Below are 50,234 nucleotides of genomic sequence, written 5' to 3'. Positions count from 1 at the left end.
TCTACTGATCGGGCTTGAAAACACCAGGTGCTACCGACCTCTCGTCGCCAGCCGCAATAAGGATGGTTCGACACGAACCCATTTTCATCCTCTGTTGGTGTCGCTAAAAAGCGGCATGGGGGTCTACGAGGGATTGAAACAAAGGCAGAGGGCGCAAGAAAAATACAGGAGACGGGTTTCCAGCCTACCTACGAGGGATTGAAACCAAAGCCTCAACATCATGCTTCGCAAACACTGGGGACGGTTTCCAGCCTACCTACGAGGGATTGAAACTGTATTCGTTTCTATGGTCGTTGTCTTGGTTGCTATGTTTCCAGCCTACCTACGAGGGATTGAAACTGAGCAGGCGAAGAAGCTAATCCTAGAAACCAAGTAGTTTCCAGCCTACCTACGAGGGATTGAAACTTGTCTCCATTGTCTTTCTTTCTGATTTTTGTCTTTGTTTCCAGCCTACCTACGAGGGATTGAAACCTGAAACCATCCTGGCACGCAGGGAAGAGATTGAGGGTTTCCAGCCTACCTACGAGGGATTGAAACAATTTCAAAACCTTTCTCCAGCGCCCGGATAAACTCATGTTTCCAGCCTACCTACGAGGGATTGAAACCTAGGGACGAGTTCACCGACACGTCGGACGAATTCCGTTTCCAGCCTACCTACGAGGGATTGAAACGGTCACTCTTTTGCTTGAACCACTGGGCTACCAGGAGTTTCCAGCCTACCTACGAGGGATTGAAACGTTATTACAAGATAAAAGCCAACCGTAGCGCAAAGGGTTTCCAGCCTACCTACGAGGGATTGAAACATAACTTCTATGAATCTCAGATTAACAAAATCGCCCGTTTCCAGCCTACCTACGAGGGATTGAAACGAGTTTGTGGAGTGCTTGATGGGCTTTCCGATTGGCGTTTCCAGCCTACCTACGAGGGATTGAAACGTTGGCTTTACGATTGCAGAATAGGCAAAACAAAAAAGTTTCCAGCCTACCTACGAGGGATTGAAACACGTAACGTCTTCAGCGCAGCATACAATTGCGCTGGGTTTCCAGCCTACCTACGAGGGATTGAAACTCAGACGGCTTACTAAGTCCTCATAGACTTCCCGGAGTTTCCAGCCTACCTACGAGGGATTGAAACCCTTCGAGGAGTTTGATCTGAAGATCTTGCAAATCAAAGTTTCCAGCCTACCTACGAGGGATTGAAACCCTTCGAGGAGTTTGATCTGAAGATCTTGCAAATCAAAGTTTCCAGCCTACCTACGAGGGATTGAAACGCATATGAAACTGTCCTCAACCCCTGAGTAAACCTTCGTTTCCAGCCTACCTACGAGGGATTGAAACTACGTTAGCAATTTGCTTTTCTAGGTCTGCCTTTGTGTTTCCAGCCTACCTACGAGGGATTGAAACACAACCATAAATTACATTGCCTGAACCATCATACCAGTTTCCAGCCTACCTACGAGGGATTGAAACCAACTACGGGCAGGAGTTTGAAGAGTTGATCGGGCGGTTTCCAGCCTACCTACGAGGGATTGAAACTGGGGTGGTGGATGCCGCTGCGAAGGACCTCAAACGGGTTTCCAGCCTACCTACGAGGGATTGAAACTCCTTGTGGGGAGGTGAATATATGTGCGATATTTTGGTTTCCAGCCTACCTACGAGGGATTGAAACTTTCTTCAGGGGGGGAAAAACCCCCTTCATCGGTCGGTTTCCAGCCTACCTACGAGGGATTGAAACTGTTTTCCTGTATGCCGATTACTTCTACGAATCTCAGTTTCCAGCCTACCTACGAGGGATTGAAACCTGAAAATTTTAACGCTTTTTGGGAGCATATTTAATGTTTCCAGCCTACCTACGAGGGATTGAAACATAAGGATTATATTGAACAGGCTTTCATGGGGACGCGTTTCCAGCCTACCTACGAGGGATTGAAACTTACAAAGGACGGGTGTTTGATATTCAGGCAGTTATGTTTCCAGCCTACCTACGAGGGATTGAAACGAAGACTGGAAAGAATTGCCTTCTCTTCCCTCTTCTCGTTTCCAGCCTACCTACGAGGGATTGAAACTTGAAATATTTAATTCTTTTGAGTCGTTGAGGCTTTGTTTCCAGCCTACCTACGAGGGATTGAAACTTAAGTTGAGAGTTACAATAGGGAAGCGGTAAACGGGTTTCCAGCCTACCTACGAGGGATTGAAACATCTTCTTTATAACTATAAGGATTTGCTAATTCACTGTTTCCAGCCTACCTACGAGGGATTGAAACATTACAGCTCATGCATTCATACATTTTACCAATCTTGTTTCCAGCCTACCTACGAGGGATTGAAACGACAGGATTCCCACAGTCCAGTTCCACCATTCCGAGTTTCCAGCCTACCTACGAGGGATTGAAACGATGGTACTGTTTTTGACATCATTGACTGTGATTGCGTTTCCAGCCTACCTACGAGGGATTGAAACACGGGGAGATAAACTGGAGCGGCTTCTGGACTTCGGGTTTCCAGCCTACCTACGAGGGATTGAAACCACAGCTTCTGCAGCGTTAAAACAGTTCGTCAAACTGTTTCCAGCCTACCTACGAGGGATTGAAACCGAGACTAACTCAAGCAGCTCGTCGGGCGGGACGCCCTGGTTTCCAGCCTACCTACGAGGGATTGAAACCCTGTTCGCGCCAACCCGCAGCCATGCAGCCAACTGGTTTCCAGCCTACCTACGAGGGATTGAAACGTAGTCTTCCTGGCGGGAATGGTCCAGGGGCTTCTTGTTTCCAGCCTACCTACGAGGGATTGAAACCCGAAGGCAAGGAGTTTCAATACTTCGGACAACTGCGTTTCCAGCCTACCTACGAGGGATTGAAACGTTTCGGATAGGCTTACGATGTTTTCAGGGCTTCACGTTTCCAGCCTACCTACGAGGGATTGAAACCACGTGGATATTCATTCACTCCGCCTCCTTTGGAGTGTTTCCAGCCTACCTACGAGGGATTGAAACTCGAATTCAAACTCCTTTTCTTCTTTCTTAAACTCGTTTCCAGCCTACCTACGAGGGATTGAAACGCAACTGGTCATTGTCTGCCAGGAGTTTATTCAATTGTTTCCAGCCTACCTACGAGGGATTGAAACCTGGACGCCATCGAAGATGTAACTCTCAGGATAAGCGTTTCCAGCCTACCTACGAGGGATTGAAACATATAATCCAGCACCTTTGCCAGTCCCAACTTAGTCAGTTTCCAGCCTACCTACGAGGGATTGAAACTTTCTCAGGGATGCCTGCTTTAACTATTTTGTATTCAGTTTCCAGCCTACCTACGAGGGATTGAAACCGTGGAAACTCTGCGCGGTCTAGGTGTAGATCCGTGTTTCCAGCCTACCTACGAGGGATTGAAACTCATGATCAGAACTCCGGCCCGCCTTCGGGCGCGGGTTTCCAGCCTACCTACGAGGGATTGAAACAAGATGAAGAGCTGGCAGAAGAGATGGCCAAAAATGGTTTCCAGCCTACCTACGAGGGATTGAAACTTGATAATCCAGCGTTTCACCTCTCCGATTACCATTGTTTCCAGCCTACCTACGAGGGATTGAAACAGCTGGACGCGTGCATTAAGCGTTCGGAACAGCTATTGTTTCCAGCCTACCTACGAGGGATTGAAACGCCAGGGTGGTGGTGGTCTCTAGTGCAGTGTGGGGAGTTTCCAGCCTACCTACGAGGGATTGAAACTTGCCGCTTCCTCTAGGGCACGGGCCATCTCGCGTAGTTTCCAGCCTACCTACGAGGGATTGAAACTCGAGAGCACCGTCGAGGGCAGTAGGCGCACGTTGTGTTTCCAGCCTACCTACGAGGGATTGAAACGCTTCGACAGGGGTACCCAAAAAAAGCTCCTCGAACGTTTCCAGCCTACCTACGAGGGATTGAAACGGTTTTTTCATTCAATTGTTGCTAACAGCTTACTTTGGTTTCCAGCCTACCTACGAGGGATTGAAACGGTTTTTCCAGGAAAGGAGGGAGAAAGATGTTTATGTTTCCAGCCTACCTACGAGGGATTGAAACATTCCGGGCGCCTCTAGCGCCAGCCTTGCCTGCTTGTTTCCAGCCTACCTACGAGGGATTGAAACTTGAGTGCTTCTGGGGAAGGTGCTAACAGCTTCTCCGTTTCCAGCCTACCTACGAGGGATTGAAACAGTAGAGCCGCTGTTCGCGTTGGTGATGCACTTTCCCGTTTCCAGCCTACCTACGAGGGATTGAAACTCCCTCCTCGATGTTGTCTCCCACTACCTGGTAGACGTTTCCAGCCTACCTACGAGGGATTGAAACGGTTGCTATAGAGCTGAGTCATTATTTCTCCCTCCTGTTTCCAGCCTACCTACGAGGGATTGAAACCCAGGCTCTCAAGGTGCTCAGCAGAGTATACGGACGGTTTCCAGCCTACCTACGAGGGATTGAAACTATTGTTTTAATGAACTAGATAAAGCAGCTGCTTTAGTTTCCAGCCTACCTACGAGGGATTGAAACCCATACGAAATATGTTGCAAGGATCAAATAAAAATAAGTTTCCAGCCTACCTACGAGGGATTGAAACATTACATCAGCAAGGACAATGCCGCCAATGAGTCCAGGTTTCCAGCCTACCTACGAGGGATTGAAACACAACTAATTTAGTTATACAAGTTGTTATAAAAATGTTTCCAGCCTACCTACGAGGGATTGAAACGCTTCAGGGTACTGCCTGGTGGTAAGGCTTCTATTGGTTTCCAGCCTACCTACGAGGGATTGAAACCTCTTTTTTATGATAAAACGCGCCTGTTTTTCTGACGTTTCCAGCCTACCTACGAGGGATTGAAACGGAAATTTTTCGCCAAGAAGTGCGGCTACAAACCCGTTTCCAGCCTACCTACGAGGGATTGAAACTACGCAGCTGCGGCTCCACCCAAAGCAAATTTGTTAGTTTCCAGCCTACCTACGAGGGATTGAAACTGGAGCGGTTCCACACCCCTACCTCGCGGGCAAGGGGTTTCCAGCCTACCTACGAGGGATTGAAACCTAGCAACGTAACTATGCCACCCACAGCGGGGAGGCGTTTCCAGCCTACCTACGAGGGATTGAAACGAAGGAGTCAAAGAGGGTAAGAGAGTGTAACTTTGGTTTCCAGCCTACCTACGAGGGATTGAAACCGCTCTCTTCAAGGAAAGGCCGGAATTGGTTATGCGTTTCCAGCCTACCTACGAGGGATTGAAACATGACCATGAGAAGGGCTAAGTGCAAGGTAGAAGTGGTTTCCAGCCTACCTACGAGGGATTGAAACACGAGCTGCCCGACGGTATTCGAACGGTGGTAAATGTTTCCAGCCTACCTACGAGGGATTGAAACCTTGGGTTAAGCTGCGTTCCCTTTCTTCCTGCTCCACGTTTCCAGCCTACCTACGAGGGATTGAAACCTTCAGGAAGCGCCTTGTCCACCTCGAATGTGGATGGTTTCCAGCCTACCTACGAGGGATTGAAACATTTCTTCGGCGGCAGGGAAATTCACGGCTTGAAGGGTTTCCAGCCTACCTACGAGGGATTGAAACCTCCACCTTCGCGGCTTCATCAGAGACGGTCCAGGAGTTTCCAGCCTACCTACGAGGGATTGAAACGGTGTCTAGCGACACCATCACCTTGACTCCGAAAGAGTTTCCAGCCTACCTACGAGGGATTGAAACCCGTGTCTCCCCTCCGTCTTCTTTTTGTTTTCAGGAGTTTCCAGCCTACCTACGAGGGATTGAAACCGTCGCACCAAAGAATTACTCAACCTGCCGCCGCTCAGTTTCCAGCCTACCTACGAGGGATTGAAACTCCCTGGTCTTTGTCGTTTTTAACCGCCTGATTCTCTGGTTTCCAGCCTACCTACGAGGGATTGAAACCATTTATTATTATTTTCTTGTTGTGTCTTCAATTGCGTTTCCAGCCTACCTACGAGGGATTGAAACCGTGAGGAGGTACTGCATAATTTCCACCCAATCATGGTGTTTCCAGCCTACCTACGAGGGATTGAAACCAAAAAGCAGGGGAAGCAGGTGCAAAAAGAACAGGTTTCCAGCCTACCTACGAGGGATTGAAACGCATGGAAAAGTCGGTCACATCGTCGGGCGCGTCCAGTTTCCAGCCTACCTACGAGGGATTGAAACTTGTAGAGCCTTTGTGTTTGTCCAAAGACCCTACAAGTTTCCAGCCTACCTACGAGGGATTGAAACATTAGTTTTGAGGAAGCATGTGAATTTATCCGACTGGTTTCCAGCCTACCTACGAGGGATTGAAACCTTTAAAAGGCGTTTGAAGTTTTTTGGAAAAATGGGTTTCCAGCCTACCTGCGAGGGATTGAAACCCGCTCTGGCGCCGGAAGCCCTGTACGCTCCGGATGCTGAAAGGTTCCGCCGCCATTTGGCGCTCATCAAGTACTGTGTTGAAAAGGAACTCATCAACCAGGCTGTCCTTCTGGGGCGTGAGTGGCTGATCAGTTGTTCGGCCTGGCAGGTGGAAGAGGAAAGATGGCGCAACCGCGACGTGCACGAGAGGAAGCTGGTATTCGCGGCTGAACCGGGCAATGCGCCGGCGGGCGGCCGTAGAGGATGCCGCCGTTGGCCGTGCTGCGTGGTCAGAAGGCGATGAGAGCGGACGGGAAGCCCAGAACGGGACCGGTGTTCTACCTTGGTACGACAACCTGTCGCAGGCGCACGAGGTGGCGGAGCTATTGTGGTCGGTGACCAGTCTGCGCAATGACGCACCCTGTTGTGCGATGAACGACAACCCGGCTCACCCGCAAGCATCCGCGAGAGGAAAAACAGTTGGTGCGGAGTCTGGACGGGTTGCTTACAGTTAGTATTCTTACTTGTGCATAAGGGGGGTCTGTCTTTGCGTGCCATGATTGCCCTCGTCAGCGAGCAACGCATGCAAAACGTCATTCCCTGCTACCAGGCTGGTGCCGCCTATGCCGAGGTACACCTGGTACGCTCGCTTCAGGCCGACGACCCTGGCTTGCCCCACGCCAGAGCCCGGCTGGACACCATCGGGGTGCTGGAGCAGGTGACCCCGGAAAATGAACGGCACGCGCAACTTTCTTGTAAAGGGGGTACGATCAGTGAGTGACAGCGTGAACAGCGGGAGGGGCGGAACATCGCGGGTTTTCCGGATCCTGCTTTCAGCAGGACTCATCTTGGCCCTTGCGGTCGGTTTTGTCGGTGGTATCCGCTTTGAACAGCGTGTTCTGAGTGCAATGCAAACCCCGCAGGCGCAGTCTACTAACAAACGGGACGCCGCGAAGAAGCCGGCGGAACCGGACCAGACGAGACAGTCCGCGGTAAGATCGACCTGACGCGCGTATACGCTCCGCGCTTCCAAAAACAGTAGCCTCAATGTGCTGGTTGTTGGCATCAAAAAGACTGGCACACTGGGCCTTCCTACATTTTCCCAGCAAGCTGGTCTCTGGTGGGGAAAGGCGAACTCTGCCCTTATTGTTACGCACCGGCGCTTGACGTGGATCTTTACTGTCCCGGCTGCGGTCGCAAGTCACCCCTGGCGCGGCTCTGCCCGGCCTGCGAGAATCCTGCGACACTAGAGGATCGGTTTTGCTACCACTGTGATCACAACCTGAGGGTGGCCAACAATAGCAACTAGACAGCAGCAAACAGCTTCAGAGGAGGAAAATCAGTATGCCAGGGTGAGCGATGTGACACCGTCGACCTTCCCGGGGTAAGTTTCCAGCCTACCTACGAGGGATTGAAGCAAAATACTTTTGCCCCCCAGCCCTAATTGGGGGTAGATTGTTTCTTGCGCCAAAACCATGTCGTAATGTGGTGTTACTATAACAGAAAGGGAGGGATGTAAGTGGGTAAGGTGAGTAATATGTTAAATCCAATGACAGGAAAACCCTTTGCGTGGGATGAACACTATTCAGCTACTGACACAATTCTTACTTTTGGTATAGAAAGTAACTTCGGTACCCAGATTCGCAATATTGCCGCAAAGCTTAATATTAAAGTACATGAATGCAGTATTATTGAGGACCTGATAGCAATACCAGCATTTATGGCAATTGTAAATCCTCAGAAAATCACACGAGAAGACGCGGCACTTCTTTTTGAGTTGTGGCAGGAACACGACTCAAGCGAGTTCAAAGTTATATTTGTAGAGAAGCCATGTTCACACTGGCCATCGCCGCTGCCTTCGTGTGTAAAAGTTGATTCTGGATTGTTTGCAGACTCTCATAAGTTAAGGTTGAGCATCCTTAGACAGAAAACGTCTGCAAATCGCCAGGAACATATTGCCAGGCAGTGCGAAGAACGGATCTCCCGTATCCTGATGATACTGAAAAGGCTTCAAAAAGGGCCTGTTAAGACCAGGGAATTAGCAAAAGAGTTTAATGTCTCTATACGCACGGTCCAGCGTGACATAAGAATTCTGGAACGCATCGGCGAGCCAATCGGCTATGATGAGCGAGAGAAGGCTTTTTTCCTTTTAACTAGGGAAAGCTTATGGGAATAAAGCTCAAAATAGGTTCAGCCGAAGGGGGTTCCAAAGATGGATGAGGAAAGGAAAAAGAAGTTACTCGAAAAGTGGGCTAAAGTTGATCCATCTGAGATACGAATAGTATCTCCTTTTGGTCCCGATGAACCATTAGAAACATTTTTGTCTGCTGTCTTTGGTATTAAACGCATGCCGGTAATCAACACGGATGCGAAAGGCAAAAAACATGTCCTCCGTGTATTGAAAAAATTCGCCAACGACCAGGGACTGGAATTCAGAATTTTTAATGCAAAAGGGGCAAATGTTGAAGATATCAGAGGAGAGATAGAAATAGTGTGGGAAAAGGGAATGCCTTATCATCAACGCAATAAGCCTGCCTACTGGCCGAAAAGCCAGAGGATGATTGTGGTAGAAGGCGTCAATCAAGAAACGGATGAAGAAGTATTACGAGCGTTTCTATATGTGGCGTGCATGCCTTACGGTGAGGGAAGCTTAAATCCGGAACAACTGCCTTACGGCTCTGGCTTTGTCTTTCTGGCATACAACGATTTCCCGGTTCAGCGTTGTGCTTCAATAACTGCATATTTCAGGAATGAATACACAAGCATTGCCTGGCCCCCGGCTCCCTATACGAAAGAGCGAGTGATTTATGAAACGAAAGTGGCTATGCAAAATATCGAGCAGCTGTACCAGCAGCCGTTTATTAACTGGAGAGGGAAAACAAGGGATCCGAGCCGGCAGTTATATACAGAAGTGATTGCAGAAGAACTCTTACAAGCAAACATAGCAAAAGAACTGGAGAAATTACCATGTATTCAAAGAAAGAAGGGCTACCGCGTAGAAACGCACGACGGCACTATTGAGCGGCAGACGAACCGGGAAGAAGAGATTGTAGCGAAAAAAATTTTTGATTATTCCAAGCAGGGCAATAACCTTGGCGACCTGGGCGAGGTCTTTGATTACCAGGTGCCTCTTAAGAACACCCAGGACGATAAGGCTGGCAAGATTGATCTGGTGTCATTCGACCGAAATACTAATACAGCATGGCTGGTAGAGTTAAAAAAAGGAAGCAGCGACACACTGTTGCGCTGTATGCTGGAGATTGCAACGTATTATCAACTGCTTGATAAAGACTTGTTTATTGAGTCGTATAGGGATGGGTTTGGCAACCTCGGCGCCGACTGCATTTGCAAGGCAGTGCTTGTATATAAGGAGCAATCACAGCATAAGGAAATAAAAGAAATAATAGCCGGGAAACGCCCCAATCTTAAGCGGCTGGCTGATGCGCTAAAGATTATTTTCTTTTTGATTGAAGAGGAAGGGCCTGCTTTCACTGTTGAAAGGGTAATGGTATGAGAATCAAAATCCATCGAGGAGCACACGAGATCGGCGGTTCCTGCGTTGAACTGCAGAGTGGGGATACCCGCATTGTTGTAGATTTAGGCCTGCCTTTGGTGAAAAAAGGTGATGCTCGCTTTGACAGCGGCAAGCTGCACTTGCAAACGGGAGTCGAACTGGTAAGCAGGGGTGTTCTGCCTGACATTAAAGGTTTATACACTTGGGATACAGAGTGCAGGCGAATCGATGCGTTATTCCTGTCTCACGCTCATATGGATCACTATGGGCTTGTGAACTTTGTTTCTCCTGACGTGCCGGTATTTAGCGGAGAAGCCACCCGGCGCTTAATGGATATTGCTATGCTGTTTTGCCCTTTTGAGCGAGCTGGAGGCAAGCAATTCACTTTTGCCAACCGCGTCCCGGTGCAAGTCGGTGGGTTCAGAATTACGCCCTTCCTGGTGGACCATTCGGCATTCGATGCTTACGCGTTCCTGATAGAGGCACAAGGCAAGAGCGTTTTTTATTCCGGGGACTTTCGCGAGCATGGACGAAAAACCAGCACACTGCAGGCCCTTATTAGAGCACTTTCAGGTAAACCTGTAGATGTTATGCTTCTTGAGGGGACGACGTTTGGACGCCCTGAGGAAAAGATTGTTACAGAAAAAGATTTAGAGGACAGTCTTATAAAGGTAATTGGCAGCGGAAATGGTATTTGCCTTGCTTGTTCTGCAGGGCAGAATATTGACCGACTGGTTACTTTTTATCGTGCTGCGCTTCGCTGTGAGAAAATTTTTGTTATTGATGTTTATACTGCCATTGTGCTAGACGCCTTGCGCGATTTTGCGCGCCTTCCTTGTCCATCAGAGCAATATTCGAAGCTGCGGGTGTTTTTTCCGTACTGGCTGTGTAAACGGTTGGGTGATTTAGGGCATACTGACATGCTTTATCGTTTTAAGAGGTTTAAGATTAGCCGCAGAGAAGTGAGTGAGCAGCAAAACAGGTTATTGATGCTGGTTCGCCCTTCGATGGTTAGCGATCTAAAGAAAATAAATTTTTCTGGCGGGAACTTCATTTACTCAATGTGGCTTGGGTATCAGAATGAACCTGATATGGCATGTCTGCTTAATTTTGTCAGAGAGAGGGATATGAAATATCACTATGTTCATACGAGCGGGCATGCAACTTTGCAAACCTTAAAGAAATTGGTTGAAGCCTTACGACCAAGAGAAGTTATCCCTTTTCATATTACCCTGAAAAATACCAGTTGTTAGGAGTAAAAGTAAGATATCTGAAAGACGGAGATACATATTGGCTGAATTAAAACCTACTTACCGCTTGGGCTGAAAAGTTGCACCTCACCGGTCATGGTATTGGTGCGTTTCAAAAGCGGTCCGAACTCGCTGGTGATAAATTCTTCCTTCCGGTTGTTAATGAACATTTGACAAACCTTCTTGGCAATTTTTGGTTAGACTGCTTTAATGGTAATCAGGAAACCGATCTTGAGGGAAAATCAAGATTAGTTCGTTGAAACGAGACAAGAGAAAGGGCAAGGGAACTCTATGCGCGCGTTTCCAGCCTGCCTACGAGGGATTGAAACAACACATCATATGTGCCGTCATTATTCTTATAAACAAGTTTCCAGCCTACCTACGAGGGATTGAAACCCCGCACGGTGGGATGCCGGCAGGGGCTGGCTTCCTTGTTTCCAGCCTACCTACGAGGGATTGAAACGACAAAAAACAGCATGAGTTGGTAGGTATGGGCTGATAGAACAAAAGGATCTCATCGTCCAGGCCGTTGATGTGGCCAACAGGCGCATTGTCTCGCTATGGTACGAAAGTAACCTTGTCGTTATTGTACAGGCCACGGCAGAGAAGTGAATTTTGGGGGGCATCCCTTCCGCGCGGGATGGATGCTGCTGAGGGGGTATCAGGATGAACACGAAAAGAAAATGTTTTAAAGAGACTTCCAAAACTCTTTTTCAGTTATCTTCAGCTGTTTTTTGAGAATCCTTTGCCACAACTGCTTCGGAATTTCTTTGTGAACAGCGCGGCTTACCTTCGTCCGGAGCACGGTTCCGTCGGCCAGGACCTTCTCGTAGTACCAGTGGTCGGTGCTCCGGACCAGCACCCAACCGTTCTTTTCGCAGTACCGCTTCAAGTCCCCAAACTTAGGAGGCATTTTCAGATCTCCAGCAGGCTCCGGATTTCCTCGTCGCTGTCGCAGAGCAGTACGCGCAGGATGTACGGGAAGTGCGCCCGCCGGTTGGGAGCGTTGATGAAAAGCTGGGAGCGTTCGAGATAGTCCTGGGCATAGAACTTCAGGTCCTGGACCAGTTCCTGCGCGGCCTCTTCCACCGTCCGGCCGTTGGCGTAAAGCTCGAGCTCATCCAGGGCAAGGGTGACAGATCCGTCCTCTTCCTGGATGACCTCCGGTTTGAGCCTGTACTTTTCCAGGAGCAGTTTCTGGAGATCGGCCCGCAGGACCAGGACTTCTTCCGCCTGCCTGCGCCTGATGATCACCGGCCGGTAGTGGTTGAAGACTCTGCTGTACAGGGCCGAGAAGCCGCCGCGAGCTTCGGTAAACTTCAATTCTTCCAGCATCAGCATCACCTCTTACCTTCATGATAGCACATTCTGTGCAGAATGTGCAGATCGAATCTTCAAAGGAAAGGAACAACAGGAAGGATTTTCTTAGATTTGTGTCGAAAAATGCTTTAGGCTTGCTGCAAGGGGTTGGAACCGCCACGATTTACGATAACCCGCGCATGCCGCAGGAAGTTCCTGCCTGCCTACGAGGGATCGAAACCTCGAGAGTATTACACCGTTTCATGGTAACCTCCTCTGTTTCCAGCTTACCTACGAGGGATTAAAACGAATAGCCTTCGTGCGCCTCGCTGACGTGCCTAAAGTTTCCAGCCTGCCTGCGTCTGCCCCGCGGACCGCTACTGCTTTTACTGCGGGTAACATTTCTACTTTTCAATTTCGGGGAGGGATTACACGTGCCTTTTTGTGTGAAGTGCGGCATACCAGTGACGGAAGGAGCGGTAAGCTGTCCGGGCTGTGGCTTTGACTTCGGGGGAAGCCGTACGGCTGCGCCGTCCGGTCCCGGAGGCCATCTGCAGGCCTTTGCGCCAGGTCCCAAACTGGCGGTCGATCCGGGATCCCTGCGCCATCCGAAGGAAGTGCTCTATCTGACCATCACCGCCGTCATCGGCGGTCTGGTTTGGCTGCTTCTCATATGGTTTGCCTGGCTATATCTCATTCCTCTGGCCGTGGTGTCCTGGCTGGTAGGGCAGTACTTTAAGGCGCAAATCTACGGCAACGCCGTGCGGGTGAGCGAGGAGCAGTTTGCCGAATTGTACCGTATGGCAGCCCACATGGCGGCGGAACTCAAGCTGTCCCGTGCCCCGGAGATCTTCGTCCTGAGCGGCCAGGGTGCCCTGAACGCCGTGGCTATGAAGTTCCTCTCCGGCAGATATATCTTGGTGTACGGCGAGCTGGTTGATCTGATGTTGAGGAGGGGCGCTTACGATGATCTGCGCATGATTCTGGGGCACGAACTGGCCCACCACGCCCTGGGGCACGTCAGCATCTGGAAGAACCTGCTGCTGGGCCCCGCCAGGTTAATCCCCTTTCTGGGGGCGGCTTACAGCCGTGCCTGCGAGTTGAGTGCGGACCGCATGGGCATGGCCCTTTCGGGCAATGCTGCGGCCGCCCAGCGAGCCCTCCTGGCCTTGGCCCTGGGTAGTGAGGCGCTGGCAGCCAAGGTTGACCCCGAGGCCTTTGCAGCCCAGGAGCGCTACGTGCCTCCCGTCATGGGCTTCATCCATGAGCTTTATGCCACTCACCCCCGCATGACCAGAAGGATCATTGAATTAAAGGAATACGAAAAGCGTGGGGCTCTAAGGTGCGTTGTTTCCGGGACGGCAGCGCAGGTTGCCAAGATGGACCGGACAAGCAGGTTAGATATTTCTTGAATATGGTTAACTTGATGGCGGGGAGTTTCCAGCCTACCTACGAGGGATTGAAACCTATTGGATCCAGCGGGTGCGGGAGTTGGAAGAAGAGTTTGCAGCCTACTTAGATTCTGCTGAAAAACTCGGCGACAAAGCTCCTTGAGAACACAGATAAATCAAGGGATTCCGGTCTCAGTTGCGAATTGTTTAAGGTGACAAACTAAAAAAATGCCAGGAGGGAGTCCCTATGGTGACTTTTACCAGTAAGATTTCATTAATCAATGAAGTGAACAGGGCGCTGGCGAGGGTAACCTGACTCGTAGGTGGCAGTAAGAAATTTTCTGGCTTCTACGCCGAAAAATAAAATAAAGATATCGAGGGGAATAGGTTTGGCAAAGATCGGCAGAAATGACCCATGTCCATGTGGGAGCGGGAAGAAGTATAAGAAGTGCTGCCTTCCCAAGGCAAGGCAGAAACACTGGACTTTAGAAGAGATCCGTTCTTTTTCCACTGAAAGGATTTTTTTAAAGCTGGCCGAATTCGGCATTGAGGTTACCGAAAAAGATTTCCTTGGGGACGTCGAGCGCTTTTACTCCGCCTATGACCTGGCCGAGAGCTGGTGGAAGACCTACCGCGTTACCGCAAGAGGCTTCGACGAGGACTTCCCCTGGATGGCCGCCGCGGTCCTTTGGGAGAGATTGGCCCCCCATGTGATGAACTCAGAGAAGCTGGACGATATGATGCAGGATGGGTACAGTTTTTGTCATGAGGGAAGAGAGGACGAAGGCTGCAGGGTTTGGCTGGAGGTGTGGGAGCACCTGAAAAAGCGGTTTACGCCCGAAATGAAATCAATTAAAGACGCAGAGCGGGTTTTTTCCGGAGCGCAGAGCCTGTTTAACTGGTGCCAGGATTTGGAGATGGAACTGGGCAACGCGGGCCTGCGAGAGCCTTCTTTCTACGAGAAAAGGATAGAATACTGCCGGGAGTTCTGCATGCTTTTCCCGGAAACAGATAGATTGATCATCGAAAACATGAAAAGAGCAGAAGCAGAATCTTACTTCGCACTTGGTATGGTTGAAAAAGGAGAGAGGGCTTTTCAGAATCTGGTGGAAGAGTTTCCTGATTCTGCATGGGTGTACATCGGCTGGGGAGATATGTACTGGCTTTTTGAGGACAGCAAAGCGCAGCGCGATTACGACAAGGCGGAAAGCATTTACCGTATGGCTTTGGAAAGAAATGTCGTTATGAAAGAAGATGTCTTGGAGAGGCTGAAGGTGCTGGAGGAGGAAAGAAGCAAAGAAAAAGGAGAGCGAAACTCTTCCGGCAACTCCAAGTAAACAGGTGATTGTAGCTTCAGCTTCTGAGAACCGGTCCAGCTTCTTTGCTCGGTTAAACTCGTCCAGTAAAGACCAAAGGATGAGAGGTGTTCCGAAATGAAGCTCAAGCGCCTGTTCCGGCTGCCTGCAGTGATCCTGGTGTCTGCGCTGTGTTTGATCGTTCCGCTGCATTTGATCGTTCCGGCGCCTGCTCTGGGGCGTCCGGCGCCGGCGGCGGCGCACCCGGCGACTGCCGCCCGGGCGGGAAGTCCTGTGGCGGTGAAAACCGTGCAGGTATCCGGCTGCACTGTAGCGATGATTTCCGCCGATCTCTCAAATCCCCGCCTTGAACTGCGGCCGGTGCTGGCCGGCGGAAAAACCGGCTGCACCGCCGAACTCGCGGCGATGGCCCGGTCTGCAGGCGCCGTGGCTGCCGTCAACGGCACCTTTTTCAACGCCTACAGCGACATGACGCCCTGGGGGCAATCGTCATCGACGGGGAAATGCACCGCGCCGCCGGGGATGGGGGCGCCGTGATTGTTGCACCAGACAACAGGGTGTCATTTGCCCGCCTGGAGGTGGAGATCAAAGGGGGAATTAACGGAAGCGAGGAGTGGCCGAACAACTGGTACGCCTGGGATGTGAACAGGAATTTTCCCGACCCGCAGGCCATCGTGATCTTTACCCCAAGCTTCGGTCAGGTGATGCGTGAACCCGCGGCGACGACGGTTGCCGTGCGCCGGGGGCGGGTGGTGAGCATCCAGCCGGGTCCCGTGCCGGTTCCCCAGGACGGCTACGTCATCGGCTTTGGGCCGGGCGCCGGCCAGATTGCAGAGCGTTTTCGAGTTGGCGACACCGTTCAGGTGAGGTTCATTTTCCGGGATCGCGGAGAAAACACGTTGATCCCCTCGCGTGGAGTCCGCCACATCCTTCAGGCAGGGCCGTTGCTCGTCAGAAACGGAGCCAATGTCGCCCACCTCTCAAGAGATGCCTGGCGCGACCCGAAATTTTTTCTCAAATCTTCCAGGAGCTTCTGCGGAGCCGATCGGAACGGCAGGCTGGTGCTCGGGACGGCGTGCGGGGTGACCATGGACGGGCTGGCCGAAGTGCTGGTGAAGCTCGGCCTCTCTGATGCCTTTGCGTTGGACGGAGGGGCCTCTGCTGGCCTCTACTGCCAGGGCAGGTATCTGGTCCGGCCGGGGAGAAAGCTCTCCAACTGCCTTGCCCTGATCGTTCATCCTGAACCCCGGGTTCCGATCCGGCTGCGGGGGGAAGACCTCCAGGTGCCGGGCTTCCTCAAGCCGCCCGGCGTTACCATGGTGCCTTTGCGGGGCATCTTCGAGTGTTTGGGAGCAGAAGTCGGATGGAATCAGGCGAGTCAGGAGATCGTAATTGCTCTGGGCGAGCGCAGCATTGTGCTTCGCTGCGGAAGCAGGAGCGCCTTCGCCGCGGGAAAGAAAGTCGAACTCCCCCTCCCGCCGGAGATCCGGGGTGGAAAGACCTTTGTTCCCCTCAGGTTTGTGGTGGAGAGCCTGGGGTTGAAGGTTGTGTGGGACGAGGCGGCGCAGCGGGTGGATTTGTATTAGTTGCGCCCCGGCAGGATTTTTTGAGAAGGGTGTCGGCCTGAGGATATCGGCCTGCTTGAAAGACACTTGAGGAGCTGCCCTGGAGGCTACCCTGCACCTGCTGCAGGACTGGGGCCTGGTGGAACCGTCTGACTACCGTTTTTAGGGAGCCCGGTTGTGCCTGCAGGTTGCAGCCAGGGATCGGGTTGTGCCTGCAGGTTGCGGCCAGGGAGCGGCCCGGCCGGGGAAGAGGGCATAAAGACGGCTGAGGTGCAGGGCCGTTAAGGCTGGCCCTGGATCCATGATGCACTTTGACCTGTTGACGCAGGTCTTTTTTTATTTAATAATTTAGAGTGGATAGGAATAATTCTGATCTAGGAGGAATACTTATTTAATGGCCGGGAAACCAATGCATGAGGTGTTTATGCGTTTGAAGAAGTTGGGGGTCAGGTTGACCCCCCAGCGCCAGGAGGTCCTGCGGGTCCTGCTGGAGGGGGCGCTCAAGAAAAAGGGACAGCCTTTAAGCGCCGAGGAAATCCTGCATCAAGTGCGGCAGCGCTACCCGGGAATCAGTTTTGATACAGTTTACCGGACGCTTGCCACTTTTAGAAAGCTGGGTCTGGTGCATGAAGTCCTCTTTCGGGACGGCTGCCGGCGCTTTGAACTCAACCTCCGCGGTGAGCACTACCACCACCTGGTCTGCCTGAAGTGCGGCCGCGCCCGGGAACTCCCCTTCTGTCCCGCCGACTGCCTTGCCCGCGTCCGGGAGCACTACCCGGATTTTGAAATTGCGGACCATGCTTTTACCATCTACGGGTACTGCGCCCGCTGCCGGGAGGCGTAGCTGCTGCCCCGGTGCTGCACCTGGCATTGCAGGGCGCAGGTACAGCTCCTGGCGGACGCGCCGCGGGCAGAAGTGCCGCACAGCGGGAGCGCCGCCCGGCCGGGCGCGAAGCGGCTGCCTGCCTCGTTGCAAACTGCGGGGAGAGCCGGAGCGCTCCTGGAAGCGGCGGTTCTGGCAAGACCGGGGGCGGTGTTCCAAGCGGTGCCTTGAGAAGCGTTTTGCTGAGGTGTTTGTTGAATGCCGGTGAAACGGGAGGGAAAACCGCTGATGGTGCATTACAGGCGGCATAAGTTCGGAGCACCTGAAGGAGCGCTTAAAAATAAAGAAAACTTTGAAGGAAAACCTGGCAGGAAAACCGGAAGGCAGGCCTGCTTTCCATTCGGACCTCTGTTCCGGGTTGTTACTGTCCTCGTCTTCGCCGCCTGCTTGGGGTTTTTGGCGGCGGGGTGCACTCCTGCTCCGCGGTCCGGCCCGGCGGCGCCGCAGGCAAAGCTCCGGGTTGCGGCGACCATCTACCCTCTTGCAGAGTTTTCCCGCCGCGTGGGTGGAGCACGGGTGGAAGTGGCCCAGCTCCTGCCCCCTGGGGCCGAGCCCCACCACTGGGAGCCTTCGCCGAAGGACATGATGAGGCTCTACCAGGCGCAGGTCGTCGTCTTCAACGGGGCGGGCCTGGAGCCCTGGGCCGTCCGGGTGATTCCCGCGCTCCGGGCAAGGGGAATCCGGGTGGTGGAGGCGGCGCAGGGCCTTGACCTCCTGACCTTTGCCGAGGAGGAAAGGCTGGGGGTGACCTTCTACCCTGGCGGCTTCCCTGCGCCCGGGGGCTTCCCGGGGCACGAAGCCCATCAGCGTGGGGGCCTTGAAGGGGAGACGGCCGGGCATGCGGTGCATCCCGCGGAGGGCGTCGACCCCCACGTCTGGCTCGACCCCCTCCTTGCCCGGGAAATTGTCTCAAAGCTGGCGGGGGAATTCGGCGCCGCAGACCCGGCAGGAAGGGCAGAATATGAGAGGAGGGCGCGGCTGCTCCAGAAGAGGCTGGAGCGGCTTCACCAGGAGTATGCCGCCGCTGCCCGCAGTTTCCGGAGCCGGGACCTGGTGGTTTCCCACGCCGCCTTCGGCTACCTGGCCCGGCGGTACGGCCTGCGCCAGGTCCCTGTGCTTGGTTTGACCCCGGAGCAGGAGCCTGACGCGGCCACCCTGAGGATGGTGGCGGACTTCTGCCGGAAGCAGGGGGTCAGGTACATCTTTTTTGAGTCTCTGGTGAGCCCCAGGGTCGCCGAAACGCTCGCCCGCGAGGTGGGGGCGCGGACCCTGCTCCTCACGCCTGCTGCCGGTTTAACGCCGGAGGAGGCTAGAAGCGGGCTGGATTATTTCGCTTTGATGTCCCGGAACCTGGCCAATTTGAAAAAGGCGCTGGGCGGGTGAAGAAGGGGGAGTGCGGATGGAAGGAGTGCTCGAGCTTCAGGATGTCTCCTTCGCCTACGGGGCCCAGATGGTGCTTGAGGATGTCTCCCTTGCGGTGCGGCGGGGGGATTTTCTCGCCCTGGTCGGGCCTAACGGTTCCGGCAAGACCACCCTGGTGAAGCTGATTCTGGGCCTGCTGAAGCCCTTAAGGGGGAGCGTCCTTCTTTTCGGAACAGAGATCGGGAGGTTCCGGGAGTGGTGCCGCGTCGGGTATGTTCCCCAGCGGCCCGGCTTCGACCCCGGTTTTCCCGCGACCGTTGAGGAGGTAGTAGCCGCGGGGCGCTTTGGCCGGGTCGGCCTGGGCCGGAAGCTGAGGCGTGAAGACTGGCGGGCGGTGGAGGAGGCGCTGGATCTGGTGGAGCTGTCCCACCTGCGCCGCCGGCCTGTGACGCGCCTCTCCGGAGGGCAGCAGCAGCGGGTCTTTATCGCCCGCGCCCTGGCGGGCGAACCGGAGCTTTTGGTTCTTGACGAGCCGCAGGTGGGTCTTGACGGGCGCGCCCTGGACAACTTTTACCGGCTTTTGGGGTATCTGAACCGGGAGAAGGGGATGACCCTGCTTCTGGTCACCCACGACACCGGTGTGGTGGGGCGCTGGGTCAACAGGGTGGCCTGCCTCAACCGGACCCTTGTTTGTCACGGGGCGCCCGGGGAAATTCTGACTCCCGGCGTCCTTTCTTCCCTGTACGGCATGGGGGTCCCCCCGTTGCCCACCTTCACTAGCAACATAGATTCGATCCGCGATAGGTTAAGTCCGTGCCGCTCTGAGCACCACGACTGCAGAAAAAACCGGCTCCTGACCCGGGTTATCCTTGCTTAAATGTATGAAAGCAGGCTTCAGGAAAGGAAAGAGGGATGCCTGTGCTGGAGATGCTTCACTACGATTTCATGATCCGCGCCCTGATTGCGGGGCTGGCAACGGGAATCGCCTGTCCTGCCCTGGGCGTTTTTATCGTCCTGCGCCGCTATTCCTTTATGGCCGACACCCTTGCCCACATTTCCCTTGCAGGCATGGCGCTCGGCCTCTGGCTGGGAGTTGCCGCCCCCCTTTTGCCCCTGCTTACCCTCGCGGCCGCGCTCTCCGGGGCGCTGGCGGTGGACCGGCTCCGGGCGCGCCAGAGGCTGTCGCCCGAGGCGCTCCTGGCGCTGGTGATGAGCGGCGGCCTTGCGCTGGCTGTAATCTTCTTCGGCCTGACCCGGAGCGCCGCGCTGGACATTACATCTTACCTGTTCGGGAGCCTCCTCACGGTGGGCCCCGCCGACCTGGGATTGATCCTGGCGGTTGCGGGGGGCGTCCTGGGCCTCCTGACGCTCTTCTACAAGGAGTTTTACTTTATCTGCTCTGACGAGGAGTCGGCCCGGGTTGGAGGGCTTCCTGTAGATAGGCTGAACCTCCTTTTCATTTTCATGGCGGCTCTTCTTGTTGCCGTGAGTCTGCGGATTGTGGGGACTCTGCTGGTCGGAGCTCTGATGGTAATCCCCGTTCTCACGGCACTTCTGGTGGCGGGCAGCTTCCGCCAGACGGTGTTGCTTTCGATGGGCTTCGGGGTCCTGGCAGCCCTGCTCGGTCTGACGGCTTCGTACCACCTGGGCATCGCAGCAGGCGGCTGCATCGTTGTGACCGCTCTCTTCTTTTTTGGAGCCGTTGCCGGAGCAAAGGCCTTGTTGGGTTCTGGCAGGCTCCGGCACCTTTTCAGCGCGCTTCCCGGCCGCGGGGGGTGGCAATAATGAAAAATGTTTGGCCGCTGTGGCTCCCATGCGTCTGGTAGTCCAGGTTGGCATCGGCGAGCAGGGCAAGGAGCCGGTCCGTTTCGTGGGCGTCGGCGGCCTCCAGGCTCAGGGTCAGGTGGTCGCCCGGCTTCAGGTGGGAGGCCGCTGCCCTGACGATCTCCAGGTCCCCCTGCTCGATGGAGGGGCCGAGATTGATGCTGATTTCCCGCATTTTTTCCGTCCTTCCTGATTCCCCGAACCCTTTGCGGGCCAGGGGGAATTTTTTCTATGTTGTTTCCTCTCGGGTATTTCCTGTTTTATTATTCCCCCGACCTTTCCTGTCTTAATCGCCGCAGGCCGGATGCGCCGCTGCGGCGAGATGTATTTTCCCTGAACGATTCCGGCGAAAAGTTCGCGCAGGGAACGTAAAAGAATCTCTGGCGGCTGTTTTTTTGCTTTAACAGGTCTTCTGATAATTGACCAAGGCTTTTTTATTGTGTTATGATCAATGTACCTAACAACCTTAATAAAATCAAAAAGTTTTCTCTAAGCAAATGCATGCAAATTCTTCTTTGGGGATCGAACCCTTAAATTGAAAAATTATAAAAGATTAAATTAAATAAGTTAAACGGAGTTAAAAATCAAGATGACAAAAGAAATTGTAATTAAGCAACAAAGTGAACCGAAAATCGTCATTAAAGACCTGATCAAAATCTTCGGCGAACGTCCTGAAAAGGCGCTTGAACTTTTACGTCAGGGATTGAGCAAAGAGCAGATTCTTCAGAAAACACGGCAGGTAGTTGGTCTTTATAACATCAATTTCGAAGTCCGGCCCGGCGAAGTGTTTGTCCTGATGGGTCTTTCCGGAAGCGGCAAGTCGACCCTGCTGCGCTGTCTCAACCGGCTTATTGAACCTACATCTGGAAAAATTTTTATCGATGGGGAAGATGTGACAGAGGCAAGCGAAAAGAGGCTCCGGGAGTTGCGCCGGAAGGTTATGGGGATGGTCTTCCAGAGATTTGCCCTCTTTCCCCACCGGACGGTGCTCGATAATGTGGCTTACGGTTTAGAAATTCAGGGCGTAAAGAAGGAAGAGCGTTATGCCAGGGCACGCGCAGTATTGGAGATGGTTGGGCTCAAGGATTGGGAGTCCTCATATCTTCCACACCTGAGCGGGGGGATGCAGCAGCGGGTTGGTCTCGCCCGCGCCCTTGCCAGTGAACCCGACATTCTCCTGATGGATGAGCCTTTCAGCGCCCTTGATCCTTTAATCCGGCGAGAAATGCAAAACGAATTGCTTTCACTGCAAAGCAAGGTTAACAAAACGATTGTTTTTGTAACCCACGACCTTGATGAGGCATTAAAGATCGGAGACCGCATCGCCCTGATGAAGGATGGTGCTGTGGTGCAGATCGGAACACCTGAAGAGATCCTTACAAACCCTGCTACCGACTACGTGGCCAGATTTGTCCAGGACGTAGATATGAGCAAGGTGCTTACTGCCGAGGGAGTAATGAAGCCGGCAGAAGCCGTTCGACTCCAGGACGGCCCACGCGTTGCCTTGCGCCGGATGCGCGAACAGGGAATCTCCAGCATTTTTGTCATAACAAGAGAACGCCGCCTGGCCGGCATCATCACCGCCGATGACGCTCTGGCAGCTTCCGAGCGTCAGGACCCCGATCTGAGCCGGATTCTCATCAAAGATTTCCCCAGGTCGAAGCCGGAAACACCGGTAGCTGATTTGATTCCCATCCTTGCCGATTCTAAATACCCGGTGGCCGTTGTCGGCGAAGATGATCGTTTGCTTGGGGTGATCGTACGGGGAGCGCTGCTGGCCGGTCTGGTGCGGAGGGTGAATGACAGCGGATGAGCAGGTTTACCTTGTGAAGTGGGGAGCGAAGGAGGAAGTATTTTTATGGAGGGATGTATTCCCCTGGCTCTCTGGGTAGATGCTTTTGTAGAATATATGGAACTCCACTTTCAGGGCTTCTTTAACGTGATTAAAAACGTAATCTGGTTTACGTGGTCTAATATTGAGAAAAGCATTGCCTTAATGCCCTGGTGGGCGCTGGTTATTTTGCTCGGACTGGTTGCCAGGCGTTTGGCCGGACGTGGCATCGCCATTTTTACTGTTCTCGGGCTGGTCTTTCTGCTGGGTCTCGGCGTCTGGGAAGGAACGGTTCGCACCCTTAGTCTGGTGGTGACCGCAATGCTTTATTCTGTTGTTTTTGGCATCCCCCTGGGGATCTGGGCCGCCCGATCTGACGCGGTTCACACAGGCCTGCGGCCGGTGCTGGACTTTATGCAAACCATGCCCAGTTTTGTTTACCTGATTCCGGCGCTCATGTTTTTCGGTCTGGGGCCGGTGCCGGCCCTGATTGCCGTTGTGATTTTTGCGATGCCTCCGCTTGTGCGGCTTACCGACCTGGGAATCCGCCAGGTGCCTCCTGATCTTGTAGAAGCCGCGCGAGCCTTTGGTTCTACCCCAAATCAGATTTTAACTAAGGTGCAACTGCCCCTCGCCCTGCCGACGATTATGGCAGGGGTTAACCAGGCGATTATGCTTGCGCTGTCCATGTCAGTGATTGCTTCGATGATTGGCGCGGGCGGACTGGGGGATCATGTTCTCTACGGGATCACCCGCGTCGAAGTGGGCCGGGGTTTCGTTGGAGGGATTTCCATTGTGGTTGTGGCCATTATTCTCGATCGCATCACACAAGGCACCAGGCAGCAGCAAAGAGCAAGGGGGGTATAAGGCTTTTCCGTGGCGCTCGGTGCAGGCAGGTGATTAAGGGTTAAAGGAGGTGATTATGCCGCTACCTGCAGGTGAATAATATAAAGCATTTTGGGGAGGTTCGCGCGATGTATAAGAAAAGTGTTTCTGTTTTTATGGTCATTGCTCTTATCACCCTGCTCGTGGCAGGTGCAGGCTGCGGGGGAGCAGCGAAAAAGGAGACCATTACCATTGCCTTGACTCCCTGGTCGTCCACCATCCCCAGCACAAACATCGCCAAGATCCTCATTGAGGAAAACCTGGGATACGAAGTACGGGTGCAGAAGGCGGATGTGGGCCCCACATACAGCGGCCTGTCTTCAGGCGATCTCGACGTTTTTCTTGACTCCTGGCTGCCGGATATGCACAGGGATTACATGAAGAAGTATGGAAAAAATATCGATGATCTGGGAACCATCTATACAGAGGGGCTCCTCGGCTGGGTTACGCCGACCTACGTCGAGCCTGACAGTATTGCAGAATTGAATAATTACAAGGCCAAGTTCGATAGCGATGGCGACGGGAAAGGCGAGCTCGTAGGGATCGAGGCGGGGGCCGGGATGATGCGCACCTCGCAGAAAATTATCAATGCGTATGGATTGGACTTCGAGCTGATCGAAAGCAGCGAGTGGGCGATGATGGCCGAGGCTGATAAGGCGATTAAAGACAAGCGATGGATTATTTTTCTCGGCTGGAAACCCCACTGGATGTTTGCCAAGTACGACCTGAAGTTCCTGGAAGATCCCAAAGGGTTCTGGAAGAGCAGTGAGGTCCACAAGCTGGTGACAAAGGGATTGGATCAGAGGGCACCTGATGTGGTGGAATTTCTGAAGAAGTTCACCATCAGCGTTGATGACATGGACCGGATGATCTACGAGATCGAAATAGAAAAGAAAGATCCGGCTGATGTAGCCCGGGCATGGATTGATGCTCACCCCGAACAGGTGCAAGAGATGCTTGGGAAATAGGGGCCTGGGTTACCTTGCCTGCAACCAGATGCTCCCGTGTGGTGTGCAATGCGATTGTTTTTTTTCAAAAGATTAAACGGCAAGCGAAAGATCAAGTGGGCCGGGGAGGCCCGGATTCTCGGGCACCCCCTGGGGAGCCTGGAAGCCCGGCGGGAGATCGGTTTTCTCCCGGAGAATTTCCGCTACCGCGACTGGCTGACCGCGCGGGAGCTGCTGGAGTTTCACGGTGCCCTGCGCGGGCTTGGGGTCCGGGAGGTTCGGAGGCGGATACCCGAGGTGCTGTTGCTGGTGGGTTTGAGTGGTGTGGAAAACCGCCTGGAGCACACTCCCTGGGTCCCTTCGGGGGCGCCTCGGTTCCTAGCATCTGGATGGTGGTTTACGCCGGGGGCTACCTGTTGGGTTGCCTGGCGCTGGCGGCTTATCTTTTTGGGCGCAGGGATGTCTAAAAGGTTTCAGAGGCGCGGCGCGAGCAGGAATTTCACGCCCTCCGGCGAATAAGTAAATTGCAAATTTCTCCATTTCCCGGACGGTTTTGCCGGATGCTTCGGCCATGAAGGATCTTTTCACTGCAGCCGGTCTTGAGGGGATTCAGAGTGAAGGCCTCTTGGCCGCTATTTTCTTGGGCCGGAAAAGCCAGCGAGGCGATTGCGGGTGCTTTTCAAAAAAACCGGATTCAGAGTGGTTGCAGCTTTTATCCTCGGCTTTTTCTTGATTTCCGCAGCCGGCTGCACCTCTCGGCAGCCGGCCGGCTCCCGGGCGGGAGAGGAGAAGCCGGTGGTCGTCCGGCTGGCGGGAGGGGACTGGGGTTACCCAAGTCCTTATGCCCACTGCGAGCGGGGGCCGGGGTATTACAAAATGCTCCTGATTTTTGATAGTCTCCTGGAAAAGGATGAAGGAGGCATTATTCCCTGGCTTGCGGCTAAATGGGAGGTGAGCGGGGAAAGGGTTTATACCTTTCACCTGCGGAAAAACGTCAGGTGGCAGGACGGCAAACCTTTCACGGCCGGGGACGTGGTGTTCAGCTGGGAGTATGCCCGGAAGCACCCGCGGGCCTGGGGCATTGATCCTGCACTGGTTGACGAAGTCAGGAGCCTGGATGAGCACACTGTGAGGTTCCGGCTGACCCGGCCCAATGCCGCATTTCTTTACAAACTGGCCGGCTTCCCGATCCTCCCCGCGCACATCTGGAAGGACGTTGCAGATCCCTATCACTATACGGAACCCCGTGCTGTTGTCGGAACGGGGCCCTACCGCCTGGCTTCTTACAGCAAGGAAGAGGGTGCTTACCGTTTTGAAGCGAACCGGGACTTCTGGGGCCCCAAACCCCGCGTTGATGTCATTGAGATGGTGCCTGTCGAAGATGAGGCGCTCGCGCTGGAGCAGGGGAAGATTGATCTGGCTGCGGTTCCTCCTGATCTCATCGAGCGGTTTCAAAACAAACCGGGCTGCCATATCGCGAAGGGCCCGGGCTACTGGGGCTACCGCCTGATCTTCAACCTGAACCTGAGGCCGGTGCTCAGATCCCGGGAATTCCGGCAGGTGCTTGCCTTTGCCATCGACCGGAAGGAACTGGTGGAGAAGTGCGCGCAGGGTGCCGCCCTCCCGGGCAACCCCGGCATTCTCCCTCCCGACCACATCTGGTACAATCCGAATGTTCCCCAGTATCGCTATAATCTCCGGAAAGCCGTTGAACTCTTAGAGCAGTTGGGCTGGTATGATCGTGACGGGGATGGGATCAGGGAGGACGCCCGGGGCAACCGGCTGGCCTTCGAGCTTCTGCTGGCGCAGGGGGATGCCCGGCTCGGGAAATTGCTCAAGCAGCAGCTTCGAAAGGCGGGGATCGAATTAAAGATCACCAGCACGGATCCAAAAAGCAGGGACTCCCTGGTAAAGCAGGGAAAATACGAACTGGCAGTCACCGGGGAGGGGGGCTGGGGCAATGACCCTGATTATTTAAGAGAAAGGTTTACCAGATCAGCAAAAGGCGCGGGACCCCCGGTGGCAGGAGGGACGCAGGGGTACTGTAATCCCACGGTGGAGCGCCTGGCAAAAGAACAGCTTCACGAAACCAATCCCGTGAAACGTCGGAATCTCGTGGCGAAGCTCCAGAAAGCCCTGGCGGAGGATCTTCCAGAATTGCCCCTTTACTACCCGACGCCCTACTACATTTACCGCGCTTCGGTCTACGCCGGCTGGACGTTTATGTTCGACCACCATTCGTTGAGCGATGCCAAGCTTTCCTACCTCGCATCTTCGTAAGCCCCGCCGGTCTGGTTCCTGCTCACAGGTTTTTGGGTACTGCAGTTTGTCACGCTTTACATCACCGCGGTTTTGCCTTCGGCCAGAGGTCATGGACCGGGTTCTGGCTGTGGCAGGGGCAGTGGTTGATTAATATAAAAAAAGGAGGAGTTAAGTGATGTGCCGGGAAAAGACTGATTGGGAAAAGACGGTTGAGTTTCACGGTCATGTTTGCGCGGGGCTTGCTTTCGGGTACCGGGCGGCCCGGGCCGGGTTGCGGGAGCTTGGGGCGCGGCGCGCTCCGGATGAAGAACTGGTGGCGGTTGTAGAGACAGATGCCTGCGGGGTCGACGCCGTTCAGGTTGTGACCGGGTGCACTCTGGGCAAGGGGAACCTCCTCTACCGGGACTACGGGAAGCCTGTCTACACTTTTGGCCGCAGGGACCTGGGGAAGGCGGTTCGCGTTGTCGTTCGAGGGGAAGCCTGGAGTCTGGATGAAGAATTTCAGAGACTGCGGGAGAAAGTAAGGTCGCAGGCGGCGGCTCCGGAGGACCAGGAGCGTTTCCGGGCAAAGCAAATTGAGGTCGCGGCAAAAATTTTAGAGGCCCCGGAGGACCAGATTCTCAAGATTCAGGAGATTTCCTTCGATTTTCCCGAGAAGGCCCGCATCTTCGCCTCGATTGCCTGCGCGGTCTGTGGTGAGCAGGTGATGGAGCCGCGCGCCCGGGTGCGGGACGGGAAATTCGTCTGCATTCCCTGCTCCGAAACTTACACCCGGGGCTGGTGCGACTGCGGCAGCCCCGATTAACGGGACGCATCCCGGTCAGGGTGCAGGTGCCGGCCTGAATTCCAGGCTGCGGAAGGCGAGGGCCACGGCCTCTGCCGGGGAAGCAGCCCGGATAACGGGATCCTGCCCGGTGCAGGGGCTCCCCAGCCGCCAGGTGCGGAGCCCCACTACGGGCACCCCCATCTTCAGGGCCAGGCCGATCTCCGAGAGAGTGCCGCAGCCCCCGGCGACGGCAATAACGGCATCCGAGGACCGGACCACAATGGCGTTGCGGGCCTCCCCCATCCCCGTAACGATGCTCACCGTAAGGTAGGGGTTGCCCTCGCTCCTGCTTGTCCCGGGCAGGATCCCGACGGTGGTCCCCCCTGCCTCCTGCGCGCCCCGTGCTGCCGCCTCCATCACCCCGCCGCGCCCCCCGCAGACCAGGACGGCTCCTCGGCGGGCGATCTCCCGCCCCACCTCCCGGGCAAGCTGCAGCACTTCCGGGTCCGCCTCCCCGGACCCGATCACCCCGATGTAGATCTTTCTTCCTTCCAGGCTCTTCATTGTCAGGTTACCCCGCTTTTTAAAACCCTCTATATCTGACCGGCTGCTGGAGGCAGCAGTTCAACCTCCCTTCCATTCTAACAGAAAAGCTTGCAGAAGGTACATTAGGAGAAAAAACTCGTATCAGTAAGAAAGGAAAGGAGTTTTGTGCCGGGGAAATATAAATGGGTGAGCCTTTGTTCTCTATGGCATTGCCGGGGCTGTCCATGGATTTCTCGGCCGGGAATTCAGGTACATCTGGATCGGGGACTTCATCGAGCGGCTTTAAAGCACGGGTCGCTCAGGGCAATATAAGATAAGATTAACTCATCAGGAGTTCGTCTTCATCTACCCCCGTCTGGTAGTTTTCCAGGAGGCGGTTGGCAAACTCCAGGAGCGCCTGCAGTTTTTCCTCCGGGAGGAGCTTGATCACCTCGAGCAGCCTTTCGCGGACGGTATCCAAAGCGCGGGACCTCCCTTCTTTAATTTAGTATGTCCCGTTTCAGTGGATAAAATATGAATTCCTTCAGTGAATAAAAAAGAGCCGGGCCGGATTCAGCTGTTCTTACCGCAGAGAACGAGGAGCCACCGGTTTGGAAAAACGGGCATCGAGCAGGAAGCTACGGCGTGATGCGGTCGGGGTGGGTGTAGATGTTCATGCGGTTCCCGCGCGCAAAGCCGATCACCGTAACTCTCAAATCTTCTGCCAGCTTCAGGGCGAGGTCTGTGGGGGCGGAGCGGGAAACCAGGATTGGGGCTCCCATCTTCGCTACTTTCAGAAGGATCTCCGAGGAAACCCGCCCGCTGAAGATGATCATTTTGTCATGGCGGGGGATTTCCTCAAGGAAGCACTGGCCGTAGATTTTATCAAGGGTGTTGTGGCGGCCGATGTCCTCCCGGAAAATCAGGATTTCGTCATTCCGGGCGAGGGCGGCGCCGTGGACCCCTCCGGTCCTGCGGAAAAGCCCCGACCTTTCCTGAAGCTCCGCGGCAAGGTTTACAACCGTTTTTCTGCTCACTTTGAGCTCGGAGGTGACGGGCCTGCAGAGAAGGGCGTCTGTTGCAAAATAAAAAGAGGTCCGGCTCCGCCCGCAGCAGGGGGTGATGTAGCGCTTTAAAAAGACTTTTTCGGCAAGGCTTGCATCGCCGCCGGTCTCAACCCAGGCCATTCCCTCTTCTTCATCCAAAGTGATTCCCTTGAGATCCTCTCTTTTCTGCAGGATTCCCTCGGCGCAGAGGAAGCCGACCGCCATATACTCCAGATCCATGGGGGAGCAGACAAGGGTGGCCAGTTCTTTTCCGTTGACGTGGATGGTGAGGGCCGTCTCCCGGACGACGAAATCCTCTTCCTCCAGCCACCCGTTTTCGTCTACCTTCCGCACCAGATAAGGAGCGACCGGGTTCCGGCCGTCTCTTTTGCCTTCTTCCTTCTTGCCCACACCAGAAACTCCCTTCCGGTTAATTTCAGGGTATCAGCTAAGCCGGCGCTCCAACCAGGTGCCTCTGGCCGGCTTGGTTCAGTGCCGATGGGGGCTGCCGGAGTCCAAAAGCCCGGCGTAGGGGCCGGCCGCGTGGGCGATTTCGCCGTTCACCAGGACGAGTTCCACCTTCGTGCGCCAGTCCAGGGGATGGCCGTCCAGCACGATAATATCGGCGTCTTTCCCCACCTCCAGGCTTCCAACCCGGTCCGCCACGCCCAGGATCTCGGCGGGGTTGATGGTGATCGCCTTCAGTGCCTCCTCCTCATCCATTCCTTCTCTCACGGCCAGGGCCGCCGTAAGGGGGAGGTACTGGACCGGGGTGACGGGGTGGTCGGTCATCAGGGCGACCTTGACCCCGGCCCGGGCCAGGATGCCTGGTGTTGCAAAGGTGCGCTCTTTTAATTCCACCTTCGCCCGGGTTGTCAAAGAGGGCCCCACAACTGCAGGGACCCCCCTCCGCGCCAGTTCCTCGGGGATTTTATGGGCTTCGGTGGCATGCTGGAGGCTGACCTTCAGGTTGAACTCATCTGCAATCCTGAGCCCGGTCAGGATGTCGTCGGTGCGGTGGGCGTGAATCAGAAGGGGGATCTCTCTTCTCAGGACGGGGAGGACCGCTTCCAGCTTCAGATCCCGGTCGGGGCGCCTGGCGGGGTTGTCCCTCCCCCGCGCCAGTTTTGCGGCGTAGTTCTGGGCGGCCACCAGCGTTTCCCGGAGCAGGGCGGAGGTGGCCATGCGCGTCATCGGAGCCTTTTTTTGTTCCCCGTACACCCGTTTGGGGTTTTCGCCCAGCGCCACTTTGAGCCCCACCGGGTTTTTGAGAACTGCCTGGTCCACGGTTCTGGCGTGGGTTTTCATGACCAGGCTCTGCCCCCCGATTACATTGGCGCTTCCGGGCCCGGTCATCAGGGTTGTTACGCCTCCCCGCAGGGCATCCCGGAAGGCTTCATCCCCCATGTAAACCGCGTCGATCGCCCGCAGGTGGGGGGTCACCGGGTCTGAAATTTCGTTGATGTCGTCCCCCTCGATGCGGTAGATTTCCTCCCTGATTCCCACGTGGGAATGTGCATCAATGAAACCGGGCAGCACGTATTTATCGGAGACATCGATGACCTGAGCCTCTCCAGGGGGTTCGAGGTCGGGCCCCAGGGCGGCGATGATCCGGTCCTTTACGATCACGGTTCCTTTTTCGTAAAAAGGGCCCGCCATCGTCATGATCCTTCCGTTGACAAGGGCCAGCATGTTCTGCACCTGCTTCAACCTCCTTCAACAAAGATCCGCAGGCCGCAACGACCTTTGTTCTCATTATAACAAAGCGGGCCCCCGAATTATACCGTTTTTTTGCCGGGACTTTCACCTGTTATTCCTGAAGGAGGCTGCGCAGTGTTGCCAGGTTTTGGACATCCTCTTTCATGTCCGGACCCTTGGGGGTTTCCAGGACCATCGGAAGGGAGCGGAGGCGCGGGTCGTTGAGGAGCAGCCTGAAGGCCTCGAGGCCGATTCTGCCCAGCCCGATGTGCTCGTGGCGGTCAAGCCGGCTTCCCAGCTCCCCCCGCGAGTCGTTCAGGTGAACGGCTTTCAGCTGCCTGATTCCGATGATTTTTTCAAATTCGTCAAAGGTTTTGGCGTAAGCCTCTGGTGTGCGGAGGTCATAGCCGGCGGCAAAGGCGTGGCAGGTGTCGAAGCAGACCCCGAGCCTTTCCGGGTAAAAGCTGTCCTCAAGGAGTCTGGCAAGGTGCTCGAAGCGCCAGCCCAGGTTCGACCCCTGGCCCGCGGTTACCTCCAGCAGCACCATCACCCCGGACTCCTCCGTCCGGGCTAAAATTTCGTTGAGGCCCCTGGTAATGCGGTCGAGGCCGGCTTCTTCCCCCGCCCCCAGGTGGGCGCCCGGGTGCATGACAAGGTAGGGGAGGCCGAGGGCGGCGCACCGCTCCATTTCGAGCAGAAGGCTGGCCAGGGACTTCTCCCAGAGTTCCTCCTGCGGCGAGCCGAGGTTGATTAAATAAGAGGTGTGGGCGAAGATGGGCTCGATCCCGGTTCTGGCGCGGGCCTCCTGAAAGCGGGCGATCTCCTCCGGCCCCAGGGGTTTTGCCCGCCACTGGTTGGTGTTCTTGGTAAAGATCTGGATTGTTTCGCAGCCGATGCTCGCCCCCCGCAGAACTGCTTTATCAACCCCGCCGGCAATGGACATGTGGGCACCGAGAGGCATTCTCCTCACTCTTTTCTTTATAAATTTTAAAAAAAGATTTTAAAAAGGATGCTCCGCCTGAAGTCTTGCCTTAAGGCTGCCTGCAAAAGACTTCTGCGAAGAGATTTTATCCGGTTTTTTCAACTTCGGAAAGGACTTCATCCAGATTTTCGATCATTTCGTCGACGTTGTCCCTGGTGATCACAAGCGGGGGCTGGAAGGCCAGGACGTTCCGGGCGCGCCCGTTTTTGCCGATCAGAATCCCCCGGTCCTTCATCAGCTCCAGGACGCGGTCCGTTTCGGCAGCAGCCGGTTCCTTTCCGTCTTTTACCAGTTCCGCCCCCAGCATCAGCCCCAGGCCGCGCACATCTCCGATCAGGGGATGCTTCTCCTGAAGAGCAAGGAGCCTTTCCTTCAAGTAGCTCCCCAGCACGGCTGCGTTCTGAATCAGTCCTTCCTTTTCGATGACCTCCAGCGTGGCCAGCCCCGCGACCATAGAAACAGGGTTTCCTCCCAGGGTTGAGGCGCCGGGGCGGGTGTAGGTGTCGGCAATTTCGGGGCGGGCGGTGAAGACCCCGATGGGGACGCCGTTCCCCAGGGCCTTCGCCATGGTCATGATGTCCGGCTCCACGTTCCAGTGCTCGATGGCGAACCACTTCCCGGTGCGCCCGAAGCCGGTCTGGACCTCGTCGATGATCAAGAGGATCCCGTATTCGTCAAGAATTTCTTTCAGGCGCGGGAAGTATTCCGGGGGCGGGGTGATGATTCCGCCGTTTCCCTGAATGGGTTCGGCAATTAAGGCTGCCACTTCCCCCGAGGTGGAGGTTTCGATCACCTGCCGGACGGCTTCGGCGCAGGAGAGGTCGCAGGACGGGTAGGTGAGGTTCAGGGGGCAGCGGTAGCAGTAGGCATTTGGAACAAAAGAGATTCCTCCTGCAGGGCAGGGGTCGGTGCGCCAGAAGCGCAAACCCGTCAGGCTCATGGTGAGGTAGGTGCGGCCGTAGAGGCCGTTCTGCAGGGCGAGGAGTTCACTCCGGCGTGTTGCAATCTTCGCCAGAAGGATTGCCCCCTCGTTGGCCTCGGTCCCGCTGTTGCAGAAAAAGCTCTTCTGGAGCCGCCCCGGCGTAATCCGGGCGAGCTTTTCGGCCAGTTCCACCATCGGCTGGGTCAGGTAGATGTTGCAGACATGCTGGAGGCGTTTCACCTGCTCGCAGATCCGGTCGGTAATCTCCGGGTGGCAGTGGCCGGCGTTGACCACCGAGACGCCGGCAAAGAAATCGAGGTACCTTTTTCCCTTGTGGTCGTAGAGGTACTGCCTTTCCCCCCACACCAGCTGCATCGGCGCCTGGTAAAAATGGTACAGACAGGGAATGATGTACTCCCTTTTTTTCCTGATGATTTCTTCAGGACCCAGAAAATGCTCGGCCATGCGTCATGCCTCCTTGAAAATTTTTTTCTCCCGGCACTTTCGGTTCTGCGCTCACTCCCGGAACCCTTTGGGCGCGGGGCGCCTCAGGCGCGAGGCGCCGGGCTTCCCGTTTTGTTTACCCTGACGCCCCGGGTGTAGGGGCCCGTCCCGAAGGGGCCTTTTCTGATCCGGGCCAGCTTCTCCCAGTCCTCTTTCGGGAACCGGTAACCTGCCGGGTCTTCCCAGAGGCGGTCGAGATTGGCGCGGTAGAGCCTTGTGACGGCCTCTGCTTCCTCCGCGCTGTAGGTGGGAATTTCCAGGCGCAAGCTTCTGAAGCCGGCTCCGTAAAAGGCGCGGAGATACGGTAAAAGGGCAAGTTCGTGGGCGAGGAAGAGATGGTTCCGGCAGTTGTGCTCGACCTCCAGCGGGTGGATCAGTCCTGCGGTATCGCGCAGCCCGTACCGCACTTCCCGGCAGGGGCCGGGGCAGGTCCGGTATTTTGTCGTTTCCTCCCTCAGGGCCGCGGGCAGGCAGTGGTCGCTCACCATTGCCGGCAGGGGCCCGTGGATTACCGCCTCCAGCGGCACGGGAAACTCCCGGCACATGAGGAGAATCTCTTCGTAGCAGAACTCCAGGGGTGCGGTGGCCTGCACGACCCGGTGCCTTTGCAAAAGCTCGACTGCCTTCCGGTTTCCCAGGTTGCAGGCGTAGTCCGCGTACAGGGGGAGCCGGGTGGCGCTTGCAGCCGCATAGACGGCGCCCAGGTTGGCAACCAGGATGCCGTCTGGCGCCAGCTCTTGGGTTTTCTCCAGGAGCAGGTTGATTCTTCCCATATCTCCGGGCATGGTGATGCGCGGTGTCCCGATCACAATCTGGACCCCCCGTTCCCTCCCCAGGGCAGCCAGCCTCCGGAGCTCCTCCAGGGACCAGGGGGGCCCCTGGCTGATGTAGTTTTCTCCGCTTGTATAAATGATGTCGGCACCGCCGGCGAGGGCAGCCAGCGCCGCTTTATAAGAGCCGGCTTTTACGGCAAGGAGCGGCTTGGGAGCCTCCTCCCCCTCTTGCCCGGGCTCAGGAAGGGGATTGACGGGGAGGTCTTCAGGCGCAATCACCGGCTCCTTTGCAGCCTGGCTGAAAAAGCGGGGCTCCCTTTCTCCCGTGTAACCGATTGAGGCAGGGCCCGGGTTTCCGAAGGCGTACATGGGGCTGAGGTCCCGCACCCGCATCTTGAGAAGGGCTTCGAATTCATCCCAGTCGAAGCTGTACCCCAAGGGGTCTTTGTAGTAGCGGTCCAGGGCACGCCGGTAAAAGCCGATCAGGGGGCCGAGGTAGTCGGCCTCCCGCATCCTCCCTTCGATTTTGAGCGAGGAGATCCCGGCATCGATCACCTCGGGAAGGTAGGGAAGGAGGCACATGTCTTTCACGGCAAGAAAGTAGGGCCCCGGGGCCCGGACCGGGAGCGCGGCTCCCGAATCCCGGTCCACCAGCTCAAAAGGCCACCGGCAGGGCTTCAGGCAGCGCCCCCGGTTCGAGCTTTCACCGAAAAGCATCCCGCTGTGGTAGCACTGGCTGCCGTGGGAGAAGCACATATCGCCGTGGGTGAAGTATTCCAGCTCCAGGTCGGGCACCTGAAGGTGGAGGTATTTGATCTCGGAAAGGGTGAGTTCGCGGCTTAAGATCACCCGTGTAATCCCCAATTCCTGTAAAAAGAGCAAACCCTCCAGGTTGTGGGCGTTCATCATGACGCTGGCATGGAGGGGAATGGTGAGCTCCAGTTCCTGCGCGAGGCGGGCAACTCCGAGATCCTGAATGATCATTCCATCTACGCCGATCTCCTGCAGAAAGATGAGATAGCCGGTGAGTTCGGAGATCTCTGCGCCGGTCAGGAGGTTGTTGACGGTTACGTAGACCTTAACATTGCGGGAATGGGCAAATTTCACTGCCTCCTGCAGTTCTTCTTCGGTGAAATTAAAGTCCCTCCGGTGCAGCCGCATGTTGTACTTCTTGCCGCCCAGGTAAACGGCGTCTGCCCCGGCGGCGGTTACGGCTTCAAGCGCCTCCCATTTTCCTGCGGGAGCGAGGAGCTCGACGCGGGGAACTTCTTGCATCCTTTTCATTGGTTTGACTCCCACCTTGTCAGTTTTTTAAAATACGACAACATCCAGGAACGTGAAGAGGAAAACGGTCACTCCGATCACCTGGTTTACAGAATAGGCCGCAAGCGTCACTCTTTTCAGATCGTCGGGCTTCACCAGCAGGTGCTCCCAGCAGAGAAGCCCCGCTGCTCCGAGTACGCCGAGGTAGTAGAGAGGGCCCAGTGTTGCGTAAGGAGGGGCAAGAAAGGCCGGAACGAGCAGGAGCAGGATGATTGCGGTGAAGTGAAGGGCCCTCGCAATTTTCAAAGCGTTTTTGATCCCGAAGCGGGCCGGAATGGCGTGAAGCCCCTCCTGCCTGTCGAATTCCAGGTCCTGAGTGGCGTAGATGATGTCGAAGCCGGCGACCCAGCACATCACGGCGCCGGTGAGGAGCAAAGGGGGCACGGCGAAGCTCCCGGTTACGGCCAGCCAGCTGGCGGTTGGGGCGATCCCGCAGGCAAACCCCAGCACCAGGTGGGAAGCCCAGGTGAACCGTTTTGTGTAGGAGTAAACGGCCAGGATGAAAACAGCAAGAGGAGCCAGCTTCAGGCAGAGGGGGTTCAACTGCCAGGCTCCCACAAAAAGGAGCAGGAAGCCCAGGATGCTCAAACCCAGCACCTCGCCCGGAGAAACGAGCCCGCGGGGAAGGTGGCGGTGGGCGGTGCGGGGGTTCCTGGCATCGATCCGGGCGTCGACGAGGCGGTTCAGGGCGTTGGCGGCGTTGCGCGCCCCGAGCAGAGAAACTATAATCCAGAAAAAGGTCTGCCACGAAGGAAGGCCCGCTGCGGCCAGGATCATCCCCACCAGTCCGAAGGGGAGAGCAAACAGGCTGTGGCTGAACATCACAAGTTCCCCGTACAGTTTGATTCTTGCAAGGGCAGCGGAAACTCTGGAAACGGGAACGGCCATGCTGGCGTTTTCTCTCCTGAACGTTTTTTTAATATAAACTTTTCGCTGTCGGGGCGGCTTTTCCTCTTAGCTGTCTTTTTTCACTTCAAATTCTTTCTTCCTGTATAGAAAAGACGGTTCTTCCGTAAACTAAGGAATGTTAACAATCATTCCAGATTAAGGAGGTTTCCGGATGGGCTTGCCTTTGCGTTTAAAAATTTTCTGCGGCCTGGTTTTTCTCCTTGTTGTTCTGGCCGCCGCGTTCGGCTCTTCCTTCTTGGTGGCGGATGTCCTCATCCCGCCCGGGGGAGGGGAGGTTCGTGTTGCCGAGGCGGCGCCGGAGTCGTACTGGGACAATTTGTGGCTGCTGGCCCGCGTCATTCAGGGGGAGGCAGGGGATGAACCTTTTCTTGGAAAGGTGGCGGTGGGGGCTGTCCTGCTCAACCGGGTGCGGAGCGGCTCCTTCCCGAATACCCTGGCGGGTGTGGTTTTTCAGCCTCTTGCCTTTGAATCTGTTGCGAACGGGCTGATCTGGTGGCGCCCCCCCTCTCTCGAGTCCATCCGGGCGGCAGCAGCGGCGCTGGCCGGGTGGGACCCTACTTACGGTGCCCTGTATTTCTGGAATCCGGCAAAGCCGGTCAACCCGTGGGTCTGGACAAGGCAGATCATCACCCAAATCGGGCGTCACATTTTTGCAAGGTAAGGAGGAGATTGAGATGAAGTGGACGCGCCAAACCGGAGCAGTTGTGGCGCTGGCGGTTTTCTGGGGAGCGACTGCTTTTTGGGGGATCGGCCAGCTGCGCGCCCGGCGCCAGGCAGAGGCCCTGCTCCAAAACAAGTACAACCGCGCCTTTTACGAATGCCTGCAGAGGACGAAAAACGTAGAGGTCCTCTTGTCAAAGGGGCTTGTCAGCGCCTCCCCGGAGCAGATGGATACGCTCTTTTCCGACCTCTGGTACAATTCCAATGCTGCCCAGGAAAATTTGAACCAGCTTCCGGTTTCTCATAATGTGATTGCCAGAACTGCAAAGCTCTTGACGCAGGTTGGGGATTATGCTTACTCCCTGGCCAGGCGCAACCGGGGCGAACCGCTCAAACCGGAGGACTGGAGGACGATGGAACAGCTGTACAGGAAGGCCGGCGTCCTGACCCGGGAACTCACCTCAATCGAGCGGGAGGCATCCTCCGGGAGGTTTCGCTGGACCGAGGTGAAGCAGGGACTCGCCCGGCAGCTGCCCCGGGAGCCTGTTGCGGCCGCAGACCACAGCTTCCGGCGCGTCGACACCCAGCTTCAGGAGCTCCCCGTCCTGGTCTACGACGGGCCCTTTTCCGACCACATAGAGCGGATGAAACCCCTTGGACTTACGGGAAAAATAGTTACCGCAGAAGAGGCAAAGGAGATTGCCCGCCGCTTTCTCGACCCGGGCGGGGCGCGCATCCGGGGGGCGAGAATCGCAGGCCAGATCCGGGGGAAGATACCCGCCTACAGTGTCGAGTTCCGGGTGGGAGAGAGGCCCTGGGAGATCATCTCTGTTGACGTCAGCAAAAAAGGGGGCCACGTGGTTTACATGCTCAACCCGCGGGCCGTCCCGAAGGCGAAGCTCAGCGACGAAGAGGGAAAGGCGCGCGCCCAGGCGTTCCTGGCCTCACGGGGTCTTCTCAACATGGTGCCCACGTACACCTTGCGGGAGCAGAACATCCTGACCGTTTCGTTTGCCTACCGGCAGGATGGAGTTGTGATTTACCCGGATCTGATCAAGGTCCAGGTGGCGCTTGACAACGGACAGGTTTTGGGGTACGAAGCGCAGGGTTTTCTCACCTCCCACCACCAGAGGACCCTCCCCGCGCCCCGGGTGACCCTGGAGGAGGCGCGAAGGCGTTTGAGCCCCCGCGTGAAGGTGGCGGCAGAACGGTTGGCGGTGATTCCCACCTCGGGCCAGCAGGAGGTGCTGACTTACGAGTTTAAAACCCAGCTGGGGAAGGATATTTTTCTGGTCTACATCAACGCCCTGACCGGGGATGAAGAGCACATCCTCAAACTGTTGAAAGTGCCCACTGGAACCTTGACCCTTTAACCTGGACTGTGATGAGAAAAGCCCGGCTTCCGGCCACCCCGCAAGCCGGGCTGCAGACGTACACCTGCCGGGGATGCTACTTAATCCGGAAGGTGATGGTGACGCTGGCGCGCACCTGAAGTTCACCCGGTTCAATGGGGGTTGGGGCGCCTCCCGCCTCGATCATTTTCGCCTGCCGGATTGGAGGCTGGTAGTCGCTGCCTGTGCTCTCCTGCACCGATAAGACCCCTGTCAGCCTGACGCCCAGGGCCTGGGCGATGGCTTCTGCCTTCAGCCGGGCCTCCCGGCAGGCATTTTGCAAGGCTTCCCGCTGGGCGGCGGCGGGATCTTTTTTAAGAAATTCGATGCTTTCCACCTTGTTGGCGCCTGCTCTGACGGCCGCATCAATTGCGGTTCCCACCATCCCGGTGTCGTCCAGGGTGACCAGGAGCGTGTTGCTGACCCGGTAGGAAACTATCGTGGGGGGCTTGTTTTCCTCCGGTTTCGGGTAGTGGTACTCCGGCCAGATGGAATATTCCCGGGTTTCGATTTTTTCTTTTGGAACCCCGGCTTTCACCAGCGCGCCGATGACTTTGTTGGCAAGTTCCGCATTTTCCTGCTGGGCCTCCTTTGCGGTGGGTGCCAGCGTAAGCACCCCCAGGCTTACCTTTGCCTGGTCGGGTTTTACGCTTACCTGGCTGCTGCCGGTAGCCACGATCTGGGGCTGCTGCTCTTCAGCTTTCGCCTGGGCAGGGTCGCCCAGCAAAACGCCTCCAAGCAGGGAGCCCGCGGCCAGCAGGGTGGTGAGCAGCAAAATAAAGACCGCTCTTGTTTTTGTTTTCATCTCAAACCAGCTCCTTTCACATTTTTCGCTTTTCGGTTTGCCGGCCAGCCTCCCTGGCTAGTGAATGGAATCGGCTACCTTTTTCAGCTCTTGATAGGGAACGGTTCCGGACAGGACCAGGAGAAAGCGGCGGTCCTCCTTCTGGGCATACCAGGCGATTTTGCTCTCACCCCCTGCTTCGTGGCGCGCCCTCTCCGCGGCGGGAAAAAGGGTGTCCACCCCTTCCTGATACTCGAAAGAGCCGGCTGGAATTATTTCCAGGCGGATCCATGCTCCGGTGTCGGAATTGACATAGGAAATCAACAGCGATTCCTGAGCTGCAGGTGCCTCCCTCTCGATTTCCTGCTTCTCTGATCCAGGCTCAGCCCCCCCTCCTTTGCTTCCTGGAGAAAAAGAAAGGCTTTCGAAGACAAAGCCCGCGGGCAAGTAGGTAGGGGCAAAGGGGATCTTGAGTTCTCCTGCACTTTTTGGGATCCCTGGATTAAGGGGTTCCGGCTCCGGCTCAGGTCCTCCAGGCCCGAAAAGAATCTCTCCTTTTTCGGGCACCTTCCGCATTCCCCTGCTCCCTTCAATCTGCTTGCTTCTTGGGGTATTCCCCTGGAGGCTCTTGTGCTGAGGGGTTGTTGCCGCGCTTTCTTTTGAAAAAAGCGGCAGTTTCGCGCCCGGCGGGGGTTCTTGCAGTTTTCCATCTTGAGGGACCTCGGGAGCGGGAGAAGTGGTTTCTAAAGGCTGCTGATTCTTGCGTTTCACTGATTCCTCTGCCGCCTTATGTGGCGTGGTTATACCGCGGTGCAGCGGGGAGAGCAGATCAAAGGCGGTACCGTAGAGGAATGCCAGGACGAGAAAAACGGCCAGAACCGGGGCAAGCCAGGGTTTCACCAGGATCTTGCCTAAAGCGGAAAATAAAGGCGGAAATAATTGGGGACTCTGCCGGGCGGAGCAAATTTTTTCCATAACCTTTTTTGTAAAACCGGGGGCGAGTTCCGGAACCGGAAATCCAGCCCGAATCTTTGCGGCCTCCTGGATCCTGTGGTTGAGGAGCTCCCTGCACGTGCTGCAGCATTTAAGGTGCTCTTCAACCCGCGCCCGCATGCGTTCCTCCAGTTCCCCGTCGAGATAGAGATCGAGGATCTTTACTATTTCCCGGCACGGGAGCATGTTTTCACCTCCCTTTTCTGCTGCTCCCTTCCCCCGACGGCCCGTTCTTCACCGGGTTTTCCCTCAAGCAAGGCCCGGAGTTTCTGCCTCGCCCGGTAGAGCCGGACCTCCACATTGTTGCGGTTTGTCTGGAGAATGAGGGCGATTTCTTCATAGCTGAGTTCTTCAAGGTAGCGCAGGATAATGACCAGCTGGTCAAGGGGCTTGAGCCTTTTCAAGGCAAGAGCGACCTCCGTTTTGGCCTCTTTCTCTTCCCAGGCAGCTTCGGGATCCGTGTAGTCCCTGCCCGCTTCGCTTCTTGAGGAGGGATTGAGGTTGAGAAACTGATCCCAGGAAAGAAGCTGGTGTTTTTTCAGGCGCCGCAGTCTGCTCAGGGCGAGGTTGGTCGCAATCCGGTAAAGCCAGGGTTTGAACGGGCGCGCCTGATCGTACTGGGAGAGGTGTTGGTAGCATTTTAAGAAAGCATCCTGCGCCACGTCCTCGGCCTCCTGCCAGTCTCTGAGTAAACGATAGATAATCCGGTAAACCGCCTGCTGGTAACGCTCCACAATTATTTCAAAGGCCCGCAGATCACCCGCGCGGGTCTGCCGGACCAGTTCCTGGTCTGAGGGATACTCTTTCATTGCTTTCCGCCTTTCCCAGCCTGGGCTCTGCTTTTAATACGCAGCCGGTTATGGAAATCTTACAAGGTTGTAAGGCTTCGATTTGCCTGGAGGCGCGGTCGGACTTTTTGCTGGCTGGCCTTTATAATTCGAGCAAGTTTGCTCAGTTTGCTCAGTTTCCCCTGAGTCAAGGAATTTAGCCAGATATTGGAGGCAGCTTTTCGGGGCGGTTGTTGCGGGGAGGGGATCACCAGGGAAAATGGGGGAGGAAAAAGTTAAGGCAAGAAAAAAGAAAAAGGGGTAGGAAACCACCGGCCGACGGCAATAACCCACCCTTTTCTTTTTACTCGGTCTCGATTTTGAGGGTCCGGCCTTTGGGGACCTCTGCTTTCGGGAGGATTATTTCGAGGACGCCGTTCTTAAAGGTAGCTCTGGCCAGTTCGGGTTTGATTGGGACCGAAAGGGGAAGGGAACGGGCGAAAGATCCGTAGCTGCGCTCGCGCACGTGGTACTCCCCTTCTTTTGTTTCCTTTTCTTCTTTGACTTCTCCCCGAATGAAAACTGCGTTTTCCTGGACGGTAATTTCGACATTTTCCGGGCTGTAGCCGGGCAGGTCCGCCTTTATCACGAACTCTGCACCGCGGTCGACCACGTCCACAGAAGGCTTCCATTCACCCCAGCCTGGAATGGGAAGGCGGCGGGTGATGGTTTCATCGAAGAGGCGGTTGATTGCCTCCCTGAAAGAAGCCAGTTCCCGCCAGGGATCCCAGCGCATCAAAGCCATCTGACCAACCTCCTCAGAAATTTTAAAGTAGCTTCCTACCCCCAATTTTGTCCCGTTCTGCTGCATTTTAATTATAGAATCTCCTGGTACTGATGTCAAACTATGCCAGAAGTTGGACAGACGGGCCGGGTGGCTGCAGGCCCCTTAGGAGGGGCGAAGGGATCCGAACCTTGTGAGGGGTTTCAGGAATAAAAAGATGAGATTCCCGGGGCAAAATACTCTTGGAGTTTGCAGCAGGCCTTTCCTTCCCCGCCTGGGAAGGGGAGTAGACTTTTGGAGCCCTGTCCCATCCGGAGGAGTATGCGATTGACGAAGGGGTGTGGCGCACCAGCACTGCCCTCTGATCAGCTATGAAGTGAAGGGGGGGGCGAGCCGCCTCCATTGTCGAAGCCCCGCGAGGCTCCCTTTTTCGCCGCTACTGTTTGAATGAGCAGGGATTTGTCGAAAAGCGCGGATTATCTGATTTTCCCCCTCTCGCCTCAAACGGTAAAACTCATCTTAATATGAAAAAAATCGTCAAATTTTTCAGAATTTACTTGCAGGATTTTTGTGGTTTTAATAGAAAAAATAAACTAGCAAGCTTATTATCAGGCCATCTCCAACCCTTCCTATAGGGAACCGTACTCTTTCGCGCGGTTCCCCCCTTTTTTTAAGAGTTGTGAAAGAGTCGCGCCTGGTCTTCTTCATCTCACAGGCTCCATGCGCTGGCACATCCTCCAGCCATTTGCCGTAATACCGTTCAGAGGCGCCGTCAGGCGCTTCTTTTTCCGGCAATGTAGCGTACCAGCCCGTGGATGTTGAGCTCAAGGGAAAGCTTTATTTCTGCAGTTATTTTGCCTAAAACTTCCTGGGGGATTTCCAGCACTTCCCGGAGGAGCCAGTTGTAAAGGCGGGTGCAGGCGGCTGCTTCATCCGCCTCCTCTTTTTTAAGGCTTTCCGCAAGCTCGAAGGCTCTTTCCACGACGTTCCGGTATTTTGCCAGGAGGCGCTCTGTTTCCGGGGATGCTCCGAAGTGGGAATAGTAGAACCATTTTGGCTGAAAAGCAGCCAGCTTATCCGCGCTACGAAGCGCTTCTTGCGGCTCAAAGCGCGGGGGCACCATCGCGGGAAGGAAGATCTCGTATTTTTGGTGATCCCGCACGTGGTCGATTTTGACGCCCAGGGAGTCCCCGACAAAGATTCCGTTTGTGAGGTCGTCGTGGATGCAGATGCAGTGGGAGGCGTGACCCGGAGTCTCCAGCAGGGTCAGGGTTCTCCTGCCCAGCGGAATTTGCCGGGAGTCCCTTGCAGCCTCCATCTTTTCCTCGGGGATGGGGAGGAACTCGCAGGGATGGAAGGGGTATGCCATGCGGGCCTTTCGTGTAGCCGCCTTCAGGTCAGCAGGGGCTGCGAGGTGAGGAGCGCCTCTCGGGTGGACGATCACCCGGGCGTCTGGAAAAAGCTCCAGGAGCCAGCCTGCACCCCCTGCGTGGTCAACGTGGATGTGGGTAAGAATGATGAACTGCAAATCGCGCGGTTCGAGGCCGGTTTCCTGCAGGCCCAGAATCAGGCGCTCCCTGCTGTGCGCCGCTCCCGTGTCAATGAGGGCGGATCTTTCATCACGCACAAGATAAACTGAAGTCCGGTTGGGGATTCCCATGTCGAAGGCATCGATGAGAAACACTCCTTCTGCTACTTCCCGAACAGCCAGCTTGGACCACCCCTCCTCATAATCCGCTTTTAGCAATCAGGTAGATTCCAGTAAAGATCAGGAACCCGCCGAGCCACCCTGTCCAGCTCACCTTTTCGTGGAAAAGCAGTACCCCGGCTGCCATTCCCAGAATGTAAGCCAGGCTCTGCAGGGGATAAAGGGTGCTCAGGGCGGCGCGGGAAAGCGCAACCAGCCAGATGACTGTGGCTGCACCAAAAAGAAGAATTCCGCCCCAAATCCAGGGAGAAACAAAGAGACGGGGGAGCGCGCTCAGGTCGAGGCTGCCGAGCCGGTTGACCCCCGTTTTCCAGAGAATCTGGCCCGCCACCAGAAGAACGACATTGGCTAGCACCAGCCCCAGTGTTTTATACAACTTCTTTTTGCTCCCTTCCTTTTTCTTTTGCAAGTTCGTAGCGCAGCAGGGCGACTTCCTGGGCCAGCCGGACCACCCGCCTGGAGAGCTGGGAGAGCACCACCGAGAAATGGAGCAGGAGGACAAAGCAGAACATGATCGCCACGAAAAATAAGAGCGAAGGGGGGTAATAAATCTTCAGGATTCCGGCCAGCCGGTCCAGCAGGGAAGGCCCGAGCGCGAGCACGATGATCACCAGGGCGGCGAAAAGCCAGAGAAGGGCGTAACGCTCCTGCAGGCTCCCGTTCCGGACCAGCCTGAGTACCAACAGTAAGAAGAGAAGGGCAATGATGACGGCGCCGGTGTAGATGTCAAAATGCATTTTTTTCGGTCCCCCACTTGATGTTTTTAAAAATGGCGAGAGATACCTTGAGCATGTAATAGAGAGAGCGCCCCAGCGTAATAGAAGATGAGCCGTGGGCGCGTTCCAGCATCCGGACCGGAACCTCTTTCAGCCGCTTCTTTAAGAAACAAAGCTGGGCAAGGACTTCCACCTCAGGGTAGTCGGTGGGATATTCCTGCGCGAAAAGATGGATTAATTCTTTGTTTGCGGCGCGATACCCGCTCGTGGTATCGGTAATCAGGCGCTTGTAGAGCAGGGAAATAATCGAAGTAAAAACAAGCATCCCCAGCCGCCGCAAAAGCGGAACGCGGTATCCGGCACTGCCGAGGAACCGGGAGCCCAGCACAAGGTCTGCCTCGCCGGCGAGCAGCGGCCGGAGGAGCTGGTCCAGGCAGGCGGGATCGTGCTGGCCGTCTCCGTCAACCTGAACCGCAATGTCGTAATTGTAGGTTGCGGCGTAGCGGTAGCCGGTTTGGACCGCCCCTCCGATGCCCAGGTTAAAGGGAAGATTGACAACCTCGGCTCCCGCTGCTGCGGCCGCCTCACCCGTCCTGTCCTGGGAGCCGTCGTTGACCACCAGCACGTCGACGCCCTGCAGTTTCAGCTCCCGGACCACTTCCCCCACCGTCTTCTCTTCGTTGTAGGCCGGGACGATGGCCAGCACCCGCGTTTTCCCCCGCGTGCACTCCTTATTCTTCATTTCTTGAACACCACATCTCACCAATTTTTTCACCCGGTTACTTTTCGCCCCTTAGTGTCTTAAATCCTGCCGGTGCTGTACAAATCTTTTCCAGAAATATATAATCAAGTTCGGGGCAAGGTGGTGGTGGGGGTGCTTTTCCAGAGGTTTTTTCGCACGTTTTTCCGCCAGGAAATTCTTTTTTTCCAGCTTCTCTGTCTTGCTCTGGCTCTGCGGTTTTATGTGGTTGCCGTACAGGGCCCGTCTCTGGAGCTGGGCTCAGATGATTTAATGTACCGGCGGAGCGCCAGGATCCTTGTTGCTTGCTACAGATTCACCACGTTTGACCCCGGCCGTTCCAGCGCCTACGTGATGCCGGGATATCCTCTTTTTTTAAGCATCTTTTACATCCTCCCCGACTTTCTTCCCCGGGAGTTGTTAATCCGGATTGCCCAGGGTCTCCTGTCCGTGCTCCAGCTCTTTTTTATAGGGATGATCGCCCGGAGGCTCACCTTGGGGCCCTGGGGGCTGCCGGCCCTTGGGGCCGCCGCCCTTTACCCGCCGCTGGTGGCGCTCCCCGGGTATTTTTTGACCGAAAGCCTTTTTGGCCTCCTGACGACCGCTGCAGTTTATTATAGCCTTGATTTCCTGGACAGGCTGAATATTTCCGCCGCTTCCTCCGGCGGGCGCGCCTTGCTGCGGCACGCTTGTTTGCTTGGCCTCCTCTGTGGATTTGCGGCTCTGGTTCGTCCCACCGTTCTCCCTCTCCCGGTTTTATGTTTGGGGGCGATTTTTCTCCGTTCTGGAGGAGGGCGCGCCAGAACCGGATTCTTGTACCGTCTTTTCGAGAGAGAGAGGTGGCGCCTGGGTTTTGTTCTTCTCCTCTGTTTCTGCCTGCCCTTGATCCCCTGGTGGCTGCGGAACGCCGTTGTTTTCCGGCAGTTCATTCCCCTTTCCTCGGAAGGGGGTTCTCCCCTGCTGCTGGGAACCTATCCGGAGGGGCTGCACCGGGGTTATGCTCCCGACTGGCCCTCCAGCAAAAACGAAATGGAGATGAACAGGGCGCGTACAGAGCTTGCCTGGCAGCGCATCAAGGCGGGCTTCACCCGGGAGACCGGGAAGTACCTGCATTACTACCTGATCCGGAAGCCCTATTTCCTGTGGATTGTCCCCTTTTACCCCCGGACGGTGCTGGGAATTGCGGGTTCTTACTTTCTTCCTTTTCAATTCGCTGTTTTCATTCTGGCGGTTCTGGGGGCCGTTCTCCTGGTCCTTTCCCGGCAGGGAGCAGGCGTTCTGCTAACCGCCTTTCTGGCCGCCTACACCCTGGAGCACATGGTCTACTTCAGCTACGGGCGCTACGGCCTCCCTTTGCTTCCGCTGGTCTTCCTCCTTGCAGCGGTTCCGCCTGCCAGAATCAGCCGGTACCTTCTTTGCTCTGTAGAGAAATGTAATTATCCTGTAAAGCTCAAGAAAGTGGAAAAAGACGCTTCGCGTATTGAACCTTGCCGGACGGAGAAGGCGGTATGGCCGGAACAAACTCCAGGGTGATATCTACCTCCCCAAGCGCCTCGAGAATCTTGTTTTTGAAAAATTCAACCTCCTGTTCGGCGAAATTTTTTCCTTTTACTATTTTCAGGATGACCGCGCGGGGCGCGGACTGGACCAATTGAAACTGTCTGATTCCGTCGAGATTGCGGGCGATGTGGTTGAAGAAGTGGCCGTGGATGAATTCGCCGTTTCTACCCACGAAAACGTCGTCCTCCCGGCCTTCGATATTTCCCATGAGAGGCAGGTTCACCCCGCACGGGCACCGTTCGGGTGAGAGTGCTGCGAGATCTCCTAGCTGGTAGCGGAGGCGGGGCATTGCAAAATTGTTCAGGTCTGTTACCAAGACCAGCCCTGTTTTTCCTGTTTCTGCCGGCTCTTTGGTTTTCAGGTCGACGATTTCTAAATAGAGGTTTTCGGCGCTGATGTGCATCCCTCCGCAGGGGCACTCGTAAGCGATAATTCCGCCGTCCCGGGCGCCGTACTCGTTGACTGCTTTGCAGTTGAAAAAACTTTCGATTGCAGTGCGCATGTCTTCGTGAAGGGTCTCTGCCGTAGAGACAACTCCTTTTAAGCGTGGTTTCAGCTTTATTCCGGACTCGGAGGCGAGTCGGGCGAACAGGGCAAGAGCCGAAGCGTACCCGTAGATGTAAACGGGCCGGAGCGAATTGATTTTTTTCGCGTATTCTGCCAGACCTTCGGGTTTCATTCCGTAAGCAGGGATGATGATCCTGTTTTTAAGGTATCTTTCTTTCAGGTAATAGAGAAGCTGCTGGTTCTGGCTGAGCTCCAGGGGGGAACCCCAGATCATCGCCGAAGGGTCTCCGATTTCGATGCCCCACCAGGAAAGGCCGCGCCACCTTGCCGCTTCGTAGTGCTCTACAGTTGCCCGGTCTAAATAAAACCTTACAGGTTCCCCGGTTGATCCCCCGGTTCGGTTGAGAATCAGGTTTTCCGGCTTTTGTCCTTGAGCCAGATAGAGATTGGTGTTCTCAATGAAGTTCTGTTTGGTTAAAATCGGAAGTTGTTTAAGCACACCTTCCGGTTCCCGTTCAACTTGGTCGAGCAGGTAGGCGAAGGGCTGGTAGGCGGGAACCCTGGCGAGGCAGTGACGCAGCAGCACCGCGAGTTTTTTCTGCTGGAGGCGCCTGATTTCGTCCGGCGGGAGGAACTGGGTTTGCTTTAGATAGGACAGGTATTGACGGATTTTGTTTCCTTTGAACCTTTCCATGGCAGGGAAGGCGAGGTATTTGATTAACGCCTTGTTCAAGCTCATTTTCTCAACCGCCCTGATTTTTTTATCTTTTTTCCTGGCAGGCAGATGCCGCAGTTTAATTAGATTTCAATTTAGATTCTCCTTCAGGAACCGGTTTTCCTGGATTTTTTATCTCTTGAACACCACATCTCACCAATTTTTTCATCCTGTTACGTTTCGCTCCTTTGTGTCTTAAATCCTGCCGGCGCTGTACAAATCTTTTCCAGAAATATATAATCAAGTTGAATTGTCTGTCGTCGGGGGTAGATAGTTTGATAAATACAAGCAAGGGCAAATTTTTGATGGCAGCAACCATATTGTTGTTGGGTTGTATATTTTTCATTGATAGTCTTCATGCTACGAGGCCTTCCTGCTTAAAACAAAATAGGGCTCAAGGGGCGGTAGCTTCCGGGCGCCAGGTGGCGGCGGTTTTCTTTCACCAGATACAGGAAAAGCCGGGGCCCTATACCGTTTCTTTAAAAGAATTCCGGGAAACGCTCGACTCCCTACAAAGGGCCGGCTACGTTTTCATCGCTCTGGACCAATTCCTTGCTTTTGTTGAGGGGCGGGGTGATGTGCCGCCTGGCGCCGTCCTCCTGGCGGCAGACGACGGGTACGAGGGCATTTACAGTCTGGCTTTTCCGGCCCTGAAGGCGCGCCGAATCCCGCTGGTTGTCTTCCCCATCACCAAATGGCTCGCCCCGGTGCGCCGGGAGGAGCTCCACCTGCCGAAGGTTTCTCCGGAGCAGCTGCGGTTGATGGCAGCGAGCGGGCTTGTTGCCGTGGGTTCCCACACCCACGAGGGGCACAGTACCGTTGGCGGACAGCCGTACTACCAGGCAAGACTCCATAGTCCCTGGACGGGCCGGCCTGAAACCGGAGACGAACGCCGGGCCCGGATCTGGAACGATCTTGTGGTATCCCGCGCTGTTCTCGAGGAGATCGTGGGGAGGCCGCCGTCCGCGCTTTCCCTGCCCTTCGGTTGCACGGGCAGGGAGGTCCGGGAGGCCGCCCGGAGGGCCGGTTTCCGCTGCATTTTTGCCGGGCGGGAAGGATTGGTGGACCGGAAAACCGACCTCATGGACCTTCCTCGCGTCAGGTGGGAGCGGGGGCCGCTCCTCAAACAATTAAAAAATCTCGGCCACCAACCCGGACTCCCCCGGTACAAGAAAGAGAAGCGTCAAAAACAGGCGGAGGGTTATTTTCCACAAAGCTCCTTCGCCTCTTTCATTCATGGTTAATAACGTAGCGGTTGCGCTTGATAGTAATAAGATGATGCCCAAAGGCTCCCCTTACTGTTCCAGTGGCAACCTGGAGACTAAGGGAGTTTCCTGGCGGGATAGACTGCGGCACAAGGAAAGGCCAGGCTGTAGGCCAAACAAGGGGACGGTTCTCATGTTTGCGCAAGCAAGTAAGGTAAGTGCCGAAGCACGAAATCAAAAAAATTAAGTGGTAGACCGGTTAATGTTCTGCACCAGATGGAAAAACCAGAGCGGGATAAAATCTTGCAGAAAATCAAGGAGATAGAGGGGAGTAGCCTCAGACAGATTGCGAGGATAACATAACAGGGTTGACTGTTAAAATAAAGCCTGAAGGGGACAAACAGCAGAACCGTCCCCCTGTTTGTCTGTCCCCCTGTTTGTCCGAGCAGAATAAATTCGGGAAAATGCCTGTAGTGTGAACTGCAGTAATGAACCTTGCATTTTCAGGTCAGTCAGCGCTTATTGCAACCTGCACCTCCTTTAGGATAAAATACCCTCAAGAAAATTCAAGAGGCCATCTGAACCTCCGCTTCTACCTCAAAAACTAAATGAAAGGAATGACCTGATGGTTGAGTCCACGATAAACGCCCAGACGCGCGGCCGCCTGAAAGAGGAAAGGCTCGCGGAAATGCTGAGAAACATGAAATTCAACAAAAAGTACGCTGCCCAGATCTTCAACTTCTTTACGGACGTTCCCCTCCAGGATGTGGCGAAGTTCGCCTCAAGGCACGGAGTTTCAGACGAAGTGCTGGCGGCCTACTACGAGAGATACATCAGAGAGATCTACCCGAACCCGGACTTCGAGGAGATGGTATACCTGGATGTGGAAGAAACTCTTTAAAAAGGCGGTCCGCCTTCTGGACGCCTCCGGGATTCCCCGTAGCGAGTGGAGCTTCGGAGGAGGAACGGCCCTCGCCCTTCACCTCCATCACAGGGAAAGCAGGGATGTCGACATTTTTTTTACCGATGCCCAGCTTCTTACCTTTTTGACCCCGCGACTCAACAGAGCGGCGGCAGAGATCGTCCGCGACTACGTGGAGGGTTCCAGCTTCCTCAAACTGAAGCTCGCAGAGGGAGAAATCGACTTCATTGTGGCTCCCAACCTCACCCGAAGACCTCGCCGGGAAAGCGAAGTTGAAGGGGAATCCGTGTACATAGAAACCCCCGAGGAGATAGTAGTTAAGAAACTCTTCTATAGAGCAGAAACGCTGAAGACGAGGGATGTCCTGGACGTGGCTGCAGCCTACAAACGCAGAAGAGAGGACCTGCTGAGAGAGGCGTTCCCGCTGACGGCGAGAGCCGAAGCTCTCGAGCGGCGGTGGGAGAAGCTGAAAAAGGTATACCCGACAGAGGCCGCCGGGCTGCTCCTCCTTGAGCCGGAACTGTTGAGCGAAGCACCGGAGCTTCTGGAGTCTTTCTTGAAGGAATTGAAAGTGCTTGCCCTCAAGGAAAAAGATAGGCAAACAAGGGGACGGTTCTCATGTTTGCGCAAGCAGGAGTAAGTGACGAAACACGAAATCAAAAAAATTAA

General features: G+C 55.4%; 48 protein-coding genes and 1 CRISPR repeat array. Of the genes, 28 read left to right on the top strand and 20 right to left on the bottom strand.

The window, feature by feature from the left end:
• Positions 1–110: 110 nt before the first annotated feature.
• Positions 111–6,357: a CRISPR direct-repeat array (repeat unit 30 nt; unit sequence GTTTCCAGCCTACCTACGAGGGATTGAAAC).
• Positions 6,358–6,413: 56 nt separating this feature from the next.
• The 7 genes from HPY58_12580 to HPY58_12550 all read left to right on the top strand — a co-directional run bounded on the left by HPY58_12580 (position 6,414) and on the right by HPY58_12550 (position 11,104).
• A complete protein-coding gene (locus HPY58_12580; protein ID NPV30457.1) occupies positions 6,414–6,641 on the top strand; it encodes a hypothetical protein in 228 nt (75 codons plus the stop codon).
• Positions 6,642–6,884: 243 nt separating this feature from the next.
• Positions 6,885–7,118 (top strand): hypothetical protein, encoded by a 234-nt coding sequence (locus HPY58_12575; GenBank protein NPV30456.1) that lies wholly within the window; start codon positions 6,885–6,887, stop codon positions 7,116–7,118.
• Positions 7,111–7,344: a hypothetical protein gene (locus HPY58_12570; GenBank protein ID NPV30455.1), complete on the top strand. Its 234-nt coding sequence runs from the start codon at positions 7,111–7,113 to the stop codon at positions 7,342–7,344. Before HPY58_12575 ends, HPY58_12570 begins: the two co-directional genes overlap by 8 nt.
• Before the next feature lie 113 nt (positions 7,345–7,457).
• Positions 7,458–7,646 carry a hypothetical protein gene (locus HPY58_12565; GenBank protein NPV30454.1) on the top strand — a complete coding sequence of 63 codons (189 nt, stop codon included), beginning with the start codon at positions 7,458–7,460 and terminating at the stop codon, positions 7,644–7,646.
• A 411-nt stretch (positions 7,647–8,057) separates the two neighbouring features.
• Positions 8,058–8,513, top strand: a complete 456-nt coding sequence (locus HPY58_12560; GenBank protein NPV30453.1) for a helix-turn-helix domain-containing protein — start codon at positions 8,058–8,060, stop codon at positions 8,511–8,513.
• Positions 8,514–8,549: 36 nt separating this feature from the next.
• Positions 8,550–9,851 carry a hypothetical protein gene (locus tag HPY58_12555; protein NPV30452.1) on the top strand — a complete coding sequence of 434 codons (1,302 nt, stop codon included), beginning with the start codon at positions 8,550–8,552 and terminating at the stop codon, positions 9,849–9,851.
• The gene (locus HPY58_12550; protein NPV30451.1) at positions 9,848–11,104 is read left to right on the top strand and encodes an MBL fold metallo-hydrolase; all 1,257 of its coding nucleotides are present in this window, start codon (positions 9,848–9,850) and stop codon (positions 11,102–11,104) included. Before HPY58_12555 ends, HPY58_12550 begins: the two co-directional genes overlap by 4 nt.
• 685 nt (positions 11,105–11,789) lie before the next feature.
• Here HPY58_12550 and HPY58_12545 read toward each other — a convergent pair.
• Positions 11,790–12,014 carry a hypothetical protein gene (locus tag HPY58_12545; protein NPV30450.1) on the bottom strand — a complete coding sequence of 75 codons (225 nt, stop codon included), beginning with the start codon at positions 12,012–12,014 and terminating at the stop codon, positions 11,790–11,792.
• A gap of 2 nt (positions 12,015–12,016) precedes the next feature.
• On the bottom strand, positions 12,017–12,436 hold the full coding sequence (locus HPY58_12540; protein NPV30449.1) for an exoribonuclease R: 420 nt from the start codon (positions 12,434–12,436) through the stop codon (positions 12,017–12,019).
• A 764-nt stretch (positions 12,437–13,200) separates the two neighbouring features.
• Between HPY58_12540 and HPY58_12535 the strand changes: the two genes are divergently transcribed.
• The 9 genes from HPY58_12535 to HPY58_12495 all read left to right on the top strand — a co-directional run bounded on the left by HPY58_12535 (position 13,201) and on the right by HPY58_12495 (position 20,702).
• Positions 13,201–13,812 carry a M48 family metallopeptidase gene (locus HPY58_12535; protein ID NPV30448.1) on the top strand — a complete coding sequence of 204 codons (612 nt, stop codon included), beginning with the start codon at positions 13,201–13,203 and terminating at the stop codon, positions 13,810–13,812.
• Between the two features lie 368 nt (positions 13,813–14,180).
• A complete protein-coding gene (locus HPY58_12530; protein NPV30447.1) occupies positions 14,181–15,128 on the top strand; it encodes a zinc chelation protein SecC in 948 nt (315 codons plus the stop codon).
• A gap of 129 nt (positions 15,129–15,257) precedes the next feature.
• Complete coding sequence (locus HPY58_12525; GenBank protein NPV30446.1) at positions 15,258–15,644, top strand: hypothetical protein; 387 nt, start codon at positions 15,258–15,260, stop codon at positions 15,642–15,644.
• On the top strand, positions 15,641–16,693 hold the full coding sequence (locus HPY58_12520; GenBank protein NPV30445.1) for a hypothetical protein: 1,053 nt from the start codon (positions 15,641–15,643) through the stop codon (positions 16,691–16,693). Before HPY58_12525 ends, HPY58_12520 begins: the two co-directional genes overlap by 4 nt.
• A 388-nt stretch (positions 16,694–17,081) precedes the next feature.
• The gene (locus HPY58_12515; protein ID NPV30444.1) at positions 17,082–17,516 is read left to right on the top strand and encodes a transcriptional repressor; all 435 of its coding nucleotides are present in this window, start codon (positions 17,082–17,084) and stop codon (positions 17,514–17,516) included.
• Between the two features lie 72 nt (positions 17,517–17,588).
• Positions 17,589–17,726 carry a hypothetical protein gene (locus HPY58_12510; protein ID NPV30443.1) on the top strand — a complete coding sequence of 46 codons (138 nt, stop codon included), beginning with the start codon at positions 17,589–17,591 and terminating at the stop codon, positions 17,724–17,726.
• 57 nt (positions 17,727–17,783) lie between these two features.
• Positions 17,784–18,938 carry a zinc ABC transporter solute-binding protein gene (locus tag HPY58_12505; protein NPV30442.1) on the top strand — a complete coding sequence of 385 codons (1,155 nt, stop codon included), beginning with the start codon at positions 17,784–17,786 and terminating at the stop codon, positions 18,936–18,938.
• Positions 18,939–18,954: 16 nt separating this feature from the next.
• Complete coding sequence (locus HPY58_12500) at positions 18,955–19,794, top strand: metal ABC transporter ATP-binding protein (protein NPV30441.1); 840 nt, start codon at positions 18,955–18,957, stop codon at positions 19,792–19,794.
• Positions 19,795–19,835: 41 nt separating this feature from the next.
• Positions 19,836–20,702 (top strand): metal ABC transporter permease, encoded by an 867-nt coding sequence (locus HPY58_12495; protein ID NPV30440.1) that lies wholly within the window; start codon positions 19,836–19,838, stop codon positions 20,700–20,702.
• Here the strand turns inward: HPY58_12495 and HPY58_12490 are convergent.
• Positions 20,668–20,916 carry a hypothetical protein gene (locus HPY58_12490; protein ID NPV30439.1) on the bottom strand — a complete coding sequence of 83 codons (249 nt, stop codon included), beginning with the start codon at positions 20,914–20,916 and terminating at the stop codon, positions 20,668–20,670. The genes HPY58_12495 and HPY58_12490 overlap by 35 nt on opposite strands.
• 414 nt (positions 20,917–21,330) lie before the next feature.
• Here HPY58_12490 and HPY58_12485 point away from each other — a divergent pair, with 414 nt between their 5' ends.
• The 6 genes from HPY58_12485 to HPY58_12460 all read left to right on the top strand — a co-directional run bounded on the left by HPY58_12485 (position 21,331) and on the right by HPY58_12460 (position 27,471).
• Complete coding sequence (locus HPY58_12485; protein NPV30438.1) at positions 21,331–22,554, top strand: glycine betaine/L-proline ABC transporter ATP-binding protein; 1,224 nt, start codon at positions 21,331–21,333, stop codon at positions 22,552–22,554.
• 45 nt (positions 22,555–22,599) lie between these two features.
• Positions 22,600–23,439 (top strand): proline/glycine betaine ABC transporter permease, encoded by an 840-nt coding sequence (locus HPY58_12480; protein NPV30437.1) that lies wholly within the window; start codon positions 22,600–22,602, stop codon positions 23,437–23,439.
• A gap of 107 nt (positions 23,440–23,546) precedes the next feature.
• On the top strand, positions 23,547–24,425 hold the full coding sequence (locus HPY58_12475; protein ID NPV30436.1) for a glycine betaine ABC transporter substrate-binding protein: 879 nt from the start codon (positions 23,547–23,549) through the stop codon (positions 24,423–24,425).
• Between the two features lie 54 nt (positions 24,426–24,479).
• A complete protein-coding gene (locus HPY58_12470) occupies positions 24,480–24,923 on the top strand; it encodes a hypothetical protein (GenBank protein NPV30435.1) in 444 nt (147 codons plus the stop codon).
• A 180-nt stretch (positions 24,924–25,103) separates the two neighbouring features.
• On the top strand, positions 25,104–26,684 hold the full coding sequence (locus tag HPY58_12465) for a diguanylate phosphodiesterase (GenBank protein NPV30434.1): 1,581 nt from the start codon (positions 25,104–25,106) through the stop codon (positions 26,682–26,684).
• A 157-nt stretch (positions 26,685–26,841) separates the two neighbouring features.
• Positions 26,842–27,471 (top strand): formylmethanofuran dehydrogenase, encoded by a 630-nt coding sequence (locus HPY58_12460; protein ID NPV30433.1) that lies wholly within the window; start codon positions 26,842–26,844, stop codon positions 27,469–27,471.
• A gap of 15 nt (positions 27,472–27,486) precedes the next feature.
• On the opposite strand, the gene HPY58_12455 is transcribed toward HPY58_12460, so the two are convergent.
• The 8 genes from HPY58_12455 to HPY58_12420 all read right to left on the bottom strand — a co-directional run bounded on the left by HPY58_12455 (position 27,487) and on the right by HPY58_12420 (position 36,093).
• The gene (locus HPY58_12455; protein NPV30432.1) at positions 27,487–27,996 is read right to left on the bottom strand and encodes a TIGR00725 family protein; all 510 of its coding nucleotides are present in this window, start codon (positions 27,994–27,996) and stop codon (positions 27,487–27,489) included.
• Between the two features lie 301 nt (positions 27,997–28,297).
• Complete coding sequence (locus tag HPY58_12450) at positions 28,298–28,438, bottom strand: hypothetical protein (protein ID NPV30431.1); 141 nt, start codon at positions 28,436–28,438, stop codon at positions 28,298–28,300.
• A 157-nt stretch (positions 28,439–28,595) separates the two neighbouring features.
• On the bottom strand, positions 28,596–29,360 hold the full coding sequence (fdhD, locus tag HPY58_12445; protein ID NPV30430.1) for a formate dehydrogenase accessory sulfurtransferase FdhD: 765 nt from the start codon (positions 29,358–29,360) through the stop codon (positions 28,596–28,598).
• Positions 29,361–29,492: 132 nt separating this feature from the next.
• The gene (locus HPY58_12440; GenBank protein NPV30429.1) at positions 29,493–30,695 is read right to left on the bottom strand and encodes an amidohydrolase; all 1,203 of its coding nucleotides are present in this window, start codon (positions 30,693–30,695) and stop codon (positions 29,493–29,495) included.
• A gap of 118 nt (positions 30,696–30,813) precedes the next feature.
• Entirely contained in the window at positions 30,814–31,662 is an 849-nt protein-coding gene (locus HPY58_12435) for a deoxyribonuclease IV (GenBank protein NPV30428.1), read from the bottom strand.
• Positions 31,663–31,768: 106 nt separating this feature from the next.
• Positions 31,769–33,070 carry an aspartate aminotransferase family protein gene (locus HPY58_12430; GenBank protein ID NPV30427.1) on the bottom strand — a complete coding sequence of 434 codons (1,302 nt, stop codon included), beginning with the start codon at positions 33,068–33,070 and terminating at the stop codon, positions 31,769–31,771.
• 83 nt (positions 33,071–33,153) lie between these two features.
• The gene (locus HPY58_12425; protein NPV30426.1) at positions 33,154–35,166 is read right to left on the bottom strand and encodes a U32 family peptidase; all 2,013 of its coding nucleotides are present in this window, start codon (positions 35,164–35,166) and stop codon (positions 33,154–33,156) included.
• Between the two features lie 27 nt (positions 35,167–35,193).
• Positions 35,194–36,093 carry a UbiA family prenyltransferase gene (locus tag HPY58_12420; GenBank protein ID NPV30425.1) on the bottom strand — a complete coding sequence of 300 codons (900 nt, stop codon included), beginning with the start codon at positions 36,091–36,093 and terminating at the stop codon, positions 35,194–35,196.
• 172 nt (positions 36,094–36,265) lie between these two features.
• Between HPY58_12420 and HPY58_12415 the strand changes: the two genes are divergently transcribed.
• Both HPY58_12415 and ypeB read left to right on the top strand, forming a co-directional pair.
• Positions 36,266–36,775, top strand: coding sequence for a spore cortex-lytic protein (locus tag HPY58_12415; GenBank protein NPV30424.1), 510 nt, complete (start codon positions 36,266–36,268; stop codon positions 36,773–36,775).
• 13 nt (positions 36,776–36,788) lie between these two features.
• The gene (gene ypeB / locus HPY58_12410) at positions 36,789–38,147 is read left to right on the top strand and encodes a germination protein YpeB (GenBank protein NPV30423.1); all 1,359 of its coding nucleotides are present in this window, start codon (positions 36,789–36,791) and stop codon (positions 38,145–38,147) included.
• A 76-nt stretch (positions 38,148–38,223) separates the two neighbouring features.
• On the opposite strand, the gene HPY58_12405 is transcribed toward ypeB, so the two are convergent.
• The 8 genes from HPY58_12405 to HPY58_12370 all read right to left on the bottom strand — a co-directional run bounded on the left by HPY58_12405 (position 38,224) and on the right by HPY58_12370 (position 44,659).
• Positions 38,224–38,970 (bottom strand): SIMPL domain-containing protein, encoded by a 747-nt coding sequence (locus HPY58_12405; protein ID NPV30422.1) that lies wholly within the window; start codon positions 38,968–38,970, stop codon positions 38,224–38,226.
• Between the two features lie 57 nt (positions 38,971–39,027).
• Positions 39,028–40,128, bottom strand: a complete 1,101-nt coding sequence (locus HPY58_12400) for a hypothetical protein (protein ID NPV30421.1) — start codon at positions 40,126–40,128, stop codon at positions 39,028–39,030.
• Positions 40,107–40,751 carry a sigma-70 family RNA polymerase sigma factor gene (locus tag HPY58_12395; GenBank protein ID NPV30420.1) on the bottom strand — a complete coding sequence of 215 codons (645 nt, stop codon included), beginning with the start codon at positions 40,749–40,751 and terminating at the stop codon, positions 40,107–40,109. The genes HPY58_12400 and HPY58_12395 overlap by 22 nt, the downstream gene beginning before the upstream one ends.
• Positions 40,752–41,073: 322 nt before the next feature.
• Positions 41,074–41,514, bottom strand: coding sequence for an Hsp20/alpha crystallin family protein (locus HPY58_12390; GenBank protein NPV30419.1), 441 nt, complete (start codon positions 41,512–41,514; stop codon positions 41,074–41,076).
• A 751-nt stretch (positions 41,515–42,265) separates the two neighbouring features.
• The gene (locus HPY58_12385; protein NPV30418.1) at positions 42,266–43,240 is read right to left on the bottom strand and encodes an MBL fold metallo-hydrolase; all 975 of its coding nucleotides are present in this window, start codon (positions 43,238–43,240) and stop codon (positions 42,266–42,268) included.
• Positions 43,221–43,577 (bottom strand): hypothetical protein, encoded by a 357-nt coding sequence (locus tag HPY58_12380; GenBank protein ID NPV30417.1) that lies wholly within the window; start codon positions 43,575–43,577, stop codon positions 43,221–43,223. Before HPY58_12380 ends, HPY58_12385 begins: the two co-directional genes overlap by 20 nt.
• Complete coding sequence (locus HPY58_12375) at positions 43,570–43,938, bottom strand: DUF2304 domain-containing protein (GenBank protein NPV30416.1); 369 nt, start codon at positions 43,936–43,938, stop codon at positions 43,570–43,572. Before HPY58_12375 ends, HPY58_12380 begins: the two co-directional genes overlap by 8 nt.
• Entirely contained in the window at positions 43,928–44,659 is a 732-nt protein-coding gene (locus HPY58_12370) for a glycosyltransferase family 2 protein (protein NPV30415.1), read from the bottom strand. Before HPY58_12370 ends, HPY58_12375 begins: the two co-directional genes overlap by 11 nt.
• Before the next feature lie 132 nt (positions 44,660–44,791).
• On the opposite strand from HPY58_12370, the gene HPY58_12365 reads away from it, so the two are divergent.
• Positions 44,792–46,189: a hypothetical protein gene (locus HPY58_12365; protein NPV30414.1), complete on the top strand. Its 1,398-nt coding sequence runs from the start codon at positions 44,792–44,794 to the stop codon at positions 46,187–46,189.
• Here HPY58_12365 and HPY58_12360 read toward each other — a convergent pair.
• Positions 46,107–47,462 (bottom strand): phenylacetate--CoA ligase family protein, encoded by a 1,356-nt coding sequence (locus tag HPY58_12360; GenBank protein ID NPV30413.1) that lies wholly within the window; start codon positions 47,460–47,462, stop codon positions 46,107–46,109. The two genes, HPY58_12365 and HPY58_12360, sit on opposite strands and share 83 nt — an antisense overlap.
• A 398-nt stretch (positions 47,463–47,860) precedes the next feature.
• On the opposite strand from HPY58_12360, the gene HPY58_12355 reads away from it, so the two are divergent.
• The 3 genes from HPY58_12355 to HPY58_12345 all read left to right on the top strand — a co-directional run bounded on the left by HPY58_12355 (position 47,861) and on the right by HPY58_12345 (position 50,205).
• Entirely contained in the window at positions 47,861–48,682 is an 822-nt protein-coding gene (locus HPY58_12355) for a polysaccharide deacetylase family protein (GenBank protein ID NPV30412.1), read from the top strand.
• A 586-nt stretch (positions 48,683–49,268) separates the two neighbouring features.
• Complete coding sequence (locus HPY58_12350; protein ID NPV30411.1) at positions 49,269–49,544, top strand: hypothetical protein; 276 nt, start codon at positions 49,269–49,271, stop codon at positions 49,542–49,544.
• The gene (locus HPY58_12345; GenBank protein NPV30410.1) at positions 49,525–50,205 is read left to right on the top strand and encodes a nucleotidyl transferase AbiEii/AbiGii toxin family protein; all 681 of its coding nucleotides are present in this window, start codon (positions 49,525–49,527) and stop codon (positions 50,203–50,205) included. Before HPY58_12350 ends, HPY58_12345 begins: the two co-directional genes overlap by 20 nt.
• The last annotated feature ends 29 nt before the right edge of the window (positions 50,206–50,234 follow it).

It is taken from the genome of Bacillota bacterium (assembly GCA_013177945.1).
Classification (GTDB): Bacteria; Bacillota; DSM-12270; order Thermacetogeniales; family Thermacetogeniaceae; genus Ch130.
The sequence above is the reverse complement of the archived record's forward strand: the minus strand, read 5'-3'. Positions and strand labels throughout refer to the sequence as shown.

What these genes read in the sequence shown, in the direction of transcription:
- HPY58_12540 (NPV30449.1), bottom strand. Translation starts at nt 12,436, where the DNA reads ATGCTGGAAGAATTGAAGTTTACCGAAGCTCGCGGCGGCTTCTCGGCC.
- HPY58_12505 (NPV30442.1), top strand. Translation starts at nt 17,784, where the DNA reads ATGGTGCATTACAGGCGGCATAAGTTCGGAGCACCTGAAGGAGCGCTT.
- HPY58_12370 (NPV30415.1), bottom strand. Translation starts at nt 44,659, where the DNA reads ATGAAGAATAAGGAGTGCACGCGGGGGAAAACGCGGGTGCTGGCCATC.
- ypeB (NPV30423.1), top strand. Translation starts at nt 36,789, where the DNA reads ATGAAGTGGACGCGCCAAACCGGAGCAGTTGTGGCGCTGGCGGTTTTC.
- HPY58_12350 (NPV30411.1), top strand. Translation starts at nt 49,269, where the DNA reads ATGGTTGAGTCCACGATAAACGCCCAGACGCGCGGCCGCCTGAAAGAG.
- HPY58_12500 (NPV30441.1), top strand. Translation starts at nt 18,955, where the DNA reads ATGGAAGGAGTGCTCGAGCTTCAGGATGTCTCCTTCGCCTACGGGGCC.
- HPY58_12440 (NPV30429.1), bottom strand. Translation starts at nt 30,695, where the DNA reads ATGCTGGCCCTTGTCAACGGAAGGATCATGACGATGGCGGGCCCTTTT.
- HPY58_12555 (NPV30452.1), top strand. Translation starts at nt 8,550, where the DNA reads ATGGATGAGGAAAGGAAAAAGAAGTTACTCGAAAAGTGGGCTAAAGTT.
- HPY58_12395 (NPV30420.1), bottom strand. Translation starts at nt 40,751, where the DNA reads ATGAAAGAGTATCCCTCAGACCAGGAACTGGTCCGGCAGACCCGCGCG.
- HPY58_12490 (NPV30439.1), bottom strand. Translation starts at nt 20,916, where the DNA reads ATGCGGGAAATCAGCATCAATCTCGGCCCCTCCATCGAGCAGGGGGAC.
- HPY58_12420 (NPV30425.1), bottom strand. Translation starts at nt 36,093, where the DNA reads ATGGCCGTTCCCGTTTCCAGAGTTTCCGCTGCCCTTGCAAGAATCAAA.
- HPY58_12535 (NPV30448.1), top strand. Translation starts at nt 13,201, where the DNA reads ATGGCAGCCCACATGGCGGCGGAACTCAAGCTGTCCCGTGCCCCGGAG.
- HPY58_12475 (NPV30436.1), top strand. Translation starts at nt 23,547, where the DNA reads ATGTATAAGAAAAGTGTTTCTGTTTTTATGGTCATTGCTCTTATCACC.
- HPY58_12405 (NPV30422.1), bottom strand. Translation starts at nt 38,970, where the DNA reads ATGAAAACAAAAACAAGAGCGGTCTTTATTTTGCTGCTCACCACCCTG.
- HPY58_12400 (NPV30421.1), bottom strand. Translation starts at nt 40,128, where the DNA reads ATGCTCCCGTGCCGGGAAATAGTAAAGATCCTCGATCTCTATCTCGAC.
- HPY58_12345 (NPV30410.1), top strand. Translation starts at nt 49,525, where the DNA reads ATGTGGAAGAAACTCTTTAAAAAGGCGGTCCGCCTTCTGGACGCCTCC.
- HPY58_12455 (NPV30432.1), bottom strand. Translation starts at nt 27,996, where the DNA reads ATGAAGAGCCTGGAAGGAAGAAAGATCTACATCGGGGTGATCGGGTCC.
- HPY58_12480 (NPV30437.1), top strand. Translation starts at nt 22,600, where the DNA reads ATGGAGGGATGTATTCCCCTGGCTCTCTGGGTAGATGCTTTTGTAGAA.
- HPY58_12390 (NPV30419.1), bottom strand. Translation starts at nt 41,514, where the DNA reads ATGGCTTTGATGCGCTGGGATCCCTGGCGGGAACTGGCTTCTTTCAGG.
- HPY58_12515 (NPV30444.1), top strand. Translation starts at nt 17,082, where the DNA reads ATGCATGAGGTGTTTATGCGTTTGAAGAAGTTGGGGGTCAGGTTGACC.
- HPY58_12360 (NPV30413.1), bottom strand. Translation starts at nt 47,462, where the DNA reads ATGAGCTTGAACAAGGCGTTAATCAAATACCTCGCCTTCCCTGCCATG.
- HPY58_12460 (NPV30433.1), top strand. Translation starts at nt 26,842, where the DNA reads ATGTGCCGGGAAAAGACTGATTGGGAAAAGACGGTTGAGTTTCACGGT.
- HPY58_12485 (NPV30438.1), top strand. Translation starts at nt 21,331, where the DNA reads ATGACAAAAGAAATTGTAATTAAGCAACAAAGTGAACCGAAAATCGTC.
- HPY58_12375 (NPV30416.1), bottom strand. Translation starts at nt 43,938, where the DNA reads ATGCATTTTGACATCTACACCGGCGCCGTCATCATTGCCCTTCTCTTC.
- HPY58_12560 (NPV30453.1), top strand. Translation starts at nt 8,058, where the DNA reads ATGGCAATTGTAAATCCTCAGAAAATCACACGAGAAGACGCGGCACTT.
- HPY58_12415 (NPV30424.1), top strand. Translation starts at nt 36,266, where the DNA reads ATGGGCTTGCCTTTGCGTTTAAAAATTTTCTGCGGCCTGGTTTTTCTC.
- HPY58_12550 (NPV30451.1), top strand. Translation starts at nt 9,848, where the DNA reads ATGAGAATCAAAATCCATCGAGGAGCACACGAGATCGGCGGTTCCTGC.
- HPY58_12545 (NPV30450.1), bottom strand. Translation starts at nt 12,014, where the DNA reads ATGCCTCCTAAGTTTGGGGACTTGAAGCGGTACTGCGAAAAGAACGGT.
- HPY58_12425 (NPV30426.1), bottom strand. Translation starts at nt 35,166, where the DNA reads ATGAAAAGGATGCAAGAAGTTCCCCGCGTCGAGCTCCTCGCTCCCGCA.
- HPY58_12435 (NPV30428.1), bottom strand. Translation starts at nt 31,662, where the DNA reads ATGCCTCTCGGTGCCCACATGTCCATTGCCGGCGGGGTTGATAAAGCA.
- HPY58_12430 (NPV30427.1), bottom strand. Translation starts at nt 33,070, where the DNA reads ATGGCCGAGCATTTTCTGGGTCCTGAAGAAATCATCAGGAAAAAAAGG.